The organism is Pseudomonadota bacterium (assembly GCA_039193195.1).
Taxonomy (GTDB): domain Bacteria; phylum Pseudomonadota; class Gammaproteobacteria; order Steroidobacterales; family JBCBZW01; genus JBCBZW01.
In genome coordinates, this window is sequence record JBCCWS010000015.1 from 57,672 (window position 1) to 115,342 (window position 57,671).

A 57,671-nucleotide genomic window follows, 5' to 3' on the forward strand; every position below is an offset into this window, starting at 1 on the left:
CGCACGGGTCGCGCGGATGCAGGAGAGCGCGCGTTATGCAATGGAGCTCCTCGAGCCGGACATTCGGGCGGCGGGCTACTGGGGCGCGACCACGGACACGGAGTCCATCGCCGAACGTGCCACGCCCGCTGACCCGGTGAACATCGCCATCGACAACGACTGCGAGAACAACTGGGCAGTCCATCTGGAGCGCCCGATCGAAGGCGCCGACGGCGCCAACCCCTACAACGCCACCTGCCTGGCGGGATCGAACCGCTACGTTGCAGGCTCGGACATGCTGATCGTGCGCCACGTGGCTGATACGGCGACGGCGACCGCCGATCTGCAGGCAGGCACGCTCTACATGCGCGCAGACGAGAATCGCGGCGAGCTATTCGTGGGCACCACGGAGCCCGCCGGCTACGCCCCGTCCGCCGGTAACTTCGCGCTCATCGCCCACGCCTACTACGTCTCACCCACCTCGGACTTCGATGCGGGACTGCCCTCCCTACGTCGCTTGACGCTCGAGAACGGTCCCAACCCGACCGTGGCCGATGAGGAGCTGCTCGCCGGGGCGGAGGATCTGCAGGTGCAGTACGGCATCGACACGGACGCGGACGGCTCGGTGAATAGCTACGTCGATGCTGATCCGGCTCTCGACTACTCCCAGGTGATGTCCGTTCGTGTCTGGCTACGCATGCGTACGGATCAGGACGAGGACGGCTTCATCGACAACGCCACCTACACCTACGCCGACGTCAGCTTCACGCCTTCCACCACCGCTGATCCTGACGACGATCGGCTGCGCCGCATACTGACCAGCAAGACCGTCGCCCTACGCAACCGCGTGGTGGAGCTCAATGGCGGTGCGCTCTAGCGCGCTTATTACCCACCAACACGAGGATTCACCGATGCACCAGCGTCAACTCGCCATCCATCGCCGCCCTAGCGCGCGGCCCGCACGGCTCGCAGCGCCCCAGCGAGGTGCAGCGCTAGTGGTGGGCCTAGTACTTTTGTTGGTCATGACCCTGCTCGGCGTCACGGGCATCAGCAGCAACACCCTGGACTTGGTGATGGCCGGCAACACGCAGCACTCGCAGGATGCCTTCGAGGCCGCCGAATCGGCGATCCAGGCTGAGGTTCTGCGTGGCCCCCTCGAGGACATCGCCGTCCCGCGAACGACCGAGGACTACCAGTTCGCGGCTGGGGTCACCGCCGATACCACCACCACCTACAACAGCACCCAGCTGCCGCCCCCCGGCTACTCGCTCACTGAGTACCGCTCGGATCACTACCAGATCGACAGCCTTGGCGAGTCTGCTCGCGGGGCCCGCTCCAACCACCTGCAAGGCTTCTACGTCGTGGTGCCCTCGGGCCTCGGCGAGGACTAGCGCCCACCACCCGGGCAAGGAGTGACTATCGTGCACCATCGTGATCTTCGATCCTGGCGCCGCCTGCTTTGCGCTGGCGCCACCGTCGCCGCCACCTTCGCGGCTGGATTAGCGCAAGCGGACGACGCCGAGCTCTACCAAACCGCAGCCAACGAGTTCGGTCCCGACTACTATGCCAACGTGCTGTTCGTCATCGACACCTCAGGGTCGATGAACTCGGACGTGGACGGGCGCTCGCGCCTGGACATCGTAAAGGAGGTGGTGACCCGCTTTCTGAACGAGCTGGATTACGTGAACGTGGGCCTGATGCGCTTCGACTCCGGCTACATGACCGGCGAACTGCTGCCCGATGACTTCAACGAAGGCGGCGGCATGGTCCTGCACGCCATCGAGGACATCGCCACGGCACGCGACGACATCCTCGCCCAGGTGGCAGCACTTACCGCCACGGGCACCACCCAGCTGTCGGAGACGATGTACGAAGCGGCGTCCTACATGATGGGCTGGGACGTGTACTTCGGCCTCGAAACCTACGCAGGAAACTTCGAAGACCCCCAGCTAGCGGAGAACTACTCGCCGAGTGATCCAGACTCCCACGACGGCACGACGTACATCAGCCCCGCCCGCCAGTGCCAGGAGAACCACATCGTCTACCTCACGGACGGCCAACCCCAGTTCGACTCGGAGATCACCGATGTGGTCCCCACCTGGCCCGGCTTCGAGGGCATCTGCACGGACAACCCGGACTGGAACTGGAGCTTCTACAGTGTCGACGGCGACGGCGACTGCCTCGACGACATCGCCGCCTACCTCTACGAGAACGATCTGTACGGCACGGAAGCGGACGGCCACCAGAACGTCATCACCCACACGATCGGCTTCTTCCAGGATCTTCCCCTACTGGAAGACACGGCGGTGCGCGGCGGCGGTCGCTACTACCTGGCCGACGACGCAGACACGCTTCTGAGCGTGCTAGAGCAGATCTTCGTGGAGGTGAACGACGGCGGTAGCGCCCTCACCTCCCCCGGAGTCTCCGTCAATGCCTTCGATCGCACCACCCACCTCGATCAGCTGTACTACAGCGTGTTCGAAGCCACCGGTACCGCTCGCTGGAAGGGCAACCTCAAGCGCTACCGCCTGGGCGAGAACGCCGGCGGCGATCTGGTGGTGATCGACAAGGACGACATGGAAGCGGTGGATCAGAACACGGGCTTTTTCCGCGAAGAGTCACGCAGCTGGTGGTCCGACGCGCCGGACGGCTTTTCCGTCGAGGCCGGGGGTGTAGGATCCCTGCTGCCCACCGAGCGCAGGGTGCTCACCGAATGGGGCGGCGCGCTGCTGCCGTTTACGACCGCCAACATCGAGGTGTTCGGCGACTACCTCCTGGCCAATCTAGACATGGACCTGCTCAACGGGGAAGCGGGCAGTGACGACGAACGCCTAAGGCAACTGCTGCAGTGGGTAGGCGGCAAGGACATAAAGGACGAAGACGAGGATGGCGACACGCAGGAGCCTCGACTCCAACTCGGCGATCCCATGCACTCCAAGCCCGTGGTAGTGACCTACGCCCGCGGTGAGGACGAACCCCAGGCAGTGGTGTTCGTGGGCTCCAACGAGGGCTTCTTGCACGCCTTCGACGGCCAGACGGGCACTGAGCTCTCCGCCTTTTTGCCCCTGGAGTTGGTGGAGCACGTCGACGACTGGTACGCCGACTACGAAACCACTACGCGCATCTACGGCGTGGACGGCCCGATCGCGGCCTGGGTCCAGGACGGCGGTGACGGAGAGATTGACGCGGGCGCCGGCGACAGCGTCTACCTCTACGTGGGCCTGCGCCGCGGCGGCGAGCATCTCTACGCCATCAACTACACGGACCCCGCGAATCCGCAGCTCATGTGGAAACGCTCACCGTCGGACAGCGGCTTCGCCCAGCTCGGCCAAACCTGGTCGCCGATCACCCGCACCCGGGTCAAGACCGGCACCTTCGGAAGTGAGCTAGACCAGGACGTGCTCGTGTTCGGTGCCGGCTACGATCTACGCCAGGACAACTACTCCACCTACGCGCCGGATTCGGTGGGCAATGCGATCTACATGGTGAACGCTTTCACCGGCGAGCTGGTGTGGTCCGGCAGTGCGGCCAACACGGCAGATACGCTCACTCAGGCTTACTTCGAGGATATGGAATCAGCGATCACCGGTGCAATTCGCGTCGTCGACCTCAACGCCGACGGCTTCGCCGACCGTCTCTACGCGGCAGACCTCGGCGGTCGCGTGTGGCGCCTCGATGTGCACAATCCCTTCGACGAAGGTGACTACTTCCACATCACCGGTGGGGTGCTAGCCTCGCTCGGTGGAGCCGAGGGCGGTGGGGCTAGCGACAATCGTCGCTTCTACTACGCGCCGGACGTGGCCTTGGGGGAGGCCGATGGCCGCGATTTCTTCAACGTCACGATCGCCTCGGGTTACCGCGCCCACCCGAAGTACGACGGCCTGGATGACTACTTCTTCGTCGTGCGCGATTTCTACCCCTTCGACGAGCTCGGCTTGAGCGAAGACCCGGCCGGGGAGTACGTCGACAAGTACGGCTTCACCAAAGCCGACTTCGCCTATATTGGTGAGCTCGAAAACAACCCGGAGAGCCTCGCGAGCGGCTTCTATATGCCCATGGTCACGGCAGCAGGTGAGAAGGTGCTCTCAGAGACCCGCATCTTCCAGAACAAGGCCAGCTTCACCAGCTACCTGCCCGATGACGGCACCACCCAGGCCTGCTTCGCCGCCCTCGGTAACGGACAGCTGTACAGCGTTGACTTGGGCACAGGGGTCGTGGGCGTCGACGAGCTCGACAAGCCCGGTATCCCACCAGAGGTGGTCTACATCTTCACCGAGGATGAGGGGACGGGCTACATACCCCCTACCTGCTTCGGCGACTATTGCGGTGACGAAGGCCCGCCGGAGGGCGACGGCGGCGAGGAAGAGGAACTGGCCGAGGGCCCCGGCGGACGGGACATCGGCTGCGTGGTCGGCCCCGAGAGCTGTGACGCTGCGGGCACCGAACTGCCCGTCAAGACCTTCTGGCGACAGGAAGACACGGACGATGTGGGCGGGGGCAACTAAAGCCTGCGCAAAGCGCAGCGGCGTCGACGCCGCTGCCTCAGTCCTCGGTACCGCCCTGCGCCGCGTCGCGCAGGGCGGCCTCCTCCGCCGAGCGACTGAAGAAGCCATCGATGATGAGTAAGATCGCGCCCAGGGTGAGGGCTGAGTCCGCCACGTTAAAGGCCGGAAAGAAGTGCTCCTGATAGTGCACGTGGATGAAGTCGATCACGTGCCCAAACTGCACCCGATCGATCACGTTGCCCAGCGCCCCCCCGAGCATCAAAGCCAAGGCGGCACTCAGAATTCGCCGCCCCTTCAACAAGCGCAGCCAGATCACGATACCTATCGATACAGCTAGGCCAAGGCCGACGAACAGCCAGTGCTGCCAGCCTGAGGCGTCGGCGAGAAAGCTGAACGCTGCGCCCGTGTTGTGCAGGCGGGTGATGTTGAAGTAGTCGTTGACCACGACGTTCTGCGCGTACTCGAAGTGCTGCACGATGTAGCGCTTGGTGAGCTGATCGAGCACGATGACCAGCGCCGAGAGCCACAGCCAGGCGCCGTTGCTACGCCAGCCGAGCACCCAGCGCAGGGCCGGGTGCATGGGGCGGGCGTCGAGTTCTTCCGGCGAGCTCATCCTGTGCGTTCTCCTTACGAGTGTTGCGCCGAAGGATCTTGGGTCCCTGCGAGGGCTCGGCGCGCCGCCTGGGCATCCTCGTCCATCTGGCGGGTCAGGGCTTCTAGGCTGTCGAAGCGTACTTCATCGCGTAGGTATTGGACGAACTCCACGCGAAGGCGCTGACCGTAGAGATCACCGCTGAAGTCGAACAGGAACACCTCTAGCAGCAGGCCCTCACCGTCGACCGTGGGGCGGCTGCCTAGGCTCGCCACGCCGGGCCAGCCTGCCGCGTCGTCTGCGGATCCGACGCCTGCCACGCGCACCGCGAAGATGCCGTGCAGGGGCGAGTGCAGGCGTCTGACGGGGATGTTAGCCGTGGGGTAACCGAGGGTGCGACCTAACTTCTGCCCATGGGTGACACGCCCGCTCATCGCGTACGGTCGCCCCAACAGGGCTTCCGCCGCCGCGAAGTCGTGAGCCGCGAGGGCAGCCCGAATGCGCGTGCTGGAGATCCGCTCGCCCCCCATGCACACCGTGGGCGCGGCTTCCACGGCAAAGCCCGCGCGCTCCCCGTGGGCCTGGAGCGTGGCGAAGGTGCCCGCGCGCTGGCGCCCGTAACGCGCGTCGGCCCCCACTAGCACATGGGTGATACCCAGCCCGTCCACCAACAGTTGCTCGACGAAGGTCTCGGGGGCCAGGTCGGCGATCCGCTCGTCAAAACGCAGGCAGACCACTTGATCGACGCCCAGGGTCGCGAGCACGTCCAGCTTCTCTGCAAAGCGCATCAAGCGACGCGGGGCGTGGGCGGGATCGAAATACTCCCTGGGGGTGGGCTCGAACAGGAGCACGCTCGTGCGGCCACCGCCGAGCCCTGCCAAGCGCTCGAGGATCGCCTGGTGGCCGCGATGCACACCGTCGAAATTGCCGAGGGTCAGCGCCGTGCCCCGATGCTCGGGGCGCAGATTGTAGAGGCCCCGAATCAGCTGCATCGATCGAGTGAGGTGCGGGCGGTACAAGCGCCGAAGTATAGCGCGGCCATGGCCGACGCTCAGGCAGGCGTGCGCAGATGGCGGGGGCGCAATCCGAACAGCCAAAGGGCAGCAACGTAGCTGGCGGCACCGCCCAACACGCACAGGGCGAGGTGACCTGCCCGATCCCACGCTGACCCAATCAGCCAGGTCTCGCGCGGACCCGCCAACCACCACACCAATACCCCCATCAGCGCCGCCGCCGCGAGCAGGCGCGGCAACAGGGTCACCCACTGCGCACTGGGGGCGTACACCCCTTCGCGACGAAGGCCTCGGTACAAGAGGCCCGCGTTGACGAAAGCGGATACACCGGTCGCCGCCGCTAGACCGGCATGAGGGGCATCGAAGCGCAAGCGCAAGAACGCGAGCACGAACACGCCGTTCAAGGCGATGTTGACCCCCATCGCGATGATGCCGATACGCACGGGCGTGCGCGTGTCTTGGCGCGAGAAGTACCCCGGCGCGAGCACCTTGACGAGCACGAAGCCGAGCAAGCACAGGCCGTAGGCTGTGAGCGCAGCGCCCGCCATCACCGTGTCGTGGGCATCGAACTCCCGGTACTGGAACAAGGTGGCGATCAGCGGCACGGCGAGCACCGTGAGGCCGATCGCTGCCGGTACGGCGATCAACGCCGTCAGGCGCAGGGCCCAGTCGAGGGTGGCGCTGAAGGCCTGCGGTGCCTCGCGGTCATAGCGTGCGGAGAGGCGCGGCAGGATCACCGTCGCCAGGGCCACGGCGAATAAGCCCAGGGGGAATTCGAGCAGCCGATCTGAGTAGTACAGCCAGCTGATGCTACCCGTCTCGAGGTAGGACGCGATGTGCCGATCCACTAGGAGATTCAGCTGCGCCACGGAGGAGCCGAAGATCGCAGGGAACATGAGCGTTAACACACGCTGCACATTGCAGTCCCGCCAACCCCAGCGCGGGCGTGGCAGGCGGCCGATTGCGCGCAAGAAGGGCAGCTGAAACGCCAGCTGCACAGCCCCCGCCACCAAGACACCCACGGCCAAGCCCATCTCAGGCCGAGCCATCCCCGTGGAGAGGAAAACGGCAGCGCTGATCAACACCAGGTTCAGAAGCACGGGCGTGAAGGCCGGCACGGCGAAGCGTTCGTGCACGTTGAGCACGGCGCCGGCGAGGGCCGTCAGGGAGATGAACAGGATGTAGGGAAAGGTGAAACGCAGCATGTCGACGGCGAGGTCGAAGCGCTCTGCCGCCTCCCCACCGCCAAAGCCGGAGCTGAACACGAAAATGAGCACCGGCGCGCCGAGCACGCCAAGGGCCGTGACGGCGATCAGAATACCGCCTAGGGTGCCGGCCACACGGTCGATAAAGGCCTGCTCATCCTCAGCGTCGCCCACCTTGCGCACCTGGGTTAGCACGGGCACGAAGGCGGGCGCGAAGGCCCCCTCGGCAAACAGGCGGCGCAGGAAGTTCGGGATCTGAAAGGCGACTACGAAGACGTCCATACCAGCACCCGCGCCGAACAGGCGGGCCAGCACCACGTCGCGGATGAAGCCTAGCACCCGCGACAGCAGTGTCATGGCGCTAACGACGGAGGTGGACCTGAGAAGACTGCGCCCCACGCGGCAAGAAACCTAGTCGGACATTGACACGACGCAACGTCGCGCGAATAATTGTGGATTACCCGGCGCCCTAGTGTGTGCCCGCGGCGACCGTGTCCGCGGCCCGGCGCTCCGTTCGTTCACGCAAAGCATTTGAGGCAAAGACTCTTGGCTAACTCCAAGCAGGCCACCAAGCGCGCGCGCCAGGCCGTCGGCCGCCGCGCCCACAACATGTCGCTCCGCTCGCGCATGCGCACCATGATCAAGCGCGTGCGCAAGGCCATCTCCGAAGGCGACGCCGCCGGCGCCAACGAGCACTTCAAGGCTGCCGCCCCCGTCATCGACGGCATGGTGAGCAAGGGCGTGCTGCACCGTAACGCCGCCGCCCGCTATAAGAGCCGCCTGAACAGCGCGATCCTCAAGCTCAACGCCTGAGCCTCGTGCCTCGCCGCGGCCGCCTCGCTCCTCGAGCGCGGTCGCCAGCGGGCTGGGTATCTCAAGCGCCATCAAGGCGCGTCTTCCCAGCCCGTCGCCGTCGATCCTGCCGCAGCACCCTCTGTTTCTTCCTTCGACACCGCCTCCTCGCGCATCCGCTCGAGGCGTTGCATCAGTGCGCCCGCCAACTCCTTACAGCCCGCGCCTGTAGCTGCCGAGAGGCGCCACACGGGGCCCTGCCAGTCAAGGGACTGCGTGACGCTAGCGATTTGCGCTTGCGCATCGTCGTCGCTGAGCAGATCGAGCTTGTTGAACACGAGCCAGCGCTCTCTGGCGGCGAGCTCGGGTGAGAACTTCGCGAGCTCCCCCGCGATCGTGGTGACGTCGTTCAGTGGATCGCCCTCGAGCGGTGCTAGATCCACCAGGTGGAGCAGAAGCCGCGTACGCTCCAGATGCTTGAGGAAGCGAATCCCCAGCCCTGCGCCCTCCGCAGCCCCCTCGATGAGGCCCGGCACGTCGGCGAGCACGAAGCTCTGGTGACTGCCTACCCGCACGACGCCGAGGTTCGGGTGCAAGGTGGTAAAGGGATAGTCGGCGATCTTTGGGCGCGCCGCCGACATGGCGCCGATGAGCGTCGATTTGCCAGCGTTCGGAAGCCCGAGCAGCCCTACGTCCGCCAGCAGGCGCAGCTCGAGTTGCAGCTGGCGCGCTTCGCCGGGCTGACCCGGCGTGAACTGGCGCGGCGCGCGGTTCGTGCTCGACTTGAAGTGCACGTTGCCGAGGCCGCCGTCACCGCCGCGGGCGACGACCAGACGGGCGTCCGCGTCCGCCAGGTCGCCCAGGGTCTCGCCCGTGTCGAGGTCCTTTACGATCGTACCGACGGGCACCTTTACTTCCAGCGACTGGCCTCCGCGACCCGTACAGTCCTTGCCGCGGCCCGCCTGCCCGGTCTCGGCGCGAAAGCGCCGTTGGGTGCGAAAGTCGACGAGCGTGTTGAGGCCCTCGTCCGCCACCAGGATCACGTCGCCGCCGCGCCCGCCGTCGCCCCCGTCGGGGCCACCCTTAGGCACGTACTTCTCCCGGCGCATGCTGGCACAGCCGTCACCGCCTTTGCCGGCGTTTACGCGGATGGTGGCTTCATCGACGAACTTCACGACGGTTCCTTGAACTGACCTCGCGTGTGATTCAACCGTGGCCGAGGCCCAGAAACAACAAGGCCCCGAGCGCGATGTCGGGGCCTCGTAGGCGTTTCGGCCATGCGGCCTAGGCCGCTGGCGGGACGCTCAGCTGTCGGCGGCGACCACGTCGACAAAGCGACGCGCCTTAGGGCCGCGCTTGGTGAAGCGCACTTCACCGTCGGTAAGGGCGAACAGCGTGTGGTCACGACCTACGCCCACGTTCACGCCCGGGTTAAAACCCGTGCCGCGCTGGCGAACGAGGATGTTGCCTGCCTTCACCTGTTGGCCTCCGAACTTCTTCAAGCCTAGGCGCTTGCTCTGTGAATCGCGGCCGTTGCGAGTACTACCGCCTGCTTTCTTGTGTGCCATTGCTCGATCGCTCCGGTGTTGTTAGCTGATCTCCGCGCCGCTCAGGCGTCGCAGGAAATACCCGTGACTTTCAGCTGGGTGTAGAACTGACGATGGCCCTTCATGCGGAGGTAGCCCTGACGGCGGCGGAACTTCACGATGTCCACCTTATCGCCCTTGGCCGTCTCCTCGATCGTGGCTGTGACCCTACCGCCAGCGACTAGCGGAGAGCCGACCGTGACGTTCTCGCCATCACCGACCATCAGCACGTCCGTAAATTCGTAGGTGGAGCCGGGCTCGCCCTCGAGCTTCTCCACGCGCAGGACATCGCCCTCGCTAACCCGGTACTGCTTGCCACCCGTCTTGATGACCGCGTACATGGTTGTTTCTCCTAATCCAGTTGGGCAAAGACGCCGGAGTATAGCGGCGCCGTGGGTGCACCGCAATCAAGCCGATACGCGACTGCAAGTTGCGTCGCCGCAGAGCCGCTTGCGCCGCCTATGGCAGACTCATTACGATGCCTACGCGTTAGTTTAGAGGACGCCGTAGAGCACTCCCCCGCCGATGGTTACGAACCTCATCCAGGCGTCTCCCTCCGAGATGGCCCTGACGGACATTCGCGCGCTTATCTCCGAGGATCTTGCCGCGATCGACGGTGAAATCCGTCGGCAGCTGCACACCCGCGTGCCCCTGATCGACACCATCGCGCACTACATAGTGAGCTCCGGCGGCAAGCGCCTGCGGCCCATGATCGTAGTGCTCGCTGCGCGGGCCTTAGCCTACGAGGGCGACGCCCACGTGAAGTCCGCCGCCATCATCGAGTTTATCCACACGGCCACCCTGCTCCACGACGATGTGGTGGACGAGTCGAACCTGCGTCGGGGACGCCAGACGGCCAATTCCGTCTACGGCAACGCTGCCAGCGTGCTCACCGGTGACTTCCTCTACTCACGCGCCTTCCAGATGATGGTGCAGATCGGCGACATGCAGGTCATGGAAGTGCTCGCCGACGCCACCAACGTGATCGCCGAGGGCGAAGTGCAGCAGCTCGTGAACTGCCACGACCCCGACACCACCGAGGCTCGCTACCTCGAGGTGATCCGCCACAAGACCGCGAAGCTCTTCGAGGCCGGCGCTCAGCTTGCCGCCATCCTCGGTGGACAGCCGGCCGAAATCGCCGGACAACTCGCCGTGTATGGCATGCGCCTAGGCACCGCCTTCCAGCTGCGCGACGACGCCCTCGACTACGACGCCAGTGCCGAGGAGATCGGCAAGAACATCGGCGACGACCTCGCCGAGGGCAAGCCGACCATGCCGCTCATCCACGCGATTCGCGTCGGCACGCCCGAGCAAGTCTCGCTAGTGCGTCGGGCGATCGAAACCGGCGGACGGGATGAGATCGAGGCGGTAATCGCCGCTGTTCGCAACTCAGGCGCCCTCGACTACACCCACCAGCGTGCGCGGGAAGAAGCGGACGCGGCCCTCGCTGCCTTGGCGCCCCTGCCCGACTCGGTGTACAAGGACGCGCTAGCATCCCTAGCGAGTATTTCCGTTAGCCGAAGTCACTAAAGCCGTTCGCTCACTGATGTCACGCCGCTAGTGCAGCTTCACTCGAGGCCGCACCACCCGGGCGATGTGCCCCACCACCGTCATCACCGCCGCTCGGAACCAACCGTGCACCGCGCTTAGGTGCATGCGGTAGAGACTGATGTACATGATGCGCGCGATGCGCCCCTCCACCTTCATGCTGCCGCCGATGAGATTACCCATGAGGCTGCCGACGGTGCTAAAGCGAGAGAGATTCACCAGGGCGCCGAAATCGGTGTATTTGTAGGGCTTGAGAGGCTTGCCCTCCATCTCGCGCAGCAGGTTCTTCACCAGGCACTCGGCCATCTGATGCGCCGCTTGCGCGCGAGGCGGCACGTTGCGCTCAGGATCATCCGGCATCGGGCAGGCCGCGCAGTCGCCGATAGCGAAGATCGCCGGATCACGCGTCGTGCGCAGCGTGGGCTCGACCACCAACAGATTGCCGCGGGTCGTCTCTAGACCGCCAAGGTCCTGCAGGAACTCCGGCGCTTTCACGCCCGCCGCCCATACCTTGAGGTCACCCTCGATGAAGGGACCCTCGTGCGCAAGCTTCATGCCCGCACGCGTTACCTTGACCACGCGAGCGTTGCAGAGCACCTTCACGCCGATGTTCTCCAACTCCTCGTGCGCCGCGCTGGAGATGCGCTCGGGCAGGGCCGGAAGGATGCGCGGGCCGGCCTCCAGCAGCGCCGTGCGCAGCTGAGACTGATCGAAGTTATCGAGGCCGTAGTAGCGCAGCTCGTCCGTAGCGTGGCGCAGCTCTGCAGCGAGTTCCACGCCCGTGGCGCCGCCGCCTACGATGGCGACGTCCACGGTCGGTTTCTCCGCCGGGTTGGCCTGGGTCTTCAACGACGCCGCCACACACAGATTGAGCAGCTTCTGGCGAAAGCGCTCCGCCTGCTGGCGCCGGTCGAGGAAGATGCAGTGTTCCGTCACGCCCTCAGTGGCGAAGTCGTTCGAGACGCTCCCTACCGCTATCACTAGGTAGTCGTAGCGAATGCGCTGCTCCGCCATGATCTCCTCGCCGTCCTCATCGATGGTGGGTGCGATGATCACTTCCTTCGCCTGCCGATCGAGGCCACACATCTCGCCAAAGAGGTAGCAGTAGCCGAAGCGGTGGGCGTGCTCACGGTAGCCCACCTCGTCGAGGCTCGAGTCGAGGGCGCCCGTCGCCACCTCGTGCAGGAGGGGCTTCCAGATGTGGGAGGAGTTGCGGTCCACCAGCATGATGTCCGCCTTGCCCTTACGGCCGAGGCGACGACCGAGGGCGGCGACGAGCTCCAGTCCACCCGCGCCACCGCCGACGACGACGATGCGCGGCTTGGCAGGGGCTGTGGAGAGAGGCGCCTGGGCGGGACTTGGGGGTGGCTGAGACACGGCTGGACGCGCTCCGATTTCGACGGTTGGGACGCGACATAGTCTACACGGTGCGACGCACCATTCGTTGCGAACCACGTGCTGGAGACGCTATCGACAGGCGCGGTGGGTTCGGCTATTGTGGGCGGCCTTGTGCGGTGGCAGCCGTCCCCTCTGCGGGCTCCCGGGGTGCCATTTCTCATCAAACTGCGCAGGTGCGGGGGTCTTCTCGCCATCGTTCGGGGTGTAGCTCAGCCTGGTAGAGCACTGTCTTCGGGAGGCAGGGGCCGTGAGTTCGAATCTCGCCACCCCGACCAACTATTTCAAACACTTACCCGACCAAGCTCAAAACGATTTGTGCGCGAGGACAGTCTCCTCGGGGCCATACGAATCAACCGCTTACAACAGGCGTCGCGCACGTTTCGCGCACGCGTTGCGGAATCAACGAATTGGCATGTCAGCTATCGTCATGTGCATCGTGCCCACGCGGGCGGGTTGGCTACTACGCGGACAACCACGGCGAGATCTAGACGGCGAGATCTACTCGACCAGGGCGCACCCATTCCGAAGCATGGGAAGCAGAAGATCACTCGGACAGGGCATCGGACGCGAACATCCCGACGTCCAGCGGACAGAAAACGCTATCCGTCCATCGACTGATCGCCAGAGCTTTCTATGGGCCGCCCCCGCGACTGTCGTCCGTTTGCCGCCATCGCGATGGCAATCCTTCCAACAACCGTCCGGAAAACCTGCTTTGGGGCACTGCGCGTGAGAACGCGCGGGACCGTGTGGGCCACGGCCGAGCCTCAACGATCGGGCTGTCCCTCGCAGACGTTCGAAGCATCTATAGCCACGCTCAATCGGGCCGCGAGCTACTACGCGATATCGCCCTTGAGTGCGGGTGCACATTCGCCGCTATCTCAGCGGCCAAGAGGAAGAAGGCCTACGCGGACGTGACCACTTGGGTTCTGTTCGGCGGTTCGATCGCCGCCCAGACGGCCGCGCCGTGAGCTACCCAACCAAACCGCAAGGTTGGTGGGTCTCGATTGAGCAACGCCTCTCCCCTGCACGCTAGCGCTGTCTGCTCGATCGCGAGGCATGGGTGGCGGCTCGTTCCGGCGGGCGTTGCGTTTTGGGTGGCGTTACTGATCGGCGCGCTGTGGTGGGCGTCATGAACGAGCGCCCAGTGTTCTGAGGTAGCATCGGCCCTCCAAGGAGGACCGACCATGACAGACGCACTCGACCCACGCATCATGCGCTGGATGGCGATCGCGAATCACAACCACCAGCACATACGATTCGACTCCGAGGAAACCCCGCAGGCCAACGACACGGCCGAGGGCCTGGAGCTGCGCGCGCTGATCTACAACACAGCGGAGACCGACCGCGAGCTCGGGAACATGCTCGCTCGGATCAAGGGGAAGGCCACTGTTACGAGGATTGGGCGGTAGCTATGGCGAACGAAGAGCACGTCGAGCTGCTGCTGCGAAGCGTTAAGGAATGGAACGCGTGGAGGAAAGCCAAACCCCATGAGACCCCGAACCTCGTCCAGGCGGACCTCCAGGGGGAAGACCTCGGTGGGGCAGACTTCCGTAGGGCGAACCTGCGTGGGGCGGACCTGCGCGTGGCGAATCTCCGCGCGGCGGACCTCCCCGTGGCGAACCTCAGCGCGGCGGACCTCCGCGAAGCAGACCTCCGTGGGGCGGACCTCAGTGGGGCAGACCTCCGCGGGGCGAATCTCGGCTTAGCTCTACTTGCTGGGGCTGATCTTCACCAAGCGCTGTTTTACCGAACCAATCTCACCCAGTGCAGCAGTATTTCAAGAGCAATGTACCTCGATCAGGTGTTCCACCTGGGCCCGTCTATCCTCGACTTCGGTGACAACTTCCACGAAACCGCAGCCCTTCCCGAAGTGTTCCTTCGTGGCTGCGGCATCCCAGAGGCACTAATCGAGTACTTGCCGTCGCTCAGCACAGAGGCGATCAAGTTCTACAGCTGCTTCATCAGTTACAGCCACGACGACGAGAGCTTCGCGAGAAGACTCCACGATCAGCTCCAAGCTCGTGGAATTCGGTGTTGGTTAGACAAGCACCAAGTCCGCGGCGGTGACAAGCTCATGGACGCTGTCGACCAGGGAATCCGACTCTGGGACAAAGTGATTCTCTGCTGCTCGAAGTCTTCGCTCAATAGTTGGTGGGTCAGCAACGAAGTCGAAGCAGCTTTCGAGAAAGAACGGAAGCTACAGGAACAAACAGGCAACCCCGTACTCGCGCTGGTACCGCTTGACCTAGACGGTCACCTACTCAAGCAGGAGGGGGGAGTTGCCGCTCAAGTAAGGACACGCAAGGCTATCAATCTCGCCGGATGGAAGGACAATACGGTCTTCGAACGCGGGTTTAAGGACGTTGTTGATGCACTTCACACTGAGCGCCCTCCCCCGCCCCCACGGAAGCTGGGCTAATTTGATTTCAGCCATGTCGTCCGATCATGCCGCACCTGTAGCCGACGACCTTTACCAGTGATTCAATTAGCTAGATTGCATACTCGAGTGCATGGCCAACTGCCAACACAAGTTTCTGCTGATTGAGCTACAAGAGGCTGTCGCCGGCATGAAGATGGCCACCCAGCTGATGGCGCACGACCCTACGAAGGGTGATGCGGCGGACAACAGCCAACACATCGCGCGGAACCAGAAGCACGAACGCGATTACAAAAAGGCGCTTGCCCGCCTCGCGGCACTCGAAGCTTGGGAAGACCCGCTTACCGCCACGGAGACCCTAAAGCAGCGTTACGGCACCGGTGCGTCGAGGTGGAGCACAGAAGCAGCGATTGCGGGCAGCGGAAGGCGGTTTGCGCGCAAGAATCTCGCACGTTTGCGGGCGCGTCAGATGCTCTCGATCCAACCAATTGAAATACTGAAGAAAATAGATGACCGCTGAGATAGCGACCTGTCTTCCGGAGGCAGGGCCCGGAGGTTCGAATCTTCTCACCCCGACAATTCAGTGAAGCCGCCCCGTCCGCCCCTTCGAACCGTCGCCTTGCGCGCGCTTACTGAGCTACAAGTACCGATCCGGGTCCATGCCGCTACTGAGTATCCGAACTGCGTGGATGACCGGACCGGCAACCTGACAACGCAGCAGCCAACGATCGGTACCCAGTGCGCAGAGCTGCGTGTGAGCGGCTAGAAGTTGGGGAGAGACCCTAAGACCAGTGAGCGAGGGCTAACACAAGCACCAACAGCGTGGGGCGAGTCGGAGCGCTGCCCCAGAACTAGCGCCCGACCCCGCGCTATCGATCTGCGCGCCGGCAAGCATTGTCGCCACGATCGCCGGAAGCGCGCCGAGGGCCGCTGCCGACACGGACTTCGGTGCAGACGTTCACACTTTCACCCCATTTACCTATTATATTGAATAGCATCCGATCGACTTCCAGCACCACCACGATCGTGACGCCGGGCTGAAAGTGGCCGCGTAGCCGAATTCGACCGGCCACCAGATACGATCGCAGACACGGCTACTTGTGACAGCCCTTCCATCCAGCGAAACTACGCGCATGAGCGCCACCACACTCTCAGTCCACCAACACAGCGATGCCCCAGATGCCTGACAGTCAGCTCCCAACGGGCCTGTCCGTCAATCAGTTCATTGGCTTTCGGCCCGGTCCCAAGCTGCTCATCCTGGGGGCCGTGCACGGCAACGAGACGTGCGGCACGCGGGCCATCGAGCGCCTACGGCGGGAGATCGAGGAAGGCACCGTCCGCATCGACTGCGGCACCCTCACGATGATCCCCATTACCAACCCGCTGGCCTACCGGCTGAAACGTCGCCACGGCGACCGCAACCTCAACCGCAATATGCGCATCGCCAGCGCCCCTGAGGATTTCGAGGACGCCGTCGCCAACGTGCTCTGCCCCCTGCTGGAGGCCCACGACATCCTGCTCGATCTGCATTCCTTCCACACCCCCGGTGTCCCCTTCGCCCTGTTCGGGCCACCGAACAACGACGATCACTTGCAACCGTTCGACAAGGCCGAGCAGGAGGAAGCGCTGGCACTTCACCTGGGGGTCGATCGCTTCGTTGAAGGCTGGTTGGAGACTTACGCGCAGGGCGTACGAGATCGCCTGGCACGCGGAGCCGAGGCGAACGTCGACTACGGCGTTGGCACCACCGAGACAATCCGCCGCTACGGCGGCATGGGCATCACCCTGGAGTGCGGCCAACACGACGAGGACGAGGCGCCTCACCGCGCGTATCGGGCTGTCTGCGCCACCTTGTCACATCTCGCCATGGCCGCGGGATTACCGAGCCCCCCGCCACCGGCGCATCCCGAGGTGATTCGCCTCTACAAGGTGATCGATCGGCTGCACCGCGACGACCGCTTCGTCCGAGACTGGCGCAGCTTCGAGAAGGTTGCGCGAGGCGATGTGATCGCCGTGCGTCACGACGGGGTGGAGCTGAGCGCTGAGACTGACGGGTGGATCGTCTTCCCCAATCCGAACGCTCAGGTAGACCAGGAGTGGTTTTACCTTGCCGGTAAGTCAGACCGCCTACGGCCAGCTCGAGGGCCGTGAACCTCGGCGTGACTCGCCACCGAAGCTCCCGCCGCGCCGAGGCGCTCGCTCTGGCGAACATGACGGCCTTGGAATGCACCGCGCGCCGAGCGCCGCCTACGAATAGGAACCTCATGTCGCAGGTGGCGCTGCGCATCCCATGCTCGTTGTGCGCCAGCTGCCGCCGCCGTCCGGCGCCACCGCCGTTGGGGGCTGGCGCCGGCTTACCCCATCGAATTGAGTTAAGCGCACCCGCTATTCGCACGAGCTGGGTTGTCGCTAGCGCCACCCGCCCCTTGACGAGAGTGGTTGAATAGGTGGACGCGCTCGGGCACCTGGCCGCTACCGCTCACGGCAGCAGCCGCTGATCTGGTAAAAGAAAGCCCCAGCCCGGGAACCCGCTCGAACCGAAAGGAACCCCTGCGTGACTTCGTCGCCAATTCGTCTTCACAACACGCTCACCCGGAAAACGGAGCCGTTGCGTACCGAACGACCAGACCGAGCGACGATGTACGTGTGTGGCCCTACGGTCTATAACTTCGCCCACATCGGCAACGCGCGGCCCGCCGTGGTGTTCGACGTGCTGTCGCGACTCCTGCGGCACGACTACGGCGAGGTGGTCTACGCCCGCAACTTCACCGACGTGGACGACAAGATCAACGCGGCCGCGGCCGATGAGTGCATCCCCATCGGCACCCTGACAAACCGCTACATCGCGGCCTATCACGAGGACATGCAGGCCCTGGGCGTGCTGACGCCCGACCTAGAGCCGCGGGTCACCGATCACATCCCGGCCATCATCGAACTGATCGAAGCCCTGATCGAGCGCGGCCATGCCTACGTCGAGCAGGGCCATGCCCTGTTCCACGTGCCCTCCTACGGTGCCTACGGCGAACTGTCGGGGCGGCGCACGGAGGACATGCTGGCGGGCGCGCGCGTGGAGGTCGCCCCCTACAAGCGCGATCCGATGGACTTCGTGCTGTGGAAACCCTCCACGGCGGACCTGCCAGGTTGGGATAGCCCCTGGGGCCGAGGTCGGCCGGGCTGGCATGTCGAGTGCTCGGCCATGATCGGTCAGCACCTAGGCCACACGATCGATATTCACGGCGGCGGCCAGGACCTGGTGTTCCCCCACCATGAGAACGAGATCGCTCAGGGCACGTGCGCCCACGGCGAGCTCTACTGCCACACGTGGGTCCACAACAGCTTCGTCACCGTGGACGGGCAGAAGATGTCGAAGTCACTCGGCAACGTTCTGCTGGTGCGGGATCTGCTGGCGCAAGCCCCGGGCGAGGCCATTCGCCTGGCGCTGCTCTCGACCCAGTATCGGCGGCCGCTCGATTGGAGCGCGAAGCGTCTGAGGGCAGCGAAGCAGACTCTGACGCGGTACTACGAGAGCCTGGCGAAGGTCGAGAACATCCCCGCCCCCGCGCAGGCCGAGGCGGACCCGGCCGTGCTCGAGGCCCTGCGCAACGATCTGAACGTGCCGGGTGCGATGGCGCGCCTGCACGTGCTGGCCGCCGCTCTCGACAACGCCGACTCGGCCGCCGAGCGCGCGCAAGCCAAAGCGGCCCTACTCTCATCCGCCGGGCTCATGGGACTGCTACAGCAGGCTCCGCAGGAGGCGCTGGCAACCCTGCGGCCAACTACCGCCACGGCGCGAGCCAATGAGGCTCACCTAAAGCAACTGCTGGCTGAGCGTGAACAAGCACGGCGAGATCGGGACTACGCCAAGGCCGATGCCCTGCGCAAGAAAGTGGAGGATGCCGGGTTTACGGTCGAGGACACGCCCGACGGCCCGCTCCTGCGGCCGGCCGCGCAAGAGCCGGCGTAGGGGTCCAGGCTGGCGCGTGGGTTGGTGGCGAGTCAGCGCTTGCGCTCGCCGACGAACGCGCCGAAGGCCACGCCTGCGCTGCCCCTCCCCTTTCCCTACGCCTCAACGCCAGCGGGGGTTGTACTGCGCGCGACAGTAGGCGCGTGTCACCCCCACCGGCCGCCAACGTTCGTGCTTGCTTCGCCGCCCGCGCACCCGATCGCTCAGGCGCTCAGCACCCGCTGGGTGCCGATCAGCGAGTCCCGGGTGACTAACGCAGCGAGGCGCGCCTCATCCCACCCCTCGCTCCCCGCCGGCCGCTGGGGCAGTACCATATAGCGCAGCTCTGCGGTGGAATCGTGCACGCGCACGTGCACGCGCTCATCGAGTGAGACCCCAAACTCCGCCAGCACGGCGCGCGGCTCGCGCACCACCCGCGCCCGGTATGCCTTCGACTTGTACCACGCCGGCGACGTGCCGAGCAGCGCCCGCGGGTAGCAGGAACACAAGGTGCAGACGATCACGTTGTGCGCCTCATCAGTGTTCTCGACGACCGTGAACTCCGTGGGCGAGAGGTCGAAGCCGAATTCCCTGATCGCCTCCGCGCCGTTAGCAAGCAATCGGGAGCGGAAGGCGGGATCGGCCCAAGCCCTGGCGGTGAGGCGAGCGCCGTTGTGGGGCGAGGCGCCCTGCATCTTGGCGATCATGGCCAGCTCTTCTTGCAACGTGTAGTGGCCGCCTTCAATCAGCAGCTCCCGCAGGGCGAGACCGACGAGCGCGCCGTCGCTGGTCGGCTCCCGGTGATCCGCCTGGAGCGTGTTGCTGTGATCGTGATCGCCGCTCACTACGCCTCCTCGAGCCAGTGCTCGAACACCTCGAGCTCGAGAACATCATCGGGCGCGCCGGCGTAGTTGGCCCACAGGTCTCGCTGTGGGATACGCACCCGATACAGGCGCGTGAGCGGCTCGCCATCACCGCGTATGAATTGCTCCGGCTGCCCGTGCATGCCGCAAACACGTTCGATCGTGCCTACGCGGCCCTTGGCGTACCAGGGCACTCGATGGTGCACAGAGGGCGTGCGATCAGCGATGCGCACGCGTTGATCGACAGCGAAGCGCGGCGCACTCAAGGCGGTTCACCGGCGGTCGCGTGGCGCTTGCGGATTTCGGCGATGCGAGCGTTTAGCTGGCCCTGCGTCACCACGCCCTTATCCAGCAGCGCGTGCGCGAGGGAAATCGCCCAACGTTCGTAGTAGGTGAGCCGCTCGTAGTCTTCGGGAGCGAGGCGCTCGATGCCGTCGCGCAGCTCCGCGAAGTCCGTAAAAAGCCCCTTGGCCATGGCGAGGCGCACCATGGCGTCGACTTGCCACTCCCACCAAGCCGTATCGTGCTCGCTAGGGTCGATGGGGCCCGCGTGGGCGCCGCCGATGTCGTGGGGGCCGCAAGGTCTGGTCATGCCCCGATTAGAGCGCTGCTGGATGCGCGTCACAACCCGCACGCCGCCCTACTGCAGAGCTACCTTGGGCGTGCGATCGGTCTTGTATAGGCCCCAGTGCTTCTCCGCCTTGTCCAAGGGGTTGTCGCCGTCGAAGCCGCCCTTCCAGTTTTCGTCGAAGGACGAGAAGTAGAAGGAGATCACCCCGTTGGCCTCGGCCCAGGCGTCGTACTGAGCGAAGAAGGTCTTCTGCTCGGCCTCGCCGGCCTTGCCCGTGAGGCCACCCTCGTAGCTGCCGTCACCGTAGACGCGGCTCGTGGGCCAGCCGGTCTCGCAGTAAGCGATGGTGTGCTCGGGGTGCAAGGCCTGGATATCGTTGTAGGTCGACTCGGTCCAGTCCATGGCGATGTCGAGGGTCTTGTCGTTCCAGAAGGCGTAGGCGTGGAGGCAAATGAAGTCGAGCTCATTGGCGATGCGCGGGGCCTGCGGCTTGTTCCAGAAGTTGTAGTCGTCGGCGACGGTGACCGGTTGCTTCACGTTGCTGCGCACGCGGCGGATCTGCTCGACCACGTAGTCGAGGTTGGTGATGCGGTGGTACGACCAGTCCACCAGGATCTCATTGCCCACGTTCACCGCCAGGACGATCTCCGGGAAGGCGTTGGCGTACTCGATGGCGAGGCGCACCTGCTCATCGTTCTCCTCGTCGCTCTTATGAGAGTCGAGCCAGATGCCCTGCATCACGCGAATGGGCAGGTCGTTCTCCTCGATCACCTCCAGGATGTTCTTCGACTGGGGATCCGCGCCATAGAGGCGGATCAGCTTCCAGCGCTCGGCGAGGATGGTGAGGTCCTCGAGGATATCGTCCTTGGAGGTGAGGGTACCGCCGGGGGCCTCGCCGTCGCGGTACGCGCCATAGGAGATGCCGTTGGCGATGGACGTGCCGTCGAGCATGGGCGCAAAGGGGCGCTTGTCGACGGCGACGGCCGCACCGCCCTGCCCATCACCGGTCGCTGGGACCGTCGCCGCCGCGTCGGGAGACTTCCCGGTGCATGCGGCCAGTGAGGCGGACACGGCCACCAAGCAAAGCACCTTCAACACATCCATTTCGCCGATCTCGTGCCAAAAACTCTCATAGGGGCTGAAGTTACTACGTTGCGGCATTTCTTGCTGATCCATTGACGCGAACACCCTTTTTTGATTCATGACTAGTGCATCGCTCTTAAGATAGAGTCTTCACGACACCGTCACCAATCGCTGCACGGGTTGCAAAAGCAACGTGATCGGGTAGATTGCGCGCCAACCTCGGTGTTGCCGCGAGCCCGAATGCGCGCAGTTGTCCTCCCTATGACGCGCGCTCGACTCCAGAGCTTCGCCACTTCGCAACACCACCGTAACGGGCGAGACGCAAAATAATGCGCGTGAAAGTCGATACCACCACCGCACGGCATCCCCGTTGCCTCGAAATCCCCCAGTCCGTTAAGGACTCCCTGCGCGTGCTGTTCCTTGCCAAGCACGCCTTGAGCGACGGCACCCCGGATGCCGAGGACGGCACCCACGCCACCTACCACCGGGAGCTCCTGGACACGCTGCGAGAGATCGGCCTGCGCGTAACGCCGGCGAACAGCTTCAACGCGCTGACGAGCACGCCCGCGTGCGACTTCGTGATATCCCTACTGAACCGCGCCGGCTTTCGCAACAGCGAAATGCTAGCGCCGCTGCTCGCCGAGTCCAAGGGCCTCCCCTACCTCGGCGGCTCACCGATCGTGCGCGGCCTCACGGACGATAAGCGCCTGCTGAAGCACGTGGTGGCCAACCTGGGCATCGCCACCCCGCCCTGGAAGCACTACGCGATCGGCGGCCTAGACACGAGCGCGCCGGCCTTTGACTGGGACTCGCTCATCATCAAGCCCAACGCCAGTTCCGCCTCTTGGGGTATCCACGTCACCTCACACTGGGGTGTCGCCCAACGGCACATCGCCCAGCTGCAAGAAGAGGGCCACGACGTCATCGTGGAGCGCTACATCGATGGCACGGACCTCGCCGCACCGGTCATCGCCGCGCGCAACCCCTGGTACTTCCCCGTCATTCGCTACGACGGCGACAGCGGTCCGATCCGCACCTACGAGCAAAAGCGCGACCTCGTGCCGTCCTCGACCAAGCACGTGCTCCTAAGCGAGGGGCCCCTGAGCGATGAGGTGCTCGCCATGAGCCAGCGCATCGTGGAGGAGGTGTGGCCCTTCGATCACGGTCGCCTCGAGTATCGCGTGGATGCGGCGACCGGTGAGGTGCACTTCATCGAGATGAACATCAACTGCAACCTCTGGTCTCGTAAGACCATCGCATCGGTCGGGCGACGGATCGGCGTGTCTCACCGTGAGCTCATCGAGACGATCATCTGCAGCAGCCTGGAGCGCCAGGGCCTGATCCCTCCCAGCGCGGTACAGGCGGCATGAGCCGCGAGGGTTACACCGCCGTGGTACTCGCCGCGCAGCGACGCGGCGCAGACGACCCCCTCGCGCCCTTCTGCGACAACGGCAACAAGTGCCTAATCGATATGGCTGGCAAGCCGATGGTCGAGTGGGTACTGGATACGCTGCTAAGCGCGCCGCAGATCGCCCGCATCGTCATTTCGAGCGACGATGAGACCCTGCTCGCGCCTCTGCCCCGCTTCGACGATGACGTGGCCTCGGGTCGGATCTCGCTGGTGGCCTCGGGGCCGGATCTGTTCGCCAGCGTCGAAGCCGCCCTGGCGGGCCCCGAGGCCGCGCGCTTCCCAGCGATCATCACCACCGCCGACAACCCGCTGCTCACCCCGGCCATGCTCGAGCACTTTTGCGCCGAGCTCGAACGCACCGACGTGGACGCGGCCATCGCCATGACACCGGCGGATCTTCTGCGCGCCGAACACCCAAACGGCCAACGCCGCTTCTACGCCTTTACGGACGGCGAATTCTCAAACTGCAACCTCTACGCCCTCACCCGACCGAAGGCGGTGGGCGCAGCGGCGATGTTCCGCGGCGGCGGTCAGTTCCGCAAGAAGGCGATGCGCATCGTACGCGCCTTCGGCGTATTCAACTTCCTGCTCTACTTTCTCCATCGCCTCTCTCTTGACGACGTGGGTGTAAGGCTATCGAAGACCTTCGGTTGCCAGGTCGGTTTCGTTCGCATGCCGTTCTCCGAGGCCTGCATCGACGTCGACAACGAGCGCACGATGCGCATCGCCCGGAAAATCCTCGAAGCCCGCATCACCGCGAACACACCGGCGCAGGTCCTTGCCGCCGGCTAGGTGCATCTCACCGGGGGCGGCCCACAAGGGCGCGTGCGCCATCGATCGTTCCACATAGTCTCGACGGTGCCTGTCGGCGATCGTTACAGGGCTACACAGCGGCCCCCGCGAGCATGCCCTAAGCACCTGATCGCCAAACCCTTGTGAGGCTGGCGCGACGATTGCATCCGCCGTGGTGGGGGCCAAGCTCTGGAGGATCAGGGATGTATCGCCAGCTCATCAGCAATGCACCGGCTAGGACAGCTGTCGCCGTGGGCCTTGGCGCATCGCCGTCGGTCTACGCCGGCAGTGGCCTCCCAGCCTTCACCAACCCCGATATGCTCTGGCTACTCGCGCTCGGTATCGTAGCCCTAAGGCTCCTTCGCCACCTCGTTCTCACGCGCCCCCGACGCTAGCTCCCGCGGCATGAGAGCGGGCCAGAACTCGCGGCCCTCGTAGGGGTCTCAACCCAGGTGTTCGATCGTTGGCGCTGGGAACCCTATGAAGAGCCTTAAGTACGTCCTCCTTGCCACCGGCGTGCTCGCCACGGGTGCTGCCACCGCTGCAGCCGAGGCCCCCGGCACGCCCACCTTCCCCTTCGCTCGCTTCCTCGGCGACTGGACGCTCCAAGACGACCGCTTTCTACAGGTCTGGGATGGCAAGACCCTCGATACGCTCACCATCCCCGGCCACTTCACGCACTGCGCCCCGGTGAACACGCATTACTCCGTGCTCTGCGCCGTGGACGCCGGGGGCGGTCTGAACGGTCACATCCTCTGGGTGATCGGCGAGGATCGGCGCAGCGTCCGCCACCTCTCCCACTTCGGCGACAGACGGGTTGGCGTGGGTCAGGGCGTGCTGGAGGAGAACGGCGACCTAACGCTCACGATCCGCTTCGAGGACGAGCCGGCCGGCACGTACCGCCGCTATCGCTACCGCTGGCTCGACGTGGACCGCTACGAGATGCTCTCCGTGCAATTCGACAGTGACGAGCGCGAAACCGGCAACTGGTACGGCGGCACCTTCGTGCGAGTTGAAGGGGGCACCGCGCAAGAGCGATAGCGCGGCCGCCTAGGAAGCGGCCGCACCCGCTCGGGTGGCCTAGACTTGAGTCATCGGCAAGGCGCGATGGCGCTCGCCGCCCGCGGCGTAGATCGCGTTGGCTAGGGCGGGCGCGAATGTCGGCACACCCGGCTCCCCAAGCCCCGTGGAGCGATGCTCCTGGCCGATGAACGCCACGTTGATCTGCGGCGGCGCATCGCTGATGCGCAGCACGCGGTAGTCGTGGAAGTTGGAGTTCACCACCGCGCCCTCGCGGAAGCTCACCTCCGTCTCCAGGGCGAGGCCAAGCCCCATGATCACCGCGCCTTCCATCTGCGCCGTGGCGATGTCCGGGTTCAAGACCATGCCGCAGTCGACGGCACAGTCCACACGCTTCACGCGCACCCGTCCGTCTTCAAGCGCCACGTGCACCACCATCGCCGTGTAGCTTTCGTAGCTGTGATGCACGGCGATGCCGAGGCCTTCGCCCGCCGGCAGCTCGCGGCCCCAGTCGCCCATGGACGATGCCTGCTCCAGCACGGCCAGGGAGCGCGCGGCTTGCGCCTGGGTCTTCGGGTCGGATGAATTGCGATACAGGCCCCTTAGCAAGTCCAAGGTGTCCGTCTGTGCCTTCTCGGCGAGTTCGTCGACGAAAATATTGATGGCGTGCGCCCAGAAGATGTCGTACACCGCGCGGTACCAGCCGATGCGCGTGTGGGCCGGCGCCTCGCCCGATTCGATACGCACGTTGGCGATGCCGAAGGGATGACCGATGATGCGACCGAGGTCGCGCTCGCCCGGGCGGGTGACCTGCGGATTGAAGGTAGAGGGAATCGGCGGGAAGGCCGCCCGGTGCAACCAGCCCACCACGTTGCCTTGCGCATCTAGGCCGGCTTCGATGTGCTGGGCGCTGCAGGAATGGTAGTAGCCCGTGCGCGTATCCTCTTCGCGGGTCCAGGTGAGCTGCACGGGCGCGCCAACCGCGCGGGACAGAGTCACCGCCTCCTGCACGTAGTCACACTTGTACTTGCGACCGAAAGCGCCGCCCGAGGCCATCACGTGGACGATGATGTCCTGCGGGGGCCGCTCGAGGAACTTGCCTATCGCCTCCTGCACGCCCTGCGGATCCTGAGTCGACGCCCAGATCTCACAGCGATCCTCCGTCACCCAGGCGGCGCTCGCCATCGGCTCCATGGGCGAGTGGGAAAGGTGTCCGCCAACGTAAGTGTTGGCGTGGCGCACGACGGCGCCCTCGAGGGCATCGTCCACCTCACCGCGGGTGAAGGCGACTTCGCCCGGTGCTTCCACATGCTTGACCAGCATCGCCTTGTAGGCCTGCGTGTCGTAGTCGCCGTGGGGGCCGCGGTCCCACTCGATCTGCAGCTTGGCCACTGCCTGCTGAGCAATCCACGTGTTATCGGCGACCACAGCCACGCCACCAAGGGACCCGTAGGCGTGGGCGAAGCGCGGAATCTCCACCACCTTGGTCACCCCCTTCAGGCCCTCGACCGCGGATCTATCGACGGACCTCACCGTGGCGCCCATGACCGGCACGTGGCGGATCGCCGCGTACTTCATACCGGGGAGCTTCACATCCGCACCATAGGTGCGCGTGCCGGTGACGATTGCGCGTTGGTCGTGGCGCGGCAGGGACTTGCCGATGTAGCGGTACTCGGCGGGCGACTTGAGCGTTGGCTCCTCCGGCACGGGCAGGGTGGCGGCCACGGCGGCCAGCTCCCCGTAGGTCAGCATGCGATCGTCGCGACGATTGCGCACCGTGTGTTGCTGCGCGTAGCAATCCGCGGCGGGCAGCGCCCAAGCCGTGGCGGCCGCGGCCACCAGCATCTCGCGGCCGGCCGCGCCGGCCTTGCGCATCGGCTCGAGCATGAGATTGATACTGCGCGAACCGCCCGTGTTCTGCGGGCCGTACTTGGCCTTGTCGCCGTCGCCCTGGAGCACGGTGACGCGTGTCCAATCGGCCTCGAGCTCGTCGGCCACGGCGGCAGGCAGGGCCGTGCTGATGCCCTGACCCATCTCGCAGCGGCCGCACCACAAGGTGGTGTCACCGTTCTGCGCTATGTGCAGCCAGGCATTGGGGTGGAAGCCGTCGCGCTCGGCGCTCGCGGCGGCGGCTGAGGCCTGCTTGGGCGCGGACAGGCCGAGGGTCAAGCCGCCGAGTGCCAGGCCAGAGGCTTGCAAGAATTGGCGACGGGTCGGCTTACCTATCGTAAGGGCTAGGCCTCCTGCGAGACTAGGCGTTGGGGGTGCCGTACGTAGACTTGCGCCAGGCAGGGCGTCACCGAGCAGTGCTTCGAGTTCTCCTCTCGCCATGTCAGCGCTCCCCCATCTTGTCGGCAGCGCTGCGCACGGCCTTGCGAATGCGCAGGTAAGTGCCGCAACGGCAGATGTTACCTGCCATGGCCTGGTCGATCTCCTCATCGCTCGGGTCCGGGTTGCGGGCGAGGAAGTCCGCGGCGGTCATCAGCTGACCGGCTTGGCAGTACCCACACTGAGGCACGCGTTGCTCGAGCCACGCCTGCTGCAGCGGATGGGTGCCATCGGGCGAGAGGCCTTCGACGGTGGTGACCTCCTTACCCACGGCAGCGCTCACGGGCGTTTGGCAGGCTCGCGTTGCGCGGCCATCGAGGTGCACGGTGCAGGCACCGCACAGGCCCATGCCGCAGCCGAACTTGGTGCCGGTCAGCTCAAGCTCATCGCGCAGGTACCAAAGCAGCGGCATGGCGTCGTCGGCGTCAACGGTACGGGTCTTTCCGTTGACGGTGAGGGTGGTCTCGGACATGGGCCTTGTCCTCGTGTTGCGTTGGTCGTCAGCGCAAGTCTAGCGCGCTTGGGGTGGGCTTGGATCTAGCCGCCTGCTCAGTCCAACCCGGGAAAGTCTTCGCTCGCCGCAAAGCTGGCGTAGCCTTTGGTCATGGCCTGCGCGCACTCCCCGGGCGTGGCGCCGCCGGCGAAAAATCCCTTGCACGGGCCTTCCATGATCTGCGGCATGTTCTCCACCACCCATTCGCGGGCCTGATGGTAGAGGGGCTTGTCGTCGGAGCTGGTCGCGACTTTCGCGATCTTCAGGCCGTCGAAGGTAAGCGTGAAGGTGTCCGTGACCTTGAACGTCATGCCGAGGGCCATGACCGGATCGTCCTGCACGGTGATCGGGCAGGCGATCACCTGGGGCGAGTCCACCACGGCACACGGTGCGCGGCGCACGATCTTGTAGTTTCCGCCCTCGGCCCAGCCCTGGTAGTACATGAGACGCTTGGCGTACTCGCCCGCATCCTCTAGGAAAGGTGCCAAGCGCTTCGGCTCGAATGAGTAGAACGCATCGATCATGCCTTCGGCGCGGGCCAGGCGCTTGTCGGCCACCGCATCTGCCACCGCCGATTCGGCCGCCGACGCCGCCGTCGGCAACAGCGCCACCAGCAGCAGTACGCCACTGACTTGCAAGATCCGTCGTATCGCCATGAGTCCTCCTGAAATCGTTAGCAGATCGCCTACACGCCAGCGGTCGGCATCTTCCTTGCTTGCCCCTCATGCAAGTAACGTGACAAGCGAACCGAGGAGAGCAGATGGGGAAGATCATCGGTGAGTCTTTCGAGGCCGTCCGTGCGTCCACGCAGCTACTTGGGTCGCGGCTGCAAGCCCTGGCGAGCCTGAGCGAGCGCCACGGATCGCATCAGCATTGGATCACGCGCCTGACACCCGCAGAGTCTGAGGCCATCCGGCGCGATCATCCGGCAGGCGACGACGGGCCCCTGGCGGGCCTGACCTTCGCGATCAAAGACAACATCGACCTAACCGGCGTCCCCACCACGGCGGCCTGTCCAGCCTACGCGTACACGCCACAACGCTCGGCCACCGTGGTGGAGCGCCTGCTGAACGCCGGCGCCACGCCCCTTGGCAAGAGCAACTTAGATCAGTTCGCGACAGGCCTCGTAGGCACGCGCAGCCCCTATGGCGTGTGCCGAAACGCCATCGACCCGACGCGCATTTCCGGCGGCTCTAGCGCCGGATCCGCTGTGGCCGTGACCCTCGGCGAGGCGGACTTTGCCCTCGGCACGGACACTGCAGGCTCGGGCCGCATTCCCGCCGCCTTTCACGGCCTAGTCGGCCTAAAGCCCAGCCGCGGGCTGCTACCTACCACCGGGGTGGTACCCGCCTGCCGATCACTCGATTGCATCACGACCTTTACTCACACAGTCGCGGATGCGGCTCAGCTATTGCATACGCTAGCTGGCCCTGATGACACGGATCCGATGTGCCGCACGCTAACACCCCACATGTTCCCGAATCCGCCCACGATCGGCGTACCCCTCGATGATCAGCTCGCCTTCGCCTCGCCGCAGTGGGGACCGCAGGCCTTCCGCGAGGCCTGTGACCGCCTCGGCGCTATCGGCTGCACGGTAGTGCCCGTAGACATCACTCCGTTCGTGGACGCTGGCGCCCTGCTCTACGAGGGTCCCTGGGTGGCCGAGCGAGCGGTGGCCGTGGGCGAGTTCATTGCAGAGCACCCGGATGACGTGCACCCCGTCACCGCTAGCATTATCGCCAACGCCAGCCGCTTCGATGCGTTGGCCACGTTCCGTGGATTCGATGCCCTGCGGGCGAAGGGAACAGCGGCCGACGCGATCCTCCGCGAGGTCGACGCGATCATGGTGCCCACGGCCGATCGCTTCCCCACGGTGGATGAGGTGCTTGCGGAGCCGGTCGCGGTGAACACGGCGCTGGGGCGCTTTACCAACTTCATGAACCTACTCGACTACGCGGCAATCGCCGTGCCCGTGCCGCCATCCACCCCGTCAACGCTTCCCTTCGGTATCACCTTGTTCGCTGGCGCTGGCAGCGACCATGCGCTGCTGGAACTGGCCGCCCGATTCCGCGGCGAATCCTGGCGCGCCGCGCGCGGCTACCCGCTGGTGTTGGCCGGCGCACACATGGACGGCTTGCCCCTGAACCACCAGATCCGCAGCCGCGGCGGACGACGCCTACGCACCTGTCGCACGGCCTCTGGGTACCGGCTTTTGGCCCTGCCCGGCGGACCGCCCGAACGGCCAGCCTTGATCGCCGACCCCGAGAGCGACGCGAGCATAGAGGTGGAACTCTGGGACCTCCCGGCACAGACGATCGGCAGCTTCCTGCAACAGATTCCCTCGCCGCTGGGCCTGGGCCAGGTACGCCTCGACGACGACCGCGAGTACGTGGGTTTCATCGGTGCGGCCGGCTGCGAGGAGGGCGCGCAAGACATCACTGGTCACGGCGGCTGGCGCCACTGGCTGGCCGCTCGCTAGGGCGTTCAGGCCACGCGTTGCACCCGAGCGTCGCGGCGTGTGGCTGACGGCCTGCGTGGCACGGAACCTGCACTTTCACCGGCAGCACCCGCAGACAACGTCGAGGCGGGCGTGGTAGCGGGTTGTCGCGGCACACCACGCAGGCACGACGATCTCCTGGCGAGTTCGCGCCGGCACCAAATCAGTGCACGCGACTTAGAGGTGTGCACCAAATGCACTCAACGGAAGAGCCAATGCTAGATCGCACCTTTCCCATCCCCGCGCTACCGCGAATCGCCTTCGCCTTACTGGTTTGCCTCACCCTCGGCACGGCCGAGGCCGCCGACAAGAAGCCAACCTTCACCCTGGCCTGGTCTATCTACGTGGGGTGGATGCCGTGGGACTACGCACACGCCAAGGGCATCGTCGATCGCTGGGCCGATCGCTACGGCATCGCCATCGACGTGGTGCAGGTGAACGATTACATCGAGTCGGTCAACCAGTACACGGCGGGCCAGTTCGATGCGGTCACCGTGACCAACATGGACATCCTCACCATCGCCGCCGCCAGCGGCGTGGACACGACCGCCGTGATCGTGGGCGACTACTCGAACGGCAACGACGGCGTCGTGGTGCGCGACTCCGCCGATTTAAGGAGCATCCGCGGCCAACGCGTGAACCTGGTCGAACTGTCCGTATCGCACTACCTGCTGGCCCGCGCCCTCGACTCGGTGGACATGAGCGAACGGGATATCACCGTAGTGAACACGGCCGATGCGGACATGGTGAGCGCCTGGGTGGGCACGCAAGTGCCGGCGCTGGTGACCTGGAATCCGATGCTGGCGGAGATCAAAGCCTTGCCGGAAGCCAACGCGGTGTTCGACTCGAGCCAGATCCCCGGCGAGATCCTCGATCTGACCGTGGCGAAGACCGACGTGCTCGCGACGCACCCGGAGTTCGGCTACGCCCTGGCGGGCGCTTGGTACGAGACCATCGCCCTCATGTACGACGAGGCGAAGCAAGCCGCCGTGCGCGGTCACATGGCCTCCGCTGCCGGCACCAACCTCGCGAGCTTCGACCGCCAGCTCGACACCACCTTCATGTTCCAACAGCCCGCTGACGGCTTGGCCTTCGTCACCAGCGCTACGCCCAAGCAGACCATGCAGCGCGTGGCCGAGTTCTCCTTCAGCAAGGGGCTCCTGGGGCCGATGGCGCCCAACGCCGGCTTTGTCGGCATCGAGTTCGCCGACGGTGCCGTGTGGGGCGATACCAGCAACGTGCAACTGCGCTTTACGGACCACTTCATGCGCCAGTCGCAAGAGCAGGAGAGCACGGCAGCGGCGAGCCGCTGATCTGACCGCTGGCCGAGGCTGATGAGCCGTCTGATCAATCGCCGACCGGGTCGTGCGCTGTCGATCGCGCTGGCCGTGCTGCCCTTCGTGCTGACTTTGCTCGCCTATCAAACGGCCTCGAGCATGCGCCTGGCAGAGAATCCCCAAGACCGCCTACTGCCTTCCTTCGCCGCCATGGGCGATGCGTTTCACCGCATGGCGTTCACGCCCGACCAACGCTCCGGGGCCTACCTGTTCTGGACAGATACGCTGGCGAGCCTGAAGCGCGTCGCCCTGGGCGTGGGTTCCGGGGCAACGGCGGGCCTGCTCCTCGGCGGGGCGGCGGGCCTGCTGCCCTTGCTGCGCGCGGCCGTCTCACCGTTCCTCGCCGCCCTCGCCATGGTACCTCCCCTCGCCTTGCTACCGATCTTGTTCATCGCCCTCGGCATGGACGAGCCGTCGAAGATCACCCTCATCGCCATTGGCGTGGCACCCTTTATCGCCCGCGACATCGAGGCCCGCATCCGCGAGCTGCCCATCGAAGAGCTGATCAAGGCCCAGACCCTCGGCGCCGGGAGCTGGCGCATCATCTGGCGTATCGTGCTGCCGCAGATGCTGCCGCGCCTGCTCGATGCGATCCGCCTGTCTCTAGGCGCCGCCTGGCTGTTCCTCATCGCCGCCGAGGCGATCGCGAGCACTGAGGGGCTTGGCTATCGAATTTTCTTGGTGCGTCGCTACCTCGCCATGGACATCATCCTGCCCTACGTGGTCTGGATCACCCTGCTGGCCTGGCTCACAGACGCGTCTCTGCGCGCCCTGACACATGCACTTTTTCCCTGGCACACGGCCCAGCAGCTCAAGGACACGACCCCATGAGCGCCCTCGTGCTCGAAGGGTTGGTGAAGGCCTACGGCGACACGGTGGTGTTGAACGGCCTCGATTTCGCCCTCGAGGCAGGTGACTTCTGCACCCTCGTCGGCGCCAGCGGCTGCGGCAAGAGCACGCTTTTAAAGATGCTCCTCGGACAGGAGCGCCCGACCCGCGGGCGGATCCTGCTAAACGGCAAGCCCCTGGCGGCGGAGCCCGACCCGATGCGCGGCATCGTCTACCAGCGCTACTCCGTGTTCCGCCACCTGACGGTGGCTGAAAACGTGCGCTTGGGGCTCGAGCTGCGCGACGGTGATCCCCTGTTCGGTCTGTGCTTTGGTGCTCGCCGCGCGCAGATCCGCAGGCAGGCGGACGAGCTCCTCGACCGCGTCGGCCTGACCGCGGCGGCCAAGCGCTACCCCAACCAACTCTCTGGCGGTATGCAGCAGCGGCTCGCCCTGGCCCAGGCCATCGCCCGCGAACCCCCACTGCTGCTCCTGGACGAACCCTTCGCGGCCCTCGATCCCGGCAACCGCACCAGCATGCATGAGCTGCTCATCGGGCTGTGGCAGAGCCGGGGCATGACCGTGGTCATGGTCACCCACGATCTGCGGGAGGCCTTCAAGCTGGGCACGCGCCTGCTCGTGCTGGATACGCAATCCGAGAGCGGCGCCCCTTCCGTAGGCGCCCGCATCACCTACGACATTCCCCTTCGCCGCGAACGTGCCGTGCCGAGCGCGCAACGCTTTGCATCCAACTGAAGGAAGCTATCGCCATGCCCGATACCAGTCCTCCACCGTCCCTCGCAGCGCCGGTGCTGACGGAGACCTTACCCGCTGGCTGCCACCACTCGCTGCTGCTGCGCCGTGGCTACACCTTGCGCTTGGTGGACCTCTCGGGCGACGCCAACGTGGGGTTGCTGGCGGTAAATCACGACGAGAAGAGCGAGCGCTACAACATGGCGGACACGCTGAAGGCGCAACACGTCTCGCGCCTCGGCTCGCCCCTGGTGCTGTACTCCGACATGGGCCGCGTCTTGCTGTCGATCCCCTACGACAACTTCGGTCACCACGACGCTTTCTGCGGCACCACCACCGCCGAGATGATCACCGAACAGTACGGCGAGGCGGACTTTCAGACCGTACGCAACGACTACTACCGCAACGGCCGCGACGGCCTGCTGATGGAGCTTGGTCGCTGGGGCCTGTCGCGCCGCGACCTCGTCCCGAACATCAACTTCTTCAGCCGCATCCTCACGGACGAGGCGGGCAACATGAGCTTCGATCCTGAGAGCCAGCAGGCGCACGCCACCGTCGACCTGCGCGCGGAGATGCACTGCCTGGTAGTGCTGTCCACCGCGCCCCATCCGCTCGCCCCCTACGCGCAGTATCCGCAGGGAGCGGTCGCCCTGTCCGTGCACTGGACCGGCCCAGCGGGCCCTGACGACCCTTGCCGCCACTCCCGACCGGAGAACGTCCGCGGTTACGAAAACACTGAGGCATGGTTTGCCCAAACACCGCAGGGGCCGCAAGCATGAACGCAGCAACACCGATCTCCAGCACTACCGTGCGCGCGGGCGCGCCACTGCTCGCGCCCGTGCGCGCCGGGCAGATCTGCCGCATCATCGATACGCTCGGCAATGAGGCGGTCGATGCCTTCTTCTTCAACGCCGACGACCCCATCGAGCGCTACTCCGCCGTAGACACGATCCGCGCCCAACGCAACGTGTACCTCACCACCGGCTCCACCCTCTTGTCGACGGAAAACCGCCCCATGCTCACGATCCTCGCCGACACGGTGGGGCGCCACGATACGTTGGGAGGCGCCTGCGCTTCAGAGAGCAACACCGTGCGCTACGCGCACAGCAAGAAGTTCATGCACAACTGCCGCGATAGCTTTCTCATCGCCATGCTCTCGGACCACGACGATCTCACCAAGCGCGACCTTACGGCCAACGTCAACTTCTTCATGAACGTGCCCATCACGCCGCAGGGCGGCCTCACCTTCGAGGACGGCATCAGCGGCCCCGGCCACTACGTGGAGATGCGGGCGCAGATGAACGTGCTGGTGCTGCTCTCCAACTGCCCGCAGCTGAACAACCCCTGCAGCGGCTTCAACCCCACGCCCATCGAGTTCGTCGTCTACGACGGCGCGAGCGCGGACTAGCAGGCGACCCCATGTTGCGACGGGTACTGATCGCCAACCGCGGCGCTATCGCCACGCGGATTCAGCGCACCCTGCGCACGATGGGAATCGAGAGCGTGGCGGTGTTCGCCGAAGCGGACCGCGCCTCATCTCACGTGGGCGCGGCGGACCGCGCCGTGTGCCTCGGCGAAGGCAGCGCGCTCGCCACCTACCTCAACGGTGACCGGCTGATCCAGATCGCGCGCGCACACGAGGTCGACGCGATCCACCCCGGCTACGGATTCCTATCGGAGAACGCCGCCTTCGCGCAGGCCGTCGAAGCGGCAGGGATCGTGTTCCTCGGCCCGACGCCCCGTCAGATCGAGTGCTTCGGTCTCAAGCACGAAGCGCGCGAGATCGCCATCGAGGCCGAGGTGCCCCTGCTCGCCGGCTCTGCCCTGCTCGGGAGCGTCGAGGATGCGCTCGTCGCCGCCGAGCAGATCGGCTGGCCGGTGATGCTCAAGAGCAGCGCCGGCGGTGGCGGCATCGGCATGCGCCCCTGCGCGGATGCGCAAGCCCTGCGCGACGCCTACGAGATCGTGCAAGGCCAGGCCGCGAGCAGCTTTGGCGATACTCGCGTGTTCCTCGAGCGCCAGGTCACGGTCGCCCGACACGTGGAAGTGCAGGTATTCGGCGACGGAGTGGGTCAGGTCGTGGTGCTCGGCGATCGTGATTGTTCGCTTCAGCGGCGCAACCAGAAGGTGATCGAGGAAGCCCCGGCGCCCGCCCTGCCGGCGCCCGTGCGCAGCGCCATGCACGCGGCGGCTCAGCGCCTCATGGCACACGTCGCCTACCGCTCCGCGGGCACCGTCGAGTTTCTCTACGACCGCGACCGCGAGGCCGTCTACTTCCTGGAGGTCAACGCGCGCCTGCAGGTAGAGCACGGCGTGACCGAACTGGTCACCGGAGTCGATCTCGTCGAGTGGATGCTGCGAGTTGGCGCCGGCGAGGGCGAGTTCCTGCACCCGCCGCAGGTGCGCGGCGCGGCGATTCAAGCGCGAGTCTACGCCGAAGATCCGGCCCGCGGTTTTCGCCCGGCCCCGGGACTAATCACGGGCATGCAGCTCCCGCCGTCCAGCAATGGTGAGGTGCGGGTGGACGGCTGGGCGCGCGCTGGCGTGACGGTGCCAGCGGAGTTTGACCCGCTGTTGGTCAAGATCCTCGCCCTGGGGGAGGATCGCGAAGCCGCCCGCAAGCGTCTGCGCGAGCACCTGAGCGCCACGCGCATCGACGGCATCCAAACCAACCTATCGTATCTGATCGCTTCCCTGGATCTCGACGAGTTCGTCGCTGAACGTCACACCACGGCCAGCGCCGCTAGCGTGCGCAGCGCGCCACGCAGCCTGGAAGTGCTCGCGCCGGGCACGGCCAGCACCGTGCAAGACGTGAAAGGGCGCCTGGGCTACTGGCACGTTGGCGTGCCGCCCTCCGGCGCCTTCGACACCCGCTCCCTAGCGCGCGCCAACGCACTGGTCGGGAACGCCAACAACGCCTCCGGCCTGGAATGCCTGGCCGAGGGCCCCATCCTGCGCTTCTCCCACGATGGCTACATCGCCCTGTGCGGGGCACGCACGGTGGCCACCGTCGACGGTGCACCAGTACCCCATGACACCATGGTCGCCGTGCGCGCTGAGCAACAGCTGCGCGTGGGCGCCATCGCCACCGACGGGGAGGGCATGCGCACGTACATCGCCGTGGCGGGCGGCATCGACGTGCCAACCACGCTGGGCAGCGCCGCCACCTTCGACCTCGGTGCCTTCGGTGGCCATGCTGGTCGCGCACTACGCGCGGGCGACGTGCTGCCCCTCGGGGAAGCAAAGGCGCCACCCTTCCCAGCCCCTCCACCTGCCGCCCCGCTCGGCGAGCGCACCACCTTGCGCGTAGTGCAGGGGCCCCTGCTTGCGCCGGACTTTCTGACCGACGCCTACCTCGATACCTTCTACGCTACCGAGTGGACCGTGCACTACCACTCCTCGCGCACGGGAATTCGCCTGCAGGGCCCAACGCCCGAGTGGACGCGCGCGGATGGCGGCGACGCGGGCCTGCACCCGTCCAACGTGCACGACAACGCCTACGCCTTCGGCGCCATCGACTTCACCGGCGACATGCCAATCGTGCTGGGACCCGACGGACCCAGCCTCGGCGGCTTCGTGAGCCCGGCGGCGATCGCCGCCGCGGATCGTTGGAAACTCGGTCAGCTGCGACCCGGCGACCGCGTGCGCTTTGCCCCCATCGGCTTGGCCCAAGCGCGCACTGCCCTCGCTGAGCCAGAGGCGATGGATCACTCGCCCGCGCTAGGATGGCGCGAGAGCGCGGATGAGGTGATCCTGGCGCGCGACAGCGAACGCGATGTGGTGCTGCGCGCCGCCGGTGACAGCTTCCTCCTGCTGGAGTTCGGCGCCCCCGAACTCGACCTCGCCGAACGAGTAAGGGTGGAAGCGCTCAGTCGTTGGTTGAGCGAACGCGCAGACCCGGCCGTGCTGGAGCTGACCCCCGGCGTGCGCTCCCTGCAGCTGCGCGTGGAGCCCCAGACAGATCGAGACCAGATTCTGACCCTGCTTCAAGATGGCCTTGATGCGCAGGGAGATGGCGCCTCCCTAGAGGTGGCGAGCCGCATCGTCCACCTGCCCCTCGCCTGGGATGACCCCGATACGCAAGAAGACACGGCGCGTTACGCACGTACCGTGCGCGCCGATGCTCCCTGGTGTCCGCGCAACATCGAGTTCATTCGCCGCATCAACGGCCTTCGCGACGAAGACGAGGTCAAGCGCATCGTTTACGACGCCAGCTACCTAGTGCTAGGTCTAGGCGATGTCTACCTCGGGGCCCCCGTGGCTACCCCCATCGATCCACGCCACCGCCTGGTCACCACCAAGTACAACCCGGCCCGCACCTGGACGCCGGAGAACGCCGTCGGCATCGGCGGCGCGTACCTGTGCATCTACGGAATGGAAGGCCCGGGCGGCTACCAGTTCGTCGGCCGCACGGTGCAGGTGTGGAACCACTACCGCGCGGGCATCGCGCCCTTCGTCCAACCCTGGCTTCTACGCACCTTCGATCAGCTGCGCTTCTTCGAAGTTACCCACGAGGAGCTGATGGAGATGCGGCGAGACTTCCCCCTTGGCCGCCTGCCCCTGCGCATCGAGGACACGGCGTTCCGCCTGGCGGAGCATGGGTCCTTCCTGCGAGAGCACAGCGAGGCGATCGAGTGCTTCCGTCACACCCAGCAAACTGCCTTCGACGCCGAACGCGCGCGTTGGGCGAAGCAGGGCTACGACCCCGCCGAGAGTGCGCCACCCCCCGCAGCCTCGCCCCTGAATGAGTCGGATATGGACGGCACCGCGATCGCATCCCCGGTGATGGGCGCCGTGTGGAAGGTGCTCAAAGCGCAGGGTGACCGCGTGGACGCCGACGAGACGGTGATGATCGTCGAATCCATGAAGACCGAGATCGCCGTGTCGACGCCGGTGGCCGGCGTGCTCAGCGAGCTCCTGGCCGAAGCCGGCACACAGGTTGATGCGGGCCAGGCCGTGGCCTTGGTAACCCAGAATCCCTAGGCGATGGCGGTGAGGACGACGCTGCCCGTCGCCCTACTCATCTGCCTGGTACTGCTGGCGGGTGCAGCGGAGGCTCACCTGCTAAACATGACGCGCGTTACCGTCGCCCAATGGGAGCACGAGGCCGGTGAGCTGCAGGTGGAGATCGATCTCGGCCAATCGCTGCTGAGCCCCCATGCCTACTGGGCGCTTAGCAAGGCGCCAATCGATGCGCGCAGGCAAGGGTTGGTCGCGGTGCTAGGGCAGTTGGAAGGGGGCATCGTGCTCACGGTCGACGGCGTGCGGGTGCGCCCGACCTTCCTCGACGTGGAGCTTCAGGCGGACTCCCTCGGCGCCATCCGCAACCCGCTAACACCGCAGATGGCGCGCCTGCGCTGGGCCCTGCCACCAGCAGCGGGTGCGCAGCTGGAGGTGTCCCTGCGCCCCGATTTGGACGTGCCATGGCCCTGCTTGGTGCGCAGCGACAGCGATCGGCGTGAACTACCGCGGTCGGATCTGCTCACGAGGGATCGGCGCAGCACCGGCGCCATGAGTCTCACCGCGGACACGTCCGCCTCGTCATCCCCCGGGTCCTTGGGCACCGTGGCCGCGGTGTACACGGGCTTGGGCTTCGAGCACATCCTGCCGCGAGGCTTGGATCACGTGCTGTTCATCATCGGCCTGGTGCTGGTGGGCGGTAGCGCGCGACAACTAGCGCTCCTGCTATCCTGCTTCACCGTCGCCCATTCGGTGACCCTCGCCACGGCGATACTCGGCGCATTCCGCCTGCCACCGGTGCTCGTAGAGCCGCTCATCGCGGCGTCGATCGCCTACATCGGCCTCGAGTGCTTGCTGCGGCGAGCACCTGGGCGGGCGACCTCGCGCTACGCTCTGGTATTCGCCTTCGGCCTGCTTCACGGGCTCGGTTTTGCCCAGGTGCTGGCGGACATCGGCTTGCCCGACGGGCGCTACCTGTTGGCGCTTGTGTCCTTCAACGTAGGCGTAGAGCTCGGGCAGCTGAGCGTGCTCGCGATCGCCCTGCTCCTGCTCTCCCGCTGGCAGCGAAGGCCTTGGTACGAAGCCTGCATAGAAACACCAGGGGCGACGCTAGTGGCTGGCACAGGTCTGTACTGGCTTTGGCAGCGGCTGGCGTAGGCCTAGGGACCGGACCGCCCGCAAGGAGTGCGAATGCTCAACGCAGTGAAAGCGAATCGTAGGCGGGTGACCTCCCGCCTGCTCGGCGTAGGGGGCACGGCCCTCGCCCTGGCGGCCGTGGACCACGGTGTGGCGGCGCTCGATGACATGCGCATCGACTTCGACCCCGCTGGGCGCGCGCAGGGCCAATTCCCAGCACGCTGGATCCACGGCTCGAAGTCCGCCATGGACAACGACGATCCCCCCGTGCAGGTGCACGCCTACAACGCGCACACGTTCATCCTGCGCGAGAACAAGGCGATCAACTACGAAGGCGCCTTCATGTACCTGTTCTTCGGCAACGGCCAGGCGATGCTGATCGACCAGGGGTCGACCTCCTCGCCCGCCCTATTCCCCCTGCGTGAGGTGGTCGACAGTATCCTGCGCGAGTGGGCTCAGACACACGGCGTGGAGGAGCCCCAGCTCATCGTGGCCAACAGTCACCTGCACGGCGATCACTACGCCGCCTGGAATCAGTTCGTAGACCGCCCGAACACCATCATGGTGGGGCTCACGCACGAGGAGATGATGGCCTTCTGGGGCTTTGAGGATTTCCCGGCGCAGCGAATCGAGTTCGACTTAGGCGGGCGCACCTTCATCGTTACGGGCTCCCCCGGCCACCAGGGCTCGGAGCTCTCGCTCTATGACACGTGGACGGATCTTCTGTACACGGGCGACATGTTCTACCGGGGGCGCCTCTACCTGGACGACTGGGACGCGTGGGCGGCGAGCATTCAACGCCTAGGCACGATCGCCGATGACTACCCCGTCGCCCATCTGGTGAACAACCACATCGAGATGACCACCGCGCCGGGCGTGGACTATCCCATCGGCACGACGTGGCAGCCGCAGGAACCGCCGATGCAGATGACGCGTGCGATGCTTGACGTTGCCATCGAGGCCTCACGCTCGATCGAGCGCCCCGGCATCTACGTGTTCGATGATTTTCTCATCTACAACGAGATCCCCTGGGCCACCACCACGGACCCCTAGCCGCGAAGGAGCGCGCCGTGCACCCACCCACCCACCGGCACCTTGCGCACAGCGCGCTGTGCGCCGCCTTGATGGCCTCTGGCGCGCAAGCTGCGCCGGCCCCGATCGACTTCAACCCCGCCGACCCCGCACCCGGCAACATGCGCTTCGCCTGGATCCACGGCAGCATCAGCGCTAAGCACAACACTGACCCGCGGGTGCAGGTGCACCGCTACAACGAACACACCTACATCCTGCGGCAGAACCCGGCAGTGCATTGGGAAGCCCCGTTCATGTACCTGCTCATCGGAGAGCGCAACGCGCTGCTGATCGATGCGGGCGCCACCGAGGAGGCAGAGTACTTTCCCCTGCGCTCGCGCGTCGAGGGCGTGCTCGCAAGATGGGCCACTGCTCAGGCCAAGCCAGTACCTCACCTGACGATCATGTTGTCCGGCGATGCACCCGCGCAGACCGCCGGCCTCGCCCAGTTCGTCAATCGCGAGGACACGACGGTCATCACGGCCGATCGGCTGGCCGACTCGCCACGCGTGGTGATGCAGGAAGACGGCAACGCGATCCTCGATCTGGGCGGTGGTCGTACGCTCACCCTGCTGCCCACGCCTGGCGTTTCCCCTACGGGCCTCAGCGCCTACGATCCCTACACGGACTTTCTTTTCACGGGAACGACCTTGCTTCCCGGGCGAATCGTCATTCGCGACTTCTTCGCCTATACGCAGAGCCTGGATAAGCTGACGACATTCAGCGCAGAGTATCCAGTGAAATGGTTGATGGGGGCCCACATCGACATGAGCACAACCCCAGGGGTGGATTATCGTCTGCGCAGCAACTATCGCCCGCGCGAGCATGCGCTCGAGCTGCCAGCGTCAGCCCTAGCCGATTGCCGGGCGGTGGTCACGCTGATCAATGGCCGCGAGTGGGTCGAGGCCCTACCCGACCTTATCGTGATGCACGGTGTCGGACGCGGTGAGCGCCCCTACGGCTACCCCGTGTATACGCCAGCGCTCATGCAACGGCATTGGCTGCGCTAATACTCGCCGCTTCCCGCGCTAATCCAACGCCCGACGCCGCCGCTCCTCGAGCGCGTCCTTACACTCGGCAATGTCCCGAAACATCCCTGGGCGATACCTGCCGGAGGCGGTGCGCCCACCTTCTCCGTAGTCGGCATAGTAGCGCTCACACCAGTCCTCATCTCCCTCACCCTCGTCCTTGCACTGGGCGATCTGCGCCGCGCGGAGCGGGCCAAGGCGGACCTCTCGAGCCGTTTCACAGCGCTCGTCGAGCTGCTCCAGAGTCATCTGGGTCAAGGGTACGGCCCTTGAGGGCTGGGGGCGTGGCGCAGCCTGGGGGGCGCGGGCATCGGGCGCGCGGGCTGCGGGAACCACGGGTTTGGCGGGGGCAGGCGCAGAGCGCGTAGGTCCGCCTGTGGGGACGATGATCTCGCGTGCCTCGATGTGGTCCGGCTTTTGATCGGAGACATGGACCACGCCGTCCTCATCCACCCAGCGATAGACGGTTTGGTCGGCGTTCACCCCCCCACTCGCGAGCCAAAGGCAAGCGAGGGCTGTGATCACTGCGCGATTCGAGGATGCCATGGCACTCACGCTAGCACCGTGCGTCGAAACGCTGCAGGTCAATCGGTGCCGATCAGGGGACGGTTTCCGTCCGCCTATCGGATCGAGCGCGAGCGCGCCACCCTTGCCAGCTTACCGCAGCCCTCGAGGCCACCGAGGGTGCCGTCGAAGGCGGGGCTGAGTTTCGATGCAGGATCATCGGTTCGCGCGACATCGGATGTCCCCTAGCTGTCAGCTTTTGTCCTCGCGCCCGAGCAGCCCTATGCGTCATTTTATGCGGCAGTCGATGGGGCTAGTCTGGTGGCGCCATCGCCGCACAGCGCGACGGACCCTGGCCGGGTCCACCCGCGGCGTGTGTGATCCGAAGCACCGTGAGAGGGAGCTCACATGCGGACAAAAAGACTGCTTCAATGACCCCCGCCTTGCACAACCTGCCGCGCGTTGGTTCCGCTGCGATCGCGTCCACCGTGGCCTTCGCCCTGGCACGCGGAGTTCCGATCTCGAGACTTGAGGCCGCGAGCGGCACCAGTATTCAAGAGCTCTTGGTGCCTTCCGAGCGCCTACCGCTGACGCTGCGCGGGGTAATCTGGCAGGAGATCGCCCGAAGCAGCCCAGATGAGGATCGGCTGCTGTCCTTCGAAATGGCCGCCACCTCTGGCTTTAGCGCGATGGGCGGCTTGGCTGATGCGGTGCGAGTGGCCCCGGATTTGCGCTCAGCACTGCAATTTCTCATCGATAACAGTCGCCTGCTTGGAGATGACGTGGCCTTTGCCCTCGATGAGTCTCGCCGCTTCGCAGCGTTTTTCATGTCCCAAAGGCGTATGGGGCCGGGGGATGAACTCGCGGCTGAAGCCGGCACCGCCCTGAAGCTGCGTCTGATGCGTGAGGTACTACAGGGCGAGCTCGCCCTGCGAGACTTCACTGTGCAGTGGGCACCGAAGGCGAGCCTCGCCTGCTACCTGCGCGCGTGGGGAGCGGTACCTACCTTCGAGCAGGGTACGGGCGTCGCACTCGTGTTCGACAAGCAGACCCTCGATCAGCCGTTGTGCAGCTCGAACCTCGAGCGCTTCCGCGCCTATGACCTTCAGTTTGAGTTGCAACGCCGTCTGCTCGGTCAGGCGCCGGCACGTGTGGACCCTCACGCACGGCTGCAGCGGGCCATCGCGCAGCAGATCGAGTCCGGCGATTACAGCGTTCGAGGCGTCGCCCGCGAAGCTGGCATGTCCGTACGGTCCGCACAGCGAATCGCCGCAGCTAGTGGCCAGTCCCTGCGCCACCTGATCGATGATTCACGGGCCATACTCGCCAAGAAGTTGATGATGCGCGATCCCCTTAGGCCCATCGGCGATGTGGCCTTTCGGGTTGGTTACTCCGACGAACGTGCCTTTCGCCGCGCCTTCAAGCGCTGGACGGACATGACCCCGAGCGACTTCAGACGCACCCTGTTGCACGTCGCCACAAGTCCATGAGCACCCACCCGATCCCGGCGTGTGTGATGGCCAGATCTGTCCGGTCACTGCCAGGATCAGTCCTGTGTCCGCTCCCGGAGCAGTGCTAGCGTTGCGAGTGCTCCTGCCAACCTACGCGAGAGGCGCCTGAACGATGATCATCGTCCGAACACTGCTGTTCCTAACGCTCGCGATCGGTATCTCAACGCCGAGCAGCGCCGAGCAGGTCAGCCTGTCGATCATCATCTCCTGGCAGGGCAAGGGCCAGGTGTTCGCTGTGGCGCCGCGTCGTCTGCGTTTCCTCGGCGCAATCGAGGGGATCATGTACGTCGAGACCACATCCGGCGACATGGATGAGGCCTTCGTGCGTTGTCCCATCGTGGAGGAGATCTCGGCTGACGATCGCGCTTCAGCAGGCACCGGCAGCTGCGAAATCTCGGTAGCTCCGGGCGATACGCTGTTTGCCTCGATGAGATGTCGCGGGCGGCCAGGCGCCTGCCGCGGTGAGTTCGAGCTCATCGGTGGCACGGGACGTTTCGAGGGCGTGCAGGGCCGAGGCCAGATGACCGTGCGGTCAGCAATCCATACGCTCGCCGCTGACCTGTCGGAGGGCACGGTGCTGGACATCGGCGCGGGACTCATCCAGATCCCTGCGCTAGCAGTAGACTTGCCTACATCGGCGATTCCGAACGGCGCACGGCAGTAACAGGTCGAGCAGATGAACAAGGCCATAGCGCTCACTGCCACATTGCTCGCGACTATTACCCTCGGCGCAGCCACTGCGAATACGTCGAACTCCATGCGCTGTAGCGGGAGGCTCGTTTACGCAGGCGGAGCCGACGGGTCACACATGCACGAAGTCCTGCGCAAATGCGGTCAGCCCACCGCTAAGCTCAGCAACTTCTGGATCTATGAACGCCAAGGGAAACGCTCCGTGCTGGAGTTCGACCATCGCGGTCGCTTGTACCGCATCGAGAACGAGCGCCTATAGCAGCGGCGGCCGCCCGCCTCGGCGACTTGGCAGCGAGCTGAACACGGCTCTATCTGACATCGATAGTCCGCCACGCGTCGGGAAGTGTCCTGGTTCGGCCGTAGGCCCTGCGGCATGTTGAGCACAGGTTTGTGGGGGCGTTGTGCACGTGAATGGGAAGAAGACATGACCGCGAGTCGGTCGCTGAGTCGCACTCAGTGGGCGCTACAGGGAATCATCGCCGCAGTGCTGCTCGCTAGCGCAGCGGCAAACCTCAGCGGCGCCATGGTCGAGCAGATTACCCGCCTCGGCTACCCAGCCTACCTGTGTCAGATCCTCGGTGCTGCCTACCTCATCGCGATCATTTGTCTGTACCAACCTAGATACCGATTCCTTCAGGAGTGGGCATTCGCCGGCGTCGCCGTGTCATTCGTCGGCGCTGCTGGCTCGCACCTGTTCGCTGGCGACCCGATCACCAGAGCGATCCCTGCGATCGGATTGCTGCTCATCCTAATCGCCGCCTACGCGCTTCGCAGGCACATCGAGAGCCACACACTGCCCCTCGCAACGATCCCATAGGTGAAGAGAACGACCGGCGTGACGACGCTCAGACTCGGCTCTTTGTGCGATCGCCGAGCCTAACGCTGGGGCCGTCGCGCCAACCTCGTTCGCCGCGGATTGGCTTGAGCCGAACGCAGCATCCCACGCACGGAGGGGCTGATCGCACGGGAGCCTACCCTTCCCCCGCATCGTCAGCACCACGTGGTGTTGATGCCAAGGTATGCTCTATGGGCATGACTGCGCCCTCATCGAAACCCCAATCCGCACGCATACTCGCCACTATGGCATCCACGACGGCGGCGTTTGCCCTGTCCCGCGGCATGAGCATGAGGGAGGTGGAGCGCGTCTGCGGCGTCTCCGGTCTGGCTATCGTCGATCCCAACGCGCGACTGCCGGAAGATGTGTTACCGCGCCTATGGCGGGCGATCGACGCGCGTGAACCCGGCGAAGCCCTATGCATTCAGATGGCCAGCGCAGCCCCGTTAACGTACTTCGGCGGCCTCGCCCACGGCATTCAGTTCGCAGACACGGTGCGCACGGCCATGCGCTTCATGATCCGCAGCCGCGTCCTACTCGCCGATCGCCTGAGCATGGCGCTCGAGGAAAAGCCTGAAGCGGCGCGGGTCATCGTCGCTCACCCCGCCGACGACATGGACCGGGGGCTCACGGCCCAGTGCGGGGCGGCGATCGCGGCGCGACTGCTCACAGAAGTGCTAGGCGTGGCGGAGGGGCTCTCGGCAGTCGAATTCGCCCACCCTGCTTACGGCCCCCGCCGGGTGTACGAGGAGCACTTCGCTGCGCCCGTCACTTTCGAGGCGCAACACAGCGCCCTAGTGCTGCGCCCGAATTGCCTGGACGCTGAAGTCAGCCGAGCAAACCTCGAGCTATTCGCCTACGTCGAGCAACACTTCGCGCAGGTGATCCGGCGGATTGAAGGGCCCACCGCAATCACTGCCCTAGCGCCTTTGCGCCAGGCGATTGCGCAAAGCGCGTCCTTGAGTGACTTCAATGCCGAGTCCATCGCCGCGCGAGGAGGACTCTCCGTGCGTGCCGCCCAGCGGCTCGCTAACACCAATGGCACCACCCTTAAGGCACTGATAGAAGAAGTACGCCTCGACACCGCACGAGAGTTGCTTCGCAACCCTCGCATCACGATCGAGGCGGTCGCCGATCTGGTGGGCTATTCCGATGCCCGCGCCTTCCGCCGTGCGTTCAAGCGCTGGACCGGTGAAACACCGACTGCCTACCGCCAGGCCAACGCCCACCTCGGGCCGTAGGTGCGCGGTGCTAGAGCCGAGGGCCAACCTATAGCTGCTAGTGGGCCGCTTGGTAAGTAAAGTAACGCTCAGTCTGCGTAGGGGCAGCGTCAGCAAGGCACGTCGCGCAGCCACTGGCAAGCGATGCAACGCCACGGACGCTGCCCCTGTGCAGACCCGAAGGGCGAGTAGCACGGGCGTCACCTTAACTTACCAAGCGGCCCACTAGGACTAAGCACGCCAAGTCGGTGTCGCGAATGGTCCTCGCTATGGGCTGAACTCGATGGCAGCGTGCTCACGACGCCAATCGCTAGGGAGAGTACTTTGGCCGCTGCCATTGCGAACGGGACACGCTACGGATCTATCGCCGCGCTTGCGCTCACGCTGCTAGCGGGTGGCGCCCGCGGTGATCTGACCGCCTCACGCTTGCTGGACGAAAGCGGCCACGACGATGCGCAGCTGGCGAGCCTGCTCGCCGGCGCCACGCTCAGTGGCGGGGTGGCCGAGATGGAGGCGTCGAAGAGCCAGCTCGCGGCGGCGAGCCTAGCCTGGACCGCGGTGCCCTACGAGCGGGCGGTCGCGCTTATCGAGCAAGGAGATCCTCGAGTTGGCGCAAAAACCTGGGCCATCAGCGGTGCGCAGACCTTCTCTGCTCTGCAGCTGCCGGCCGACGATCTACAGACCCTGCGAAGCAAAGGTCATCGCGCATTCAACCTGAGCGCTGAAGAATCGCAGACGCTGCGCGAAGCCGCCGGTGGCGACGAGGTACTGTCCCTCTACCGAGCCATGTTGGCGCAACGCGCCACCGCATATCAGCGCGCGGGACGAGCGGCCATCGCCCCGTACCAGCGCGGGCGCCGCGGTGAGGTCGACCCGGCGGAGGAGCTGGCCCGCGCGACGGCCTCCGTGCGCGGCTCGGGGGCGACCTTCGACGCCCTGCGTGCCTTGTTGGACAGCGCCGAGAACGGCGTGCCTGATGGGGACCAGGACCATCGCCTGCAGCTGGTCGAGAACACCGTGCAAGATCGGGTGCATCACGCTCTTCGCCACATGATGCTGCTCAAAGCCGACGAGGGCATGGTCATCGTAGAGCGCCAGTTCTACTCGAGCCATAGCTACGATGCGCTGCAGATCATCGTCGGTCTACTGCCTCACGAGAATGGCACCCTAGTCGCCGTGTTCGGGCAAACGAGCACCGATCGTGTGGCCGGCGTGGGCAGCAACCTCGCCCACTCGATCGGACGCGGTCGCTCCGCCGAAAGCTACGCGGACTACGCCACCCTGGTGCGCGACGCCATCGACGCATTGCCTTGACGAACCACTCGATGGACCGTCAGCACGTCTCGGGATTTGAGGGATGTGCAAAGCGTCAACTGGTGGCTAGCGAGGCCCCGGTCGCCGAGTCGAGCGGCGCCTCCGACTTGCGCTCCGGCGAGGGCACTGCGAAGAAGATCGCGTACAGTACGGGCACCACGACCATGGTCAACACGGTGGCGAAGGACAGGCCAAAGATAATCGTCACCGCCATCGACACGAAGAAAGCATCCCCGAGCAGCGGTATCATGCCGAGGACCGTGGTGAGCGCGGCCATCGCCACTGGTCGCAGGCGACTGACCGATGCTTTGACGATGGCGTCGTAGGGCCCCTCGCCTTCGCCCTTCTTTAGCTCAATCTCATCGACAAGCACGATCGCGTTCTTGATCAGCATGCCTGAGAGACTGAGAAAGCCCAGCAGCGACATGAAGCCAAACGGCTGCCCTGTCAGCAGCAATCCCGCGCTCACCCCAACCAGCGCTAGGGGCACCATGCACCAGATCACGAGCGGTTGGCGCGCCGAGTTGAACAGGGCGACGACGATCAGCACCATCGCGAGCAAAAAGAACGGCAGGCTCGCGAGGATGCCCGCCTGGCCCTGCCCCGTATCGCGAAACTCCCCCCACCACTCAAGTGAGTAGCCAGGAGGCAGCGGGAGGGCATCAATCTGCGGCTTCACTCGCTCGAGGATGCGCGTAGTGACTTGGCCCGACATGGGATCGGCGTGCACGGTTAGCGTTGGCGTGCGGTTGAGGCGCTCGATGATTGGATCGCGCAGGCGCGTATCGAAGGACGACACCACCTGGCGCAGAGGCAGTGACTCGCCTGCGGCGGGACTCCAGATGAGGAGGTTGTTGAGATTGTCTACGTTGTTGCGTTCCTCCGCGCGGGCACGGATCACGATTGGCAGCAGCTCATCGTCCTCTCGGAACTGGGCGATGACCTCGCCCTCGAAGCCGGCACGTACCGTACTCGCCACATCGGGTCGCTCGATGCCTGCGCGGTTGCTTTCGATCGGCGCTAGCACCGGCTGCACGTAGGGCACTCGGTTGCGCCAATCCGAACGGATCGCCTTGAGGCGACCGTCATCCCGCATGATCTGCATCGCTTGGGCTTCAAGCTCGCGCAGCACGTTGGCGTCCGCGCCGGAGAAACGCGCCTGCACCTTGCCGCCGCTGCCGGGGCCGAGAATGAAGCGTTTGCCGTAGATCTGTGCCTCCGGTAGGCGGGGGCCGAGCTCGCCTTCGATACGGTCGATTAGCGCCGGCCCCGCGCGGTAGTCCTCGATGTCGACGATGAGCTGCGCGTAGGCGCTGTTCTGATCCTCTTGGTTGTAGGTGAGCAGGAAGCGCAAGGCGCCAGCACCCACCACGGCGCTGACCGTGCTGACCTGCGGCTGCTGCTCGAGGTAGTCTTCGATCTGCGCCACCACCGCATTGGTTTGTTCGATGCCCGTGCCCTGGGGCAGCCAGACGTCGAGCATGATCTGCGGCCGGGTCGACTCCGGAAAGAAGCTCTGGTCAACGTAGCGAAAGCCGTAGAGCGAGGCAGCGAACAGACCGACCACGGCGACCACCGTGAGCCAGCGGAAGCGGATCGCGCCTTCCAATAGCAGTCGATACGCGCCGTAGAGTAGTCCGCCGTACGCCTCCTTCTGCGGCGCGTTGGGATCGGGTTGCTTCAAACACACCACGCACACGAGCGGTGTGACGGTCATCGCTGTGACCCAGCTCAGGGACAGGGAGATGAGCACCACCTGAAACAAGCTGCGGCAGAACTCTCCCGTACTGTCGTCGGACAGGCCGATGGCACCGAAGGCCATGATGGCCACCGCCGTCGCCCCCAGCAGGGGGATGGCCGTCTGCCCGACCACTTCGATCGCCGAGTCCTCGGCGCTCATCCCGCGCTGCATGCGCACGAGCATGCCATCGACCACCACGATGGCATTATCCACCAGCATACCTAGGGCGATGATCAACGCACCGAGCGAGATCCGCTCAAGCGCCACGCCCCAGGGATCCATGAAGATGAAGGTGCCAGCGATAGTGAGCGTTAGGATGAAGCCGATGATCAAACCGCTGCGCACCCCCATGAACACCAACAACACCGCCACGACGATCAGCACAGCTTCGACCAGGCTCACGACAAAGCCCGAGATAGCGCTGGTGACCGCATCGGGCTGCATGGAAATCACGCCGAACTCCAGGCCGAGGGGAATCTGTTCGAGGATCTCCTGGGTACGCGTGTCGATCGCCGCGCCCATTTCGACAACGTTGCCCCCGGCCGCCGTCGAAATGCCAATGCCGATGGCTTCTTGGCCATCGAAGCGCAGGATCCGTGAGCGAGGCTCCACGTAGCCTCGTTGGATCGTGGCGATGTCGCGGAGGTAGATCTGCGCGTCGCTCTGCTCGCCCTTCACCAGAAGATCGCCAATGGCCTCGCTCGAGGTGAAGGTGCCCGTGGGATCGATAGCGATCAGGTTGGCGCCCACCTGCACGCGTCCCGCATCGACCACCAGGTTCTTATCGACGATGGACGCCTCGAGGCTAGCCGGTGTGATCCCGAGCTGCATAGCCCTATCTCGATCGAGCTCGATGTAGATCGCCTCCGTGCGATCGCCCCACAGCTCCACCTTGGCCACGTCTTTAACGAGCAGGTACTCGCGGCGCAGATCCTGTGCCACGCGTTTGAGTTCTGCGGCCGTGTAGCCGGAACCGTACAGAGCGACGAAGATGCCGTAGACGTCACCGTAGTCATCTTCCACCGCTGAGGGCCCCGCCATCGGCGGTAACTCCCCCTGCATATCGTTGACCTTACGCCGCAGCTCGTCCCATACCTGGGGCAGTTCGTCTGGGCCGTACTGATCCTTGACGGTGACCGTGACGATTGACAGTCCGCGTTCGGAACGCGACTCCACCTCCTTGGTCTGCCCCATCTGCTGCACGGCGCGCTCGATCTTCTCCGTCACCTCGCGCTCCACCTCGGCGGGCGAGGCGCCGGAGTAGCTCGTGATCACCAGCGCTTTCTTGATGGTGAACTCGGGATCTTCCAGGCGGGAGAGATCCTGATAGGTCAGCAACCCTCCGACAAACAACACCGCCGTCAGCATCAAGGTCGTGAAGCGGTTGCGCAGGGAAATCGCGGCCAGGTTCATGGACCCACACTCCAAGGGGAAACCGTCATTCGAAGCGCCTCACCTTCATGCCCTCGGCCAGTTGTGCAGCTCCGGTGGCAGCGATGACCTCGCCACCGCTCAAGCCCGCCAGCACCGTCACTCGATCTTCATGCAAGGACCCGAGCAGCACCTCCCGCCCCGTGACGGTCATGCTCTGCGTGTCGATCACCCACACCCGGCCCTGCGCCTGCGTCGTAGACGCAAGAGCAGAGAGAGGGATGTCAACGATGGCGGCAGCGCCCTCGAAGCGCCCCTTCACTCGGGCCGTCATGCCGGGCAGCAACGTGATGTCTTGGGGTGCGTCGAAGGCGATGCGAGCCGCGAAGGTGCGGGTGGTGGCATCCGCGCGCGCCGCCACCTCCGTGATACGCCCAGGGAGTTCGATCCCGGGCAGCGCGTTGAAGGTGATGCGGGGCGAGATCTCGGCCGTGAGCAACTCGAGGTCCGCGGCCGACAGGCCATTGCCGGGGCGGCCTCGTTCCAACACGTCGCGTTCCGGCACAGCCACCTCCACTTCGATCCTCGCCAGATTCTCGACGATCACCACCGGTTGCTTGGCCTGCACGTTTTCGAACTGCTCGATCAGCCGCCGCGACACCACGCCGTCGAAGGGGGCACGCACCGTGCAGTCCTCCACCGCTTTGCGCGCCTGTGCTACCTGCGCCTGGGCCACTTCCAAGGCGCGGCGATCGCTGTCGATGCGCTCGACGGTGATCGCCCCTGGGTCCTCCGCATAGACGCTCTCGCTGCGTTGCAAGTCCGCCTGTGCCTTGCGCAGGTCGGCTTGAGCGATATCCAGGTTGGCGCGGTAGTCGCGATCGTCCAAGGTGGCGAGCACATCGCCAGCGGCCACCTTCTGCCCCTCTTGGGCCAGCAAACTGACTACGCGACCGGACACCTCGAAGCCAACGGAAGCCGTATCCGCCGCACGGACCTCACCCGGGTATTCCTGGTCGCGCTCTCCACCGCCTTCATACACCTGGAAGAACTTCACCGGGCGAACAGGCGGGGGTGCGGGCGCAGGCGCCTCGCTACACGCAGTCAGGCACGACCCAACGATGAGCGCACCGATGGCCGTACGTAGCTGGAGGGGATGGCTGATCACGGTCGATCCTATTTCGTCGTTAAGTTAGGGAAGAGGCGAACGGAAAAACGGTTGTTCGCTAGCCGGCTCGGGCACCGTGGGCGTCTGTTCGAGCGCCACGTCATCGAGCAGCGCTCCCCAGTTCGTGCGCGCGCGCATCTCATCGATGGTGGCCCCGTCGATCAGCGGCGAGCGCTCGCGCAGTTCCCATCCACCGCCGAGGGCGAGGTAAAGCCCGATCACGCTGTCCGCAACCGCGCCACGACTGCGCACGAGGATCTGTTGCTGCGAGTTCAGGGTGCGCTGCGTGTCGAGCACGCGTTGGTAATCCGCGATGCCCTCTCGGTATTGGAGCAAGGCAAGGTCCACCGCTCGCCGAGCCGCATCGGCGCTGGCCTGTACGTGCGTGAGCGCCGCACGCTCACCGAGCACGTCGGCGATCGCATCCTCCACCTCCCGCGCGGCGCTGAGCACCGATGTGCGGTAGGCGACCAGACTCTCCTGCAGGGCGGCGTCCTCGACTCGCACTGTGTTGATCAGGCGGCCGTAGTTGAACACCGGCCAGCTAAAGAAAGGGCCGAGGGTCCACTCCAGACTGTCGGCAGCGAACACTTCCGATAGGTCTCGGGATCCCGTATTCGCGTTGGTGAGCCCAACGGAGCCGCTCAGACCGAAGGCAGGGTATCGATCCGCCTGGGCGATCCCGACGCGAGCACTCTGCGCCGCTGCCTCGAGTTCGGCGACGCGCACGTCGGGCCGGCGGCGCAGCAACTCTGCGGGAACGCCAGTCTCCAGGGGCATTTCCGGGGCAGGCACCTTACCTATGCCGATGCGAGCCGCAACCCTGCCCGGCGCTTCGCCCAGCAGCAAGCTCAAGGCGTTCAGTGCCTGCTGCAAGTCCGCTTGAATCGTCGGCAGGTCGGCGCGGGTGGACTCCGCGAGGGTGCGCGCCTGCTCAACATCGAGCTCCGTCGTGCGCTCGTTGCGCGCGAGGACGTCGGCGATCTCCAGGCTTCGCTGCTGCAGCGCTACGTTCTCGCGCGTGACTTCGTACAACTCTTGCAGGGTGCGCACCGCGACGTAGGTACTCGCCGTCTCGGCGATGAGCGCCAGGCTCACGGCATCGTAGGCCGCCACTGCGCCGCCGAAGTCGGCCACGGCTGCTTCCACGCCACGGCGGAAGCGACCCCAGAAGTCCAGCTCCCAGGTGCTGTCGAAGCCAAGGGAGACCACACCGAACTGATCGTCTGCGCCTGGGAAAAACGACGGGTCGTTCTCGCTCAAGCCAATCGCGGTGAGGCTGCCGCTGGCGCTTTGCGATTGCGGCAGGCGATTGCCGAACGCGATGGCCAACCCCGCGCGCGCCTGCAGCACCCGCAGGCCGGCCGCTTCGATATCCAGGTTCTGCTCGAACACCTCGACGACCAGAGAGGTGAGCTGTGGATCGTCAAAGCCCTCCCACCACGCGGTGGAGAATTCCTTAGGTGGCGGCGCGGGCTCACCTTGATCTCCCCCCACAGCAGTCCACGCGGGCGGTAGCTCGACCCGCGGACGGTTGAAGTCGGGGCCGACCGCACAGGCATTGACCAGAGCCAGGATGGCTGCCGCAACCGCCACTGCAAACAGTCGGCTAAGGGTATGCGGGCGCGCAGCTGACTGTGAGGCGCGGCGAAACGAGTAGATTACAGACTCACAAGTTCCGGTGGCGGCCACCAACGAGGGCTCCTCGATCAGTTCGTCCTTGACCTTGAGGTGCGCCGTGAACGCAACTCAATCAGATCGCCAACGTAATGCTGTGACCGGGATTCAGTAAGGACCAATCGCGACACGATGGGACCGGAACGATCAGAGGACAGCTGACCGTTGGGGGCGCGGGGCTCACTAGTGCGCTATCGAAGAAACCGAAGGGACTCTCATCGACGCTGCGGGCACCGACGGAACGGGTTCCTACTGAAGGTGGGATGAAGCTGCGGGTAGCGGTCGCAGTCGCGCGACCCGCTCGCTAGATGTTGTCGAGTTTTTCCTTCGAGTAGAAGGCCAAGAGCAGCTGTTCTTTGATCGAGAGCGGTTCGGCCTTGCCGGCACCGATCTGCCCTACCTCCTCGTCGGCGCAGTAGGTGCCGAAGATCCGGTCCCACAGGATGATGTTGCAGCCGTAGTTCGTGTTGCTCTGGTTCAGATCGAGGGCATGGTGTACGTGATGCTGCTGCGCTGTGGCGAAAAACCAGTTGTACCCGGGCATGGACTTGAGCGGCAGATTAGAGTGGTTGAGCGTGCCGTTCCACATGCCGAAGGCACCCGCCACCGCCATCACGTAGTCACTCGCACCGAGCAACGCAAGGGCGATCGGCGTGCCTAACGCTAAAGCCAGGTACTCAAGAGGATGAGTGCGGTCTCCGCGCATACAGCCCATCTTGGTGATGTGGTGATGGGTGGCGTGAATACGCCACCAGAAGGCGTGCTCGTGCTGCCAACGATGCAGCCAGTAGTAGACGAAGCTAGAGATGGACATGACCAGAATAGCAGCCCCGATGAGGCCCAGCACGGACTGGGGCTGCAGGCTGATCTGCAGGGGCGCCATGTCGCGCAGGGCCTTGAACGCATCGGAGATCGGGGTGCGGTAGTAGTCGCTGTACAGCGGCACCCAGAGCAGCCCCGCGAAGGCGAGCCAGAAGGCGTCTTCGGCCATCTCCTTCGGCTCCAGGAGCCAGTCGTCGCGCTTAGTCCAGATCCGCTCGGCTACGATCACGAGGGGAATGGGCAAGACGATCATCATGGCGGCAAACAGCTTGTGATCGAACCACTCGCCCACCACCATCGTGGCGACCAACACCATAGAGCCCAGCACTAGCGTGGGCTGCACGAGCGCCCAGAGCATGTCTTTGCGAGTCCAACGTGGTGCCGCCGACGCGCCCACTGAATCCGCCGTGGCCGCCGCTGGGTCCATCACTCCGTCACTCATTTGGGTCGTCCCCATCCTGCTCGTCTTGGCACGCACTCCTGTTTTCCAAGCAACTTTTGGGCCACCGCGTTAGACCAAGCCCTTCTCGAGCAGAACGTGGGGCTAATCGGCTGATGAAATCGAATGCTGTACGACGCTATCGCCCGAACTCCTGAGTTCACACCCAGCTACTACTGCCCGCGATAAGAAGCGCAAAGCACGCCAGCCACTGCGTGGCGCCCCCAGTTGGTTCACCAGAAGCCCTAATATGATGCACGAGCCATCTACCCGTGTACGTCATCGGCGCCTCTTGGGATGATGTCCCTGAGCGATTCGGTAGGCCAGTGATCGTTCGCGTAGGATCCGCAACTTGCCCATTGCCGGAGAGCGTCTATGTTCCGCACGCGTGTCCTACAAGCCTTGTGCCTCACGGCGCTACCCCTGCTGCTGCTCAGCGCGTGCGATCCGGCGCCTATCGAATCAGATGAGTCACCCACGACCGCTTCCTTTATCCCCCAGGACTTCTCGCCGCCTACGCGCGTGGAGGGCCCGGACTTCGAGCTGCAGCCCCTAGGGCCCGCGTTGGTGGAAGTGGACTTCGTCGCTTACATGTCCTCCATCGAGCACCTACAGCAGACCTTTACACGCAGCACCTCATGGCCCCACGAGGGCATCACCGACGAGGATGCGATGCTCGACATGCAAAGCGAGCAGGGGCGCTTCGAACGACGTGAGTCCTTTGCCTACGCGGTCCTCACCCCCGACGGCACGCGCGAGCGCGGATGCGTCTACATCCACCCTTCGGACAAGGCTGGCTACGACGCTAAGGTGAGCCTGTGGACGACCGAGGAAGAATTCGATGCCGGCTTCGATCAGGAACTCTACGCCTGGGTGAGGACGTGGGTTGCCGACCAATGGCCCTTCGAGAGGGTGGCGTTCCCCGGACGGGCGATCCCGTGGGAGGTGTGGGATGAGCTGCCGGCGCGGTGAGGCAAGCTGTTGAAGGGTCTGCGCGGCGAGTCGCCACGCAGACCCAGACCCTAGCAGCGGGCGCGAGTGCCTAGTTCGTACGCACCGTCACCCCGGCGAACATGAAGCGTCCGCGAGGCCCCGCCGGCCGCGCGAGGGACCCGAGGTAGGGGTCCTCATCGAAGGCGTTGTTAATACCACCGTAGACGCTGATCTTGTCGGTGGCCTCGTAGCCAAAGGTGAAGTCGTGCACCATGCCGCTCCCTGTGCGCAGGGGATCGACGAACAGGGGATCGGCGGCCACCTGGGCGTTCTGGATCGTCGGCAACAGCTGACTGGTTTCCAAGCGTGAGGCCCATGCCAGGGAGAAGTTCTGCCAGCGCCAGTTGGCCGAGAAGTTCATGATCCACTCCGGAAAGCCGAACTCCTCCACACGGTCCTCGAACACGGTCTGATCGATCGGGTCCTGGAACTCGCGGAAGTCGAGCAGGTGCGTGCCCGTCACGCCGACGAACAGATCACCGTACTTGCCAAGGGAAAACGTGTAGTCGACGCCGAAGTCGACGCCGCTGGTTTCCAGTGCCCCTAGGTTCACCTGACCGGCCTGGTGGAAGGTAATGAAGCCCTCCGGCGCGCGCTGGATCAGGGGACAGAACTGGTTGTCGATCGAAGACAGGTCGACGCACGCCTGGGAGATACGCAAGGCGGTCAGGGCGCCGATCGCGCTCTCGATCTCGATGTCGTAGTAGTCGACGATCAAGCGCAGGCCCGGCAGCTGATCAGGCTGGAATACCAGGCCCGCGGTGAAGGTGGTGGCCTCCTCCTGGTTGAGGTCCGGGTTGCCGCCCGTGACCCCGGGGATACCTGCGGTGATGAAGTTGGTCACGTCGTAGCCGTCGGGCACCAGCTGGGCGCAGTTATCCGCGCGGAACTGCGTACCCGAGTCGATGTTCTGGATGGAGCAGGGATCGTCCAGGAACGGGTAGAAGGCGGGCTGCTGGGGCGAGAACAGCTCGGCGATGTTGGGCGCGCGTACCGCTTCAGAATAGGTGCTGCGGAAGGTGAGGCCACTTACGGGCGACCAGCGACCGCCGAGGGACCAGGCCGTGTTGGTACCGATCGTGTTGTAGTCGGCGAAGCGCGCCGCACCGGTAATCTCTAGGTACTCGATACCTGGCAGATCCTCTAGCAGAGGCGCCTGCAGCTCAACGAAGTACTCAAAGACGTCGAACTCTCCGGCCAAGGGCAAACGGGCGTTGCCGTTTGAGCCGTTCCAGGTGTTGAGGGAGAGTTCCTCGTCGGACACGATGAACTCGCTCTGCTCCTCGCGGTACTCGAGGCCTACGACCCAGCCCACGGGACCGGCAGGAAGCTCGAACAGGCTCGTCGACGTGCCCGCCAGGGAGGCGAAGACGACGTTCTGCTGCAGCTCGGACCTGTCGACGGCGTTCACGTAGACGAAGTCCGCGTACTCCTCCGTGGCGGCGTTGCTGCCGAAGGGGTTGAAAGGCACGCAGCTGCCGTCGCCGGGCTGGAAGCTCACGAACTGTGTGAACTGGCCGGCGCTGGTGAAGTTATTGGTCGAGAATTCCGGCGTGGGGAAGGTGGCGCCCACCCACGGCAGGGCGGTCGGGTCCAGGTCTGAGCGGCACACGATCTCACCCGTGGCGGGATCCACCACCGTGTCGAGGGCAGCGTAGAAGCGGTCCTCCAGGCGCGTACCCTGGTTGTTCACCTCAACGTCCGTCTTACCGTAGTTGTACGACACCTCGTAGTTCATGCCGCCAAAGAGCTCGAGATCCCCGTCGATGCCCACCACAACGCGAACCGTGTCGCGATTCACGGTGGTGCGCGGGAGCACGGCGAGGTCGGAGGTATCGCGCGAGGAGCCGAAGCCGTAGAAAGTGCCGTCGTTCGGGTTGGGGGCGATAATGCCGAGCGCTTGCAACTCGGTAATCTGCGCGGCCAGGGCGTCAGGAATGTACGGGTTGTCGTAGGCGATGGGGATAGCGTCGTTGAAGTCCGCCACGCCCTGGCGCTCGGAGTTCTTGGAGTAGGAGTACTTGGTCTCGGCGAAGATCCGCAGCGCAGGGCTGATCTCGAAGCTACCGTTGAGGTTCGCTACCACGCGGTCTTGCTGCGGCAGCAAGGTACCGAGCGTGGTGCCCAGGCCGTCGCCCACCATGAAGCTCTGGGAGGTGTTCGAGAATAGGCCCGGATCGTAAGCGCGGGGGACGCCGTTGGTAGGCGAGTCGATCACCTGCAGAATCGGAATGTTGGTGCCGGGGAAGAACGGCACTGGCGTGCCGCTGGGGTTACC

51 protein-coding genes and 1 tRNA gene (2 of these 52 cut by a window edge) are annotated in these 57,671 nt (G+C 65.1%); 32 read left to right on the plus strand and 20 right to left on the minus strand.

Features of this window, described 5'->3' with window-relative positions:
* The 3 genes in view from AAGA68_13730 to AAGA68_13740 are tightly spaced (at most 34 nt apart) and all read left to right on the plus strand, a layout consistent with a single transcriptional unit that may run on beyond the window.
* Window positions 1-856, plus strand: the 3' portion of a protein-coding gene (locus AAGA68_13730; GenBank protein MEM9386120.1) for a PilW family protein. The gene continues 155 nt to the left of window position 1, outside the view; 856 of the gene's 1,011 nt are visible here — the last part of the coding sequence; its start codon lies off the left edge, out of view; the stop codon is at window positions 854-856.
* 34 nt (window positions 857-890) lie between these two features.
* Window positions 891-1,370, plus strand: coding sequence for a PilX N-terminal domain-containing pilus assembly protein (locus AAGA68_13735; protein ID MEM9386121.1), 480 nt, complete (start codon window positions 891-893; stop codon window positions 1,368-1,370).
* 30 nt (window positions 1,371-1,400) lie between these two features.
* Complete coding sequence (locus tag AAGA68_13740; GenBank protein MEM9386122.1) at window positions 1,401-4,484, plus strand: VWA domain-containing protein; 3,084 nt, start codon at window positions 1,401-1,403, stop codon at window positions 4,482-4,484.
* A gap of 37 nt (window positions 4,485-4,521) precedes the next feature.
* Here AAGA68_13740 and lspA read toward each other — a convergent pair whose 3' ends face one another.
* From lspA to murJ, 3 genes are read right to left on the minus strand one after another with little or no spacing between them, the layout of a single operon-like run.
* On the minus strand, window positions 4,522-5,064 hold the full coding sequence (gene lspA / locus AAGA68_13745; GenBank protein MEM9386123.1) for a signal peptidase II: 543 nt from the start codon (window positions 5,062-5,064) through the stop codon (window positions 4,522-4,524).
* Window positions 5,065-5,111: 47 nt separating this feature from the next.
* Window positions 5,112-6,068, minus strand: coding sequence for a bifunctional riboflavin kinase/FAD synthetase (ribF, locus tag AAGA68_13750; GenBank protein MEM9386124.1), 957 nt, complete (start codon window positions 6,066-6,068; stop codon window positions 5,112-5,114).
* 59 nt (window positions 6,069-6,127) lie between these two features.
* Window positions 6,128-7,651, minus strand: a complete 1,524-nt coding sequence (gene murJ / locus AAGA68_13755; GenBank protein MEM9386125.1) for a murein biosynthesis integral membrane protein MurJ — start codon at window positions 7,649-7,651, stop codon at window positions 6,128-6,130.
* A 189-nt stretch (window positions 7,652-7,840) separates the two neighbouring features.
* On the opposite strand from murJ, the gene rpsT reads away from it, so the two are divergent.
* Window positions 7,841-8,107, plus strand: coding sequence for a 30S ribosomal protein S20 (gene rpsT, locus AAGA68_13760; protein MEM9386126.1), 267 nt, complete (start codon window positions 7,841-7,843; stop codon window positions 8,105-8,107).
* 71 nt (window positions 8,108-8,178) lie between these two features.
* Here the strand turns inward: rpsT and cgtA are convergent, their stop codons facing one another.
* The 3 genes from cgtA to rplU form a co-directional block, all read right to left on the minus strand.
* Window positions 8,179-9,261: an Obg family GTPase CgtA gene (cgtA, locus tag AAGA68_13765; protein ID MEM9386127.1), complete on the minus strand. Its 1,083-nt coding sequence runs from the start codon at window positions 9,259-9,261 to the stop codon at window positions 8,179-8,181.
* A 129-nt stretch (window positions 9,262-9,390) separates the two neighbouring features.
* The gene (gene rpmA / locus AAGA68_13770) at window positions 9,391-9,654 is read right to left on the minus strand and encodes a 50S ribosomal protein L27 (GenBank protein MEM9386128.1); all 264 of its coding nucleotides are present in this window, start codon (window positions 9,652-9,654) and stop codon (window positions 9,391-9,393) included.
* 41 nt (window positions 9,655-9,695) lie between these two features.
* Window positions 9,696-10,013, minus strand: a complete 318-nt coding sequence (gene rplU / locus AAGA68_13775; GenBank protein MEM9386129.1) for a 50S ribosomal protein L21 — start codon at window positions 10,011-10,013, stop codon at window positions 9,696-9,698.
* Window positions 10,014-10,233: 220 nt separating this feature from the next.
* On the opposite strand from rplU, the gene ispB reads away from it, so the two are divergent.
* Window positions 10,234-11,202, plus strand: coding sequence for an octaprenyl diphosphate synthase (gene ispB, locus AAGA68_13780; protein ID MEM9386130.1), 969 nt, complete (start codon window positions 10,234-10,236; stop codon window positions 11,200-11,202).
* Between the two features lie 27 nt (window positions 11,203-11,229).
* Here the strand turns inward: ispB and AAGA68_13785 are convergent, their stop codons facing one another.
* A complete protein-coding gene (locus AAGA68_13785; GenBank protein ID MEM9386131.1) occupies window positions 11,230-12,597 on the minus strand; it encodes an NAD(P)/FAD-dependent oxidoreductase in 1,368 nt (455 codons plus the stop codon).
* 219 nt (window positions 12,598-12,816) lie between these two features.
* Here AAGA68_13785 and AAGA68_13790 point away from each other — a divergent pair.
* The 6 genes from AAGA68_13790 to cysS all read left to right on the plus strand — a co-directional run bounded on the left by AAGA68_13790 (window position 12,817) and on the right by cysS (window position 18,959).
* A tRNA-Pro gene (locus AAGA68_13790) sits at window positions 12,817-12,893 on the plus strand.
* A 909-nt stretch (window positions 12,894-13,802) separates the two neighbouring features.
* Window positions 13,803-14,027, plus strand: a complete 225-nt coding sequence (locus AAGA68_13795; protein ID MEM9386132.1) for a hypothetical protein — start codon at window positions 13,803-13,805, stop codon at window positions 14,025-14,027.
* Window positions 14,028-14,029: 2 nt separating this feature from the next.
* Window positions 14,030-15,037, plus strand: a complete 1,008-nt coding sequence (locus tag AAGA68_13800; protein ID MEM9386133.1) for a toll/interleukin-1 receptor domain-containing protein — start codon at window positions 14,030-14,032, stop codon at window positions 15,035-15,037.
* Between the two features lie 91 nt (window positions 15,038-15,128).
* Entirely contained in the window at window positions 15,129-15,515 is a 387-nt protein-coding gene (locus AAGA68_13805; GenBank protein MEM9386134.1) for a hypothetical protein, read from the plus strand.
* A gap of 659 nt (window positions 15,516-16,174) precedes the next feature.
* Window positions 16,175-17,146, plus strand: a complete 972-nt coding sequence (locus AAGA68_13810) for a succinylglutamate desuccinylase/aspartoacylase family protein (GenBank protein MEM9386135.1) — start codon at window positions 16,175-16,177, stop codon at window positions 17,144-17,146.
* Between the two features lie 403 nt (window positions 17,147-17,549).
* On the plus strand, window positions 17,550-18,959 hold the full coding sequence (gene cysS, locus AAGA68_13815) for a cysteine--tRNA ligase (protein ID MEM9386136.1): 1,410 nt from the start codon (window positions 17,550-17,552) through the stop codon (window positions 18,957-18,959).
* Window positions 18,960-19,162: 203 nt separating this feature from the next.
* On the opposite strand, the gene AAGA68_13820 is transcribed toward cysS, so the two are convergent.
* The 4 genes from AAGA68_13820 to AAGA68_13835 are packed head-to-tail and all read right to left on the minus strand — an operon-like array spanning window position 19,163 to window position 21,548.
* A complete protein-coding gene (locus AAGA68_13820; protein ID MEM9386137.1) occupies window positions 19,163-19,783 on the minus strand; it encodes a nitrile hydratase subunit alpha in 621 nt (206 codons plus the stop codon).
* Entirely contained in the window at window positions 19,783-20,067 is a 285-nt protein-coding gene (locus AAGA68_13825; protein MEM9386138.1) for an SH3-like domain-containing protein, read from the minus strand. The genes AAGA68_13820 and AAGA68_13825 overlap by 1 nt, the downstream gene beginning before the upstream one ends.
* Window positions 20,064-20,393 (minus strand): ScnB-like protein, encoded by a 330-nt coding sequence (locus tag AAGA68_13830; protein ID MEM9386139.1) that lies wholly within the window; start codon window positions 20,391-20,393, stop codon window positions 20,064-20,066. Before AAGA68_13830 ends, AAGA68_13825 begins: the two co-directional genes overlap by 4 nt.
* A 48-nt stretch (window positions 20,394-20,441) precedes the next feature.
* Window positions 20,442-21,548 (minus strand): glycosyl hydrolase family 17, encoded by a 1,107-nt coding sequence (locus tag AAGA68_13835; GenBank protein ID MEM9386140.1) that lies wholly within the window; start codon window positions 21,546-21,548, stop codon window positions 20,442-20,444.
* A 236-nt stretch (window positions 21,549-21,784) separates the two neighbouring features.
* On the opposite strand from AAGA68_13835, the gene AAGA68_13840 reads away from it, so the two are divergent.
* The 4 genes from AAGA68_13840 to AAGA68_13855 all read left to right on the plus strand — a co-directional run bounded on the left by AAGA68_13840 (window position 21,785) and on the right by AAGA68_13855 (window position 24,699).
* Window positions 21,785-22,825 carry a phosphoribosylglycinamide synthetase gene (locus AAGA68_13840; GenBank protein ID MEM9386141.1) on the plus strand — a complete coding sequence of 347 codons (1,041 nt, stop codon included), beginning with the start codon at window positions 21,785-21,787 and terminating at the stop codon, window positions 22,823-22,825.
* On the plus strand, window positions 22,822-23,658 hold the full coding sequence (locus tag AAGA68_13845; GenBank protein MEM9386142.1) for a nucleotidyltransferase family protein: 837 nt from the start codon (window positions 22,822-22,824) through the stop codon (window positions 23,656-23,658). Before AAGA68_13840 ends, AAGA68_13845 begins: the two co-directional genes overlap by 4 nt.
* 203 nt (window positions 23,659-23,861) lie before the next feature.
* Entirely contained in the window at window positions 23,862-24,053 is a 192-nt protein-coding gene (locus AAGA68_13850) for a hypothetical protein (GenBank protein MEM9386143.1), read from the plus strand.
* Window positions 24,054-24,138: 85 nt separating this feature from the next.
* The gene (locus AAGA68_13855; protein ID MEM9386144.1) at window positions 24,139-24,699 is read left to right on the plus strand and encodes a hypothetical protein; all 561 of its coding nucleotides are present in this window, start codon (window positions 24,139-24,141) and stop codon (window positions 24,697-24,699) included.
* 39 nt (window positions 24,700-24,738) lie between these two features.
* Here AAGA68_13855 and AAGA68_13860 read toward each other — a convergent pair whose 3' ends face one another.
* The 3 genes from AAGA68_13860 to AAGA68_13870 all read right to left on the minus strand — a co-directional run bounded on the left by AAGA68_13860 (window position 24,739) and on the right by AAGA68_13870 (window position 28,155).
* Entirely contained in the window at window positions 24,739-27,009 is a 2,271-nt protein-coding gene (locus AAGA68_13860) for a molybdopterin cofactor-binding domain-containing protein (protein MEM9386145.1), read from the minus strand.
* 1 nt (window position 27,010) lies between these two features.
* Window positions 27,011-27,478 (minus strand): (2Fe-2S)-binding protein, encoded by a 468-nt coding sequence (locus AAGA68_13865; protein ID MEM9386146.1) that lies wholly within the window; start codon window positions 27,476-27,478, stop codon window positions 27,011-27,013.
* Window positions 27,479-27,555: 77 nt separating this feature from the next.
* Window positions 27,556-28,155: a hypothetical protein gene (locus tag AAGA68_13870; protein MEM9386147.1), complete on the minus strand. Its 600-nt coding sequence runs from the start codon at window positions 28,153-28,155 to the stop codon at window positions 27,556-27,558.
* 104 nt (window positions 28,156-28,259) lie between these two features.
* On the opposite strand from AAGA68_13870, the gene atzF reads away from it, so the two are divergent.
* The 10 genes from atzF to AAGA68_13920 all read left to right on the plus strand — a co-directional run bounded on the left by atzF (window position 28,260) and on the right by AAGA68_13920 (window position 41,090).
* Window positions 28,260-29,978, plus strand: a complete 1,719-nt coding sequence (atzF, locus tag AAGA68_13875; protein MEM9386148.1) for an allophanate hydrolase — start codon at window positions 28,260-28,262, stop codon at window positions 29,976-29,978.
* A 233-nt stretch (window positions 29,979-30,211) separates the two neighbouring features.
* Window positions 30,212-31,309 (plus strand): putative urea ABC transporter substrate-binding protein, encoded by a 1,098-nt coding sequence (locus AAGA68_13880; protein ID MEM9386149.1) that lies wholly within the window; start codon window positions 30,212-30,214, stop codon window positions 31,307-31,309.
* A gap of 21 nt (window positions 31,310-31,330) precedes the next feature.
* On the plus strand, window positions 31,331-32,164 hold the full coding sequence (locus tag AAGA68_13885; protein ID MEM9386150.1) for an ABC transporter permease subunit: 834 nt from the start codon (window positions 31,331-31,333) through the stop codon (window positions 32,162-32,164).
* The gene (locus AAGA68_13890; protein ID MEM9386151.1) at window positions 32,161-32,916 is read left to right on the plus strand and encodes an ABC transporter ATP-binding protein; all 756 of its coding nucleotides are present in this window, start codon (window positions 32,161-32,163) and stop codon (window positions 32,914-32,916) included. Before AAGA68_13885 ends, AAGA68_13890 begins: the two co-directional genes overlap by 4 nt.
* A gap of 14 nt (window positions 32,917-32,930) precedes the next feature.
* Entirely contained in the window at window positions 32,931-33,692 is a 762-nt protein-coding gene (locus tag AAGA68_13895) for an urea amidolyase associated protein UAAP1 (GenBank protein MEM9386152.1), read from the plus strand.
* Entirely contained in the window at window positions 33,689-34,321 is a 633-nt protein-coding gene (locus tag AAGA68_13900; protein ID MEM9386153.1) for an urea amidolyase associated protein UAAP2, read from the plus strand. Before AAGA68_13895 ends, AAGA68_13900 begins: the two co-directional genes overlap by 4 nt.
* A gap of 11 nt (window positions 34,322-34,332) precedes the next feature.
* Window positions 34,333-37,896, plus strand: coding sequence for an urea carboxylase (gene uca, locus AAGA68_13905; GenBank protein MEM9386154.1), 3,564 nt, complete (start codon window positions 34,333-34,335; stop codon window positions 37,894-37,896).
* A 9-nt stretch (window positions 37,897-37,905) separates the two neighbouring features.
* Entirely contained in the window at window positions 37,906-39,030 is a 1,125-nt protein-coding gene (locus AAGA68_13910) for a HupE/UreJ family protein (GenBank protein ID MEM9386155.1), read from the plus strand.
* Window positions 39,031-39,063: 33 nt separating this feature from the next.
* Window positions 39,064-40,062, plus strand: coding sequence for an MBL fold metallo-hydrolase (locus AAGA68_13915; protein MEM9386156.1), 999 nt, complete (start codon window positions 39,064-39,066; stop codon window positions 40,060-40,062).
* A gap of 17 nt (window positions 40,063-40,079) precedes the next feature.
* Complete coding sequence (locus AAGA68_13920) at window positions 40,080-41,090, plus strand: MBL fold metallo-hydrolase (GenBank protein MEM9386157.1); 1,011 nt, start codon at window positions 40,080-40,082, stop codon at window positions 41,088-41,090.
* Window positions 41,091-41,108: 18 nt separating this feature from the next.
* Here the strand turns inward: AAGA68_13920 and AAGA68_13925 are convergent, their stop codons facing one another.
* The gene (locus tag AAGA68_13925; protein MEM9386158.1) at window positions 41,109-41,654 is read right to left on the minus strand and encodes a DUF4124 domain-containing protein; all 546 of its coding nucleotides are present in this window, start codon (window positions 41,652-41,654) and stop codon (window positions 41,109-41,111) included.
* A gap of 389 nt (window positions 41,655-42,043) precedes the next feature.
* On the opposite strand from AAGA68_13925, the gene AAGA68_13930 reads away from it, so the two are divergent.
* The 6 genes from AAGA68_13930 (at window position 42,044) to AAGA68_13955 (ending at window position 47,182) form a co-directional block, all read left to right on the plus strand.
* On the plus strand, window positions 42,044-43,102 hold the full coding sequence (locus AAGA68_13930) for a helix-turn-helix domain-containing protein (protein ID MEM9386159.1): 1,059 nt from the start codon (window positions 42,044-42,046) through the stop codon (window positions 43,100-43,102).
* A gap of 133 nt (window positions 43,103-43,235) precedes the next feature.
* Window positions 43,236-43,787 carry a hypothetical protein gene (locus AAGA68_13935; protein ID MEM9386160.1) on the plus strand — a complete coding sequence of 184 codons (552 nt, stop codon included), beginning with the start codon at window positions 43,236-43,238 and terminating at the stop codon, window positions 43,785-43,787.
* A 93-nt stretch (window positions 43,788-43,880) separates the two neighbouring features.
* Entirely contained in the window at window positions 43,881-44,072 is a 192-nt protein-coding gene (locus AAGA68_13940) for a DUF2845 domain-containing protein (GenBank protein ID MEM9386161.1), read from the plus strand.
* Between the two features lie 165 nt (window positions 44,073-44,237).
* Complete coding sequence (locus AAGA68_13945) at window positions 44,238-44,630, plus strand: DoxX family protein (protein MEM9386162.1); 393 nt, start codon at window positions 44,238-44,240, stop codon at window positions 44,628-44,630.
* Between the two features lie 263 nt (window positions 44,631-44,893).
* Window positions 44,894-45,889: an AraC family transcriptional regulator ligand-binding domain-containing protein gene (locus AAGA68_13950; protein MEM9386163.1), complete on the plus strand. Its 996-nt coding sequence runs from the start codon at window positions 44,894-44,896 to the stop codon at window positions 45,887-45,889.
* A 303-nt stretch (window positions 45,890-46,192) separates the two neighbouring features.
* Window positions 46,193-47,182 (plus strand): hypothetical protein, encoded by a 990-nt coding sequence (locus tag AAGA68_13955; GenBank protein MEM9386164.1) that lies wholly within the window; start codon window positions 46,193-46,195, stop codon window positions 47,180-47,182.
* Between the two features lie 55 nt (window positions 47,183-47,237).
* Here the strand turns inward: AAGA68_13955 and AAGA68_13960 are convergent, their stop codons facing one another.
* The 4 genes from AAGA68_13960 to AAGA68_13975 form a co-directional block, all read right to left on the minus strand.
* On the minus strand, window positions 47,238-50,336 hold the full coding sequence (locus tag AAGA68_13960) for an efflux RND transporter permease subunit (protein MEM9386165.1): 3,099 nt from the start codon (window positions 50,334-50,336) through the stop codon (window positions 47,238-47,240).
* Window positions 50,337-50,361: 25 nt separating this feature from the next.
* Window positions 50,362-51,462, minus strand: a complete 1,101-nt coding sequence (locus tag AAGA68_13965) for an efflux RND transporter periplasmic adaptor subunit (protein MEM9386166.1) — start codon at window positions 51,460-51,462, stop codon at window positions 50,362-50,364.
* A gap of 24 nt (window positions 51,463-51,486) precedes the next feature.
* Complete coding sequence (locus AAGA68_13970; protein MEM9386167.1) at window positions 51,487-53,058, minus strand: efflux transporter outer membrane subunit; 1,572 nt, start codon at window positions 53,056-53,058, stop codon at window positions 51,487-51,489.
* 385 nt (window positions 53,059-53,443) lie between these two features.
* Window positions 53,444-54,403 carry a sterol desaturase family protein gene (locus AAGA68_13975; GenBank protein ID MEM9386168.1) on the minus strand — a complete coding sequence of 320 codons (960 nt, stop codon included), beginning with the start codon at window positions 54,401-54,403 and terminating at the stop codon, window positions 53,444-53,446.
* 372 nt (window positions 54,404-54,775) lie between these two features.
* On the opposite strand from AAGA68_13975, the gene AAGA68_13980 reads away from it, so the two are divergent.
* Window positions 54,776-55,372 carry a twin-arginine translocation pathway signal protein gene (locus tag AAGA68_13980; protein MEM9386169.1) on the plus strand — a complete coding sequence of 199 codons (597 nt, stop codon included), beginning with the start codon at window positions 54,776-54,778 and terminating at the stop codon, window positions 55,370-55,372.
* Between the two features lie 70 nt (window positions 55,373-55,442).
* Here AAGA68_13980 and AAGA68_13985 read toward each other — a convergent pair whose 3' ends face one another.
* Window positions 55,443-57,671 carry the 3' portion of a TonB-dependent receptor gene (locus AAGA68_13985; GenBank protein MEM9386170.1) on the minus strand. The gene runs 927 nt beyond the window's last position, so 2,229 of the gene's 3,156 nt are visible here — the last part of the coding sequence; its start codon lies off the right edge, out of view; the stop codon is at window positions 55,443-55,445.

Bases quoted from the DNA above. Each gene is read 5' to 3' on its own strand.
- AAGA68_13735 (MEM9386121.1), top strand. From the start codon at position 891: ATGCACCAGCGTCAACTCGCCATCCATCGCCGCCCTAGCGCGCGGCCC.
- lspA (MEM9386123.1), bottom strand. From the start codon at position 5,064: ATGCACCCGGCCCTGCGCTGGGTGCTCGGCTGGCGTAGCAACGGCGCC.
- ribF (MEM9386124.1), bottom strand. From the start codon at position 6,068: ATGCAGCTGATTCGGGGCCTCTACAATCTGCGCCCCGAGCATCGGGGC.
- murJ (MEM9386125.1), bottom strand. From the start codon at position 7,651: ATGACACTGCTGTCGCGGGTGCTAGGCTTCATCCGCGACGTGGTGCTG.
- rpmA (MEM9386128.1), bottom strand. From the start codon at position 9,654: ATGGCACACAAGAAAGCAGGCGGTAGTACTCGCAACGGCCGCGATTCA.
- rplU (MEM9386129.1), bottom strand. From the start codon at position 10,013: ATGTACGCGGTCATCAAGACGGGTGGCAAGCAGTACCGGGTTAGCGAG.
- ispB (MEM9386130.1), top strand. From the start codon at position 10,234: ATGGCCCTGACGGACATTCGCGCGCTTATCTCCGAGGATCTTGCCGCG.
- AAGA68_13795 (MEM9386132.1), top strand. From the start codon at position 13,803: ATGACAGACGCACTCGACCCACGCATCATGCGCTGGATGGCGATCGCG.
- AAGA68_13800 (MEM9386133.1), top strand. From the start codon at position 14,030: ATGGCGAACGAAGAGCACGTCGAGCTGCTGCTGCGAAGCGTTAAGGAA.
- AAGA68_13805 (MEM9386134.1), top strand. From the start codon at position 15,129: ATGGCCAACTGCCAACACAAGTTTCTGCTGATTGAGCTACAAGAGGCT.
- AAGA68_13810 (MEM9386135.1), top strand. From the start codon at position 16,175: ATGCCTGACAGTCAGCTCCCAACGGGCCTGTCCGTCAATCAGTTCATT.
- AAGA68_13830 (MEM9386139.1), bottom strand. From the start codon at position 20,393: ATGACCAGACCTTGCGGCCCCCACGACATCGGCGGCGCCCACGCGGGC.
- AAGA68_13835 (MEM9386140.1), bottom strand. From the start codon at position 21,548: ATGGATCAGCAAGAAATGCCGCAACGTAGTAACTTCAGCCCCTATGAG.
- AAGA68_13840 (MEM9386141.1), top strand. From the start codon at position 21,785: ATGCGCGTGAAAGTCGATACCACCACCGCACGGCATCCCCGTTGCCTC.
- AAGA68_13845 (MEM9386142.1), top strand. From the start codon at position 22,822: ATGAGCCGCGAGGGTTACACCGCCGTGGTACTCGCCGCGCAGCGACGC.
- AAGA68_13850 (MEM9386143.1), top strand. From the start codon at position 23,862: ATGTATCGCCAGCTCATCAGCAATGCACCGGCTAGGACAGCTGTCGCC.
- AAGA68_13855 (MEM9386144.1), top strand. From the start codon at position 24,139: ATGAAGAGCCTTAAGTACGTCCTCCTTGCCACCGGCGTGCTCGCCACG.
- AAGA68_13860 (MEM9386145.1), bottom strand. From the start codon at position 27,009: ATGGCGAGAGGAGAACTCGAAGCACTGCTCGGTGACGCCCTGCCTGGC.
- AAGA68_13865 (MEM9386146.1), bottom strand. From the start codon at position 27,478: ATGTCCGAGACCACCCTCACCGTCAACGGAAAGACCCGTACCGTTGAC.
- AAGA68_13870 (MEM9386147.1), bottom strand. From the start codon at position 28,155: ATGGCGATACGACGGATCTTGCAAGTCAGTGGCGTACTGCTGCTGGTG.
- atzF (MEM9386148.1), top strand. From the start codon at position 28,260: ATGGGGAAGATCATCGGTGAGTCTTTCGAGGCCGTCCGTGCGTCCACG.
- AAGA68_13880 (MEM9386149.1), top strand. From the start codon at position 30,212: ATGCTAGATCGCACCTTTCCCATCCCCGCGCTACCGCGAATCGCCTTC.
- AAGA68_13885 (MEM9386150.1), top strand. From the start codon at position 31,331: ATGAGCCGTCTGATCAATCGCCGACCGGGTCGTGCGCTGTCGATCGCG.
- AAGA68_13890 (MEM9386151.1), top strand. From the start codon at position 32,161: ATGAGCGCCCTCGTGCTCGAAGGGTTGGTGAAGGCCTACGGCGACACG.
- AAGA68_13895 (MEM9386152.1), top strand. From the start codon at position 32,931: ATGCCCGATACCAGTCCTCCACCGTCCCTCGCAGCGCCGGTGCTGACG.
- AAGA68_13900 (MEM9386153.1), top strand. From the start codon at position 33,689: ATGAACGCAGCAACACCGATCTCCAGCACTACCGTGCGCGCGGGCGCG.
- uca (MEM9386154.1), top strand. From the start codon at position 34,333: ATGTTGCGACGGGTACTGATCGCCAACCGCGGCGCTATCGCCACGCGG.
- AAGA68_13915 (MEM9386156.1), top strand. From the start codon at position 39,064: ATGCTCAACGCAGTGAAAGCGAATCGTAGGCGGGTGACCTCCCGCCTG.
- AAGA68_13925 (MEM9386158.1), bottom strand. From the start codon at position 41,654: ATGGCATCCTCGAATCGCGCAGTGATCACAGCCCTCGCTTGCCTTTGG.
- AAGA68_13930 (MEM9386159.1), top strand. From the start codon at position 42,044: ATGACCCCCGCCTTGCACAACCTGCCGCGCGTTGGTTCCGCTGCGATC.
- AAGA68_13935 (MEM9386160.1), top strand. From the start codon at position 43,236: ATGATCATCGTCCGAACACTGCTGTTCCTAACGCTCGCGATCGGTATC.
- AAGA68_13940 (MEM9386161.1), top strand. From the start codon at position 43,881: ATGCGCTGTAGCGGGAGGCTCGTTTACGCAGGCGGAGCCGACGGGTCA.
- AAGA68_13945 (MEM9386162.1), top strand. From the start codon at position 44,238: ATGACCGCGAGTCGGTCGCTGAGTCGCACTCAGTGGGCGCTACAGGGA.
- AAGA68_13950 (MEM9386163.1), top strand. From the start codon at position 44,894: ATGGCATCCACGACGGCGGCGTTTGCCCTGTCCCGCGGCATGAGCATG.
- AAGA68_13960 (MEM9386165.1), bottom strand. From the start codon at position 50,336: ATGAACCTGGCCGCGATTTCCCTGCGCAACCGCTTCACGACCTTGATG.
- AAGA68_13975 (MEM9386168.1), bottom strand. From the start codon at position 54,403: ATGAGTGACGGAGTGATGGACCCAGCGGCGGCCACGGCGGATTCAGTG.
- AAGA68_13980 (MEM9386169.1), top strand. From the start codon at position 54,776: ATGTTCCGCACGCGTGTCCTACAAGCCTTGTGCCTCACGGCGCTACCC.